Annotated in this window: 45 protein-coding genes (2 of these 45 cut by a window edge); 33 read left to right on the plus strand and 12 right to left on the minus strand. The window is 68.7% G+C overall.

The window, feature by feature from the left end; genetic code table 11:
- Together ACIHA7_RS36350 and ACIHA7_RS36355 are read right to left on the minus strand one after the other, a co-directional pair.
- On the minus strand, positions 1-211 hold the start of the coding sequence (locus ACIHA7_RS36350) for a bile acid:sodium symporter family protein (protein WP_397296063.1). The gene continues 683 nt to the left of window position 1, outside the view; only the first 211 of its 894 coding nucleotides appear in the window; its start codon is at positions 209-211; its stop codon lies off the left edge, out of view.
- 126 nt (positions 212-337) lie between these two features.
- Entirely contained in the window at positions 338-1,387 is a 1,050-nt protein-coding gene (locus ACIHA7_RS36355; protein WP_397296064.1) for a Gfo/Idh/MocA family oxidoreductase, read from the minus strand.
- Between the two features lie 679 nt (positions 1,388-2,066).
- On the opposite strand from ACIHA7_RS36355, the gene ACIHA7_RS36360 reads away from it, so the two are divergent.
- On the plus strand, positions 2,067-3,623 hold the full coding sequence (locus tag ACIHA7_RS36360) for a mannitol dehydrogenase family protein (protein ID WP_397296065.1): 1,557 nt from the start codon (positions 2,067-2,069) through the stop codon (positions 3,621-3,623).
- Entirely contained in the window at positions 3,620-4,312 is a 693-nt protein-coding gene (locus ACIHA7_RS36365) for an HAD family hydrolase (protein WP_397296067.1), read from the plus strand. Before ACIHA7_RS36360 ends, ACIHA7_RS36365 begins: the two co-directional genes overlap by 4 nt.
- Before the next feature lie 79 nt (positions 4,313-4,391).
- On the opposite strand, the gene ACIHA7_RS36370 is transcribed toward ACIHA7_RS36365, so the two are convergent.
- Positions 4,392-5,075: a response regulator gene (locus ACIHA7_RS36370; protein WP_397296069.1), complete on the minus strand. Its 684-nt coding sequence runs from the start codon at positions 5,073-5,075 to the stop codon at positions 4,392-4,394.
- Positions 5,057-6,745 (minus strand): ATP-binding protein, encoded by a 1,689-nt coding sequence (locus tag ACIHA7_RS36375; protein ID WP_397296071.1) that lies wholly within the window; start codon positions 6,743-6,745, stop codon positions 5,057-5,059. The genes ACIHA7_RS36370 and ACIHA7_RS36375 overlap by 19 nt, the downstream gene beginning before the upstream one ends.
- Positions 6,746-6,891: 146 nt before the next feature.
- Here ACIHA7_RS36375 and ACIHA7_RS36380 point away from each other — a divergent pair, with 146 nt between their 5' ends.
- The 7 genes from ACIHA7_RS36380 (at position 6,892) to ACIHA7_RS36410 (ending at position 13,358) form a co-directional block, all read left to right on the plus strand.
- Positions 6,892-7,698 (plus strand): ABC transporter ATP-binding protein, encoded by an 807-nt coding sequence (locus ACIHA7_RS36380; protein ID WP_397296073.1) that lies wholly within the window; start codon positions 6,892-6,894, stop codon positions 7,696-7,698.
- Positions 7,688-8,575, plus strand: a complete 888-nt coding sequence (locus ACIHA7_RS36385) for an ABC transporter permease (protein ID WP_397296075.1) — start codon at positions 7,688-7,690, stop codon at positions 8,573-8,575. The genes ACIHA7_RS36380 and ACIHA7_RS36385 overlap by 11 nt, the downstream gene beginning before the upstream one ends.
- Positions 8,576-8,578: 3 nt before the next feature.
- Positions 8,579-9,628 (plus strand): ABC transporter substrate-binding protein, encoded by a 1,050-nt coding sequence (locus ACIHA7_RS36390; RefSeq protein WP_397296077.1) that lies wholly within the window; start codon positions 8,579-8,581, stop codon positions 9,626-9,628.
- 162 nt (positions 9,629-9,790) lie between these two features.
- Complete coding sequence (locus ACIHA7_RS36395; RefSeq protein ID WP_397296079.1) at positions 9,791-10,936, plus strand: aromatic ring-hydroxylating dioxygenase subunit alpha; 1,146 nt, start codon at positions 9,791-9,793, stop codon at positions 10,934-10,936.
- Between the two features lie 10 nt (positions 10,937-10,946).
- Positions 10,947-11,582 (plus strand): TetR/AcrR family transcriptional regulator, encoded by a 636-nt coding sequence (locus ACIHA7_RS36400; RefSeq protein ID WP_397296080.1) that lies wholly within the window; start codon positions 10,947-10,949, stop codon positions 11,580-11,582.
- A 53-nt stretch (positions 11,583-11,635) separates the two neighbouring features.
- A complete protein-coding gene (locus tag ACIHA7_RS36405; RefSeq protein ID WP_397296082.1) occupies positions 11,636-12,580 on the plus strand; it encodes a GlxA family transcriptional regulator in 945 nt (314 codons plus the stop codon).
- A gap of 43 nt (positions 12,581-12,623) precedes the next feature.
- Positions 12,624-13,358, plus strand: a complete 735-nt coding sequence (locus tag ACIHA7_RS36410) for an HD domain-containing protein (RefSeq protein ID WP_397296084.1) — start codon at positions 12,624-12,626, stop codon at positions 13,356-13,358.
- A 3-nt stretch (positions 13,359-13,361) separates the two neighbouring features.
- Here the strand turns inward: ACIHA7_RS36410 and ACIHA7_RS36415 are convergent, their stop codons facing one another.
- Complete coding sequence (locus ACIHA7_RS36415; RefSeq protein WP_397296086.1) at positions 13,362-14,120, minus strand: siderophore-interacting protein; 759 nt, start codon at positions 14,118-14,120, stop codon at positions 13,362-13,364.
- 141 nt (positions 14,121-14,261) lie between these two features.
- On the opposite strand from ACIHA7_RS36415, the gene ACIHA7_RS36420 reads away from it, so the two are divergent.
- Positions 14,262-15,089, plus strand: coding sequence for an NADPH-dependent oxidoreductase (locus tag ACIHA7_RS36420; protein WP_397296087.1), 828 nt, complete (start codon positions 14,262-14,264; stop codon positions 15,087-15,089).
- 303 nt (positions 15,090-15,392) lie between these two features.
- The gene (locus ACIHA7_RS36425) at positions 15,393-16,838 is read left to right on the plus strand and encodes an amino acid permease (protein WP_397296088.1); all 1,446 of its coding nucleotides are present in this window, start codon (positions 15,393-15,395) and stop codon (positions 16,836-16,838) included.
- Between the two features lie 69 nt (positions 16,839-16,907).
- Here the strand turns inward: ACIHA7_RS36425 and ACIHA7_RS36430 are convergent, their stop codons facing one another.
- Positions 16,908-17,573: a TetR/AcrR family transcriptional regulator gene (locus ACIHA7_RS36430; RefSeq protein WP_397296090.1), complete on the minus strand. Its 666-nt coding sequence runs from the start codon at positions 17,571-17,573 to the stop codon at positions 16,908-16,910.
- A gap of 47 nt (positions 17,574-17,620) precedes the next feature.
- On the opposite strand from ACIHA7_RS36430, the gene ACIHA7_RS36435 reads away from it, so the two are divergent.
- The 6 genes from ACIHA7_RS36435 to ACIHA7_RS36460 all read left to right on the plus strand — a co-directional run bounded on the left by ACIHA7_RS36435 (position 17,621) and on the right by ACIHA7_RS36460 (position 23,059).
- The gene (locus ACIHA7_RS36435) at positions 17,621-18,640 is read left to right on the plus strand and encodes an oxygenase MpaB family protein (RefSeq protein WP_397296092.1); all 1,020 of its coding nucleotides are present in this window, start codon (positions 17,621-17,623) and stop codon (positions 18,638-18,640) included.
- 3 nt (positions 18,641-18,643) lie between these two features.
- Positions 18,644-19,987, plus strand: coding sequence for an oxygenase MpaB family protein (locus ACIHA7_RS36440; RefSeq protein ID WP_397296093.1), 1,344 nt, complete (start codon positions 18,644-18,646; stop codon positions 19,985-19,987).
- A complete protein-coding gene (locus ACIHA7_RS36445) occupies positions 19,984-20,241 on the plus strand; it encodes a 2Fe-2S iron-sulfur cluster-binding protein (RefSeq protein WP_397296095.1) in 258 nt (85 codons plus the stop codon). Before ACIHA7_RS36440 ends, ACIHA7_RS36445 begins: the two co-directional genes overlap by 4 nt.
- 455 nt (positions 20,242-20,696) lie before the next feature.
- Positions 20,697-20,906, plus strand: a complete 210-nt coding sequence (locus ACIHA7_RS36450) for a hypothetical protein (protein WP_397296096.1) — start codon at positions 20,697-20,699, stop codon at positions 20,904-20,906.
- Positions 20,903-21,655 carry a hypothetical protein gene (locus ACIHA7_RS36455; protein WP_397296098.1) on the plus strand — a complete coding sequence of 251 codons (753 nt, stop codon included), beginning with the start codon at positions 20,903-20,905 and terminating at the stop codon, positions 21,653-21,655. Before ACIHA7_RS36450 ends, ACIHA7_RS36455 begins: the two co-directional genes overlap by 4 nt.
- A gap of 417 nt (positions 21,656-22,072) precedes the next feature.
- Positions 22,073-23,059 (plus strand): endonuclease/exonuclease/phosphatase family protein, encoded by a 987-nt coding sequence (locus ACIHA7_RS36460; protein WP_397296100.1) that lies wholly within the window; start codon positions 22,073-22,075, stop codon positions 23,057-23,059.
- Between the two features lie 4 nt (positions 23,060-23,063).
- Here the strand turns inward: ACIHA7_RS36460 and ACIHA7_RS36465 are convergent, their stop codons facing one another.
- Positions 23,064-24,476 carry an MDR family MFS transporter gene (locus tag ACIHA7_RS36465; RefSeq protein ID WP_397296101.1) on the minus strand — a complete coding sequence of 471 codons (1,413 nt, stop codon included), beginning with the start codon at positions 24,474-24,476 and terminating at the stop codon, positions 23,064-23,066.
- A gap of 712 nt (positions 24,477-25,188) precedes the next feature.
- Here ACIHA7_RS36465 and ACIHA7_RS36470 point away from each other — a divergent pair.
- From ACIHA7_RS36470 to ACIHA7_RS36525, 12 genes are read left to right on the plus strand one after another with little or no spacing between them, the layout of a single operon-like run.
- Positions 25,189-25,950, plus strand: a complete 762-nt coding sequence (locus ACIHA7_RS36470; protein ID WP_397296103.1) for a type II CAAX prenyl endopeptidase Rce1 family protein — start codon at positions 25,189-25,191, stop codon at positions 25,948-25,950.
- Between the two features lie 16 nt (positions 25,951-25,966).
- Complete coding sequence (locus ACIHA7_RS36475; protein ID WP_397296105.1) at positions 25,967-29,275, plus strand: type I polyketide synthase; 3,309 nt, start codon at positions 25,967-25,969, stop codon at positions 29,273-29,275.
- Entirely contained in the window at positions 29,259-34,265 is a 5,007-nt protein-coding gene (locus ACIHA7_RS36480; protein WP_397296106.1) for a condensation domain-containing protein, read from the plus strand. The genes ACIHA7_RS36475 and ACIHA7_RS36480 overlap by 17 nt, the downstream gene beginning before the upstream one ends.
- Positions 34,262-37,231, plus strand: a complete 2,970-nt coding sequence (locus tag ACIHA7_RS36485; RefSeq protein ID WP_397296108.1) for a type I polyketide synthase — start codon at positions 34,262-34,264, stop codon at positions 37,229-37,231. The genes ACIHA7_RS36480 and ACIHA7_RS36485 overlap by 4 nt, the downstream gene beginning before the upstream one ends.
- Complete coding sequence (locus ACIHA7_RS36490) at positions 37,224-42,863, plus strand: amino acid adenylation domain-containing protein (protein WP_397296110.1); 5,640 nt, start codon at positions 37,224-37,226, stop codon at positions 42,861-42,863. The genes ACIHA7_RS36485 and ACIHA7_RS36490 overlap by 8 nt, the downstream gene beginning before the upstream one ends.
- The gene (locus ACIHA7_RS36495) at positions 42,860-44,626 is read left to right on the plus strand and encodes a fatty acyl-AMP ligase (RefSeq protein ID WP_397296111.1); all 1,767 of its coding nucleotides are present in this window, start codon (positions 42,860-42,862) and stop codon (positions 44,624-44,626) included. The genes ACIHA7_RS36490 and ACIHA7_RS36495 overlap by 4 nt, the downstream gene beginning before the upstream one ends.
- Positions 44,623-45,582, plus strand: coding sequence for a hypothetical protein (locus ACIHA7_RS36500; RefSeq protein WP_397296113.1), 960 nt, complete (start codon positions 44,623-44,625; stop codon positions 45,580-45,582). Before ACIHA7_RS36495 ends, ACIHA7_RS36500 begins: the two co-directional genes overlap by 4 nt.
- Positions 45,583-45,584: 2 nt before the next feature.
- A complete protein-coding gene (locus tag ACIHA7_RS36505) occupies positions 45,585-47,348 on the plus strand; it encodes an HAD-IIIC family phosphatase (RefSeq protein ID WP_397296114.1) in 1,764 nt (587 codons plus the stop codon).
- Positions 47,338-47,586 carry an acyl carrier protein gene (locus ACIHA7_RS36510; RefSeq protein ID WP_397296116.1) on the plus strand — a complete coding sequence of 83 codons (249 nt, stop codon included), beginning with the start codon at positions 47,338-47,340 and terminating at the stop codon, positions 47,584-47,586. Before ACIHA7_RS36505 ends, ACIHA7_RS36510 begins: the two co-directional genes overlap by 11 nt.
- Positions 47,583-49,130: an SDR family NAD(P)-dependent oxidoreductase gene (locus ACIHA7_RS36515; RefSeq protein ID WP_397296117.1), complete on the plus strand. Its 1,548-nt coding sequence runs from the start codon at positions 47,583-47,585 to the stop codon at positions 49,128-49,130. Before ACIHA7_RS36510 ends, ACIHA7_RS36515 begins: the two co-directional genes overlap by 4 nt.
- On the plus strand, positions 49,093-50,052 hold the full coding sequence (locus ACIHA7_RS36520) for an ABC transporter ATP-binding protein (protein WP_397296119.1): 960 nt from the start codon (positions 49,093-49,095) through the stop codon (positions 50,050-50,052). The genes ACIHA7_RS36515 and ACIHA7_RS36520 overlap by 38 nt, the downstream gene beginning before the upstream one ends.
- Positions 50,039-50,827 (plus strand): ABC transporter permease, encoded by a 789-nt coding sequence (locus ACIHA7_RS36525; RefSeq protein ID WP_397296121.1) that lies wholly within the window; start codon positions 50,039-50,041, stop codon positions 50,825-50,827. Before ACIHA7_RS36520 ends, ACIHA7_RS36525 begins: the two co-directional genes overlap by 14 nt.
- Before the next feature lie 4 nt (positions 50,828-50,831).
- On the opposite strand, the gene ACIHA7_RS36530 is transcribed toward ACIHA7_RS36525, so the two are convergent.
- Entirely contained in the window at positions 50,832-51,314 is a 483-nt protein-coding gene (locus ACIHA7_RS36530; RefSeq protein ID WP_397296123.1) for a hypothetical protein, read from the minus strand.
- A 263-nt stretch (positions 51,315-51,577) separates the two neighbouring features.
- Between ACIHA7_RS36530 and ACIHA7_RS36535 the strand changes: the two genes are divergently transcribed.
- The gene (locus tag ACIHA7_RS36535) at positions 51,578-51,973 is read left to right on the plus strand and encodes a nuclear transport factor 2 family protein (protein ID WP_397296125.1); all 396 of its coding nucleotides are present in this window, start codon (positions 51,578-51,580) and stop codon (positions 51,971-51,973) included.
- Positions 51,974-52,146: 173 nt separating this feature from the next.
- Here the strand turns inward: ACIHA7_RS36535 and ACIHA7_RS36540 are convergent, their stop codons facing one another.
- Complete coding sequence (locus ACIHA7_RS36540) at positions 52,147-52,344, minus strand: hypothetical protein (protein ID WP_397296126.1); 198 nt, start codon at positions 52,342-52,344, stop codon at positions 52,147-52,149.
- 126 nt (positions 52,345-52,470) lie between these two features.
- Here ACIHA7_RS36540 and ACIHA7_RS36545 point away from each other — a divergent pair, with 126 nt between their 5' ends.
- Positions 52,471-52,731: a DUF6886 family protein gene (locus ACIHA7_RS36545; protein ID WP_397296127.1), complete on the plus strand. Its 261-nt coding sequence runs from the start codon at positions 52,471-52,473 to the stop codon at positions 52,729-52,731.
- An 8-nt stretch (positions 52,732-52,739) separates the two neighbouring features.
- On the opposite strand, the gene ACIHA7_RS36550 is transcribed toward ACIHA7_RS36545, so the two are convergent.
- From ACIHA7_RS36550 to ACIHA7_RS36560, 3 genes are all read right to left on the minus strand, one after another.
- Positions 52,740-53,183: a YybH family protein gene (locus tag ACIHA7_RS36550; protein WP_397296129.1), complete on the minus strand. Its 444-nt coding sequence runs from the start codon at positions 53,181-53,183 to the stop codon at positions 52,740-52,742.
- A gap of 96 nt (positions 53,184-53,279) precedes the next feature.
- Positions 53,280-53,879 carry a hypothetical protein gene (locus tag ACIHA7_RS36555; RefSeq protein ID WP_397296130.1) on the minus strand — a complete coding sequence of 200 codons (600 nt, stop codon included), beginning with the start codon at positions 53,877-53,879 and terminating at the stop codon, positions 53,280-53,282.
- 30 nt (positions 53,880-53,909) lie between these two features.
- Positions 53,910-55,625 carry an FAD-dependent oxidoreductase gene (locus ACIHA7_RS36560; protein WP_397296132.1) on the minus strand — a complete coding sequence of 572 codons (1,716 nt, stop codon included), beginning with the start codon at positions 55,623-55,625 and terminating at the stop codon, positions 53,910-53,912.
- A gap of 236 nt (positions 55,626-55,861) precedes the next feature.
- On the opposite strand from ACIHA7_RS36560, the gene ACIHA7_RS36565 reads away from it, so the two are divergent.
- Both ACIHA7_RS36565 and ACIHA7_RS36570 read left to right on the plus strand, forming a co-directional pair.
- Positions 55,862-56,731 (plus strand): LLM class flavin-dependent oxidoreductase, encoded by an 870-nt coding sequence (locus tag ACIHA7_RS36565; RefSeq protein WP_397296134.1) that lies wholly within the window; start codon positions 55,862-55,864, stop codon positions 56,729-56,731.
- Between the two features lie 63 nt (positions 56,732-56,794).
- A protein-coding gene (locus ACIHA7_RS36570; protein ID WP_397296135.1) for an ADP-ribosylglycohydrolase family protein crosses the window boundary here: on the plus strand, positions 56,795-57,671 show its 5' portion. Its footprint extends 80 nt past the window's final position; only the first 877 of its 957 coding nucleotides appear in the window; its start codon is at positions 56,795-56,797; its stop codon lies beyond the right edge, outside the window.

Raw genomic sequence — 57,671 nt, forward strand, 5'->3', positions numbered from 1 at the left:
CCACGGCGAGCGCCCCTTCGAGGCGGAACAGATAGATCAGCCCGAGGCAGACCGCGGGCAGCAGCACCATCTGACAGAGCAGCGCGATCACCGCCGCTTTCGGATAGCGCAGTACCCTGGCGAAATCGTCGACGGCCAAGGTCAAGCCGAGCCCGAACATCACCAAGGCCAGGGCCAGCGGCAGGAACACCGCGAAAATCGTTGAACCCATGGGGATCTCCTCCTCAGCCGAGCGGCCGGCTCACACGCAGCCGGCACCGAGTGACGACGTTATCGATCCGTGCGGCGCGTCGCCAGTCCAAATACTGAGGGGTCGAGCCTTAGGGTTGCCGCCGATTCACGCTGTGACAACCTCGCCGTCGGCGGCGGAACGGCGCGCGGATTCCAGCACGCGCAGGGTGGCCACGGCATCGCGCGGGTCGACGGGAACGGGCCCGCCGTCGAGCAGAGCGGCGGCCAGTGCGGCGTAGAAGGCCGGGTAGTCGCCCGCGATGGTGGGCACCGGTTCTACGGCGGGCTCGGCACCGAAGACGCCCCAGTGCTCGGATTCGACTGTGCCCCAAGGCTTGCCATCGTCCGGGCGTCGACCGGCGCGCAGCGCACTCTCCTGCGGATCCAAGCCGTAGCTGACGTAGCCCGCCTGCGAGCCGAGCACCCGGAACCGCGGACCCAGCTGCGGCGCAACGGCACTCATCCAGAGGTGAGATCGCACGCCCGAGCCGTGCGTCAATGCGAGAAAGGCGTCGTCGTCGGTCTGCACGCCCGCACGTCGCTGATCCAGCTCGCAGTACACCGATCGCACCGGACCGAACAGGGTCAACGCCTGATCGATCAGATGACTGCCGAGATCGAAGAGCAACCCCGCGCCGTCGGCGGCGTCGCCCACCTCCCGCCAGCCGCCCTTCGGCACCGGACGCCAGCGTTCGAAGCGGGACTCGAAGCGGCGCACCTGCCCGAGCCGTCCCGCCTCGGCGAGGGCGCGCACGGTCAGGAAGTCACCGTCCCAGCGACGATTCTGAAAGACGGTCAGGGCAAGCCCGGCTTGCTCGGCCCGCTCGACCAGATCCTCGGCCTCGGCGACCGACACCGCGAACGGCTTGTCCACCACGACCGGCAGGCCCGCCTCCAGCGCCTGCCCGGCCAGCGGAGCATGCGTGCGGTTGGGCGTGGCAATGACCACGAGATCTATCCCGGTGAGATCCGCGAACAGCTCGTCGGCGGTGGCGACCACCCGCACGCCGGGGTGTTCCCGTTCGGCCTGCGCCTTCCGCTCGGCCGACGAGGTGACCACCACCGCCACCCGCATCCGGGGGTCGGCGGCGATCAGCGGCGCGTGGAAGACCGACCCGGCCAACCCGTACCCGAGAACAGCGACCTGGAGCGTCATGCCTCGACGCTAGCGGATCGTCCCAGGAATTCCGGCCATGCCCCGGGCGGGCGTCGCTGACTGTCGTGCGGGGCCGTGACTGTCGTGCGCGGCCGCGCGAATCCGTCATGGCAGGGATGGCCGATGCCGTGATGACGGCCGACTGGGATGGACGTCGGGTGGCCGCTGCCTCACTACGGCCCGTCGGCAACTGCGAAGCAACCTTAGTCTTGCTTACGACCTCGCCTGCCGAACCGCCCGACGAGGCGGCAGAGACGCAGATCCTTCCATTCGGAAATAGGTCCGCCGCAGCACATCTCGGGGTCGCACCGATCCGTGGCGGCGGTGTTTACGCCGTATTCTCCGCGCGGATTTCGGCAATTACTCAGCAAATCTGTGAGCAATCTTAAAACGTTTCCTAACGGTCGAAACGGAAATAACTCTGCGTGACAGAGGTCACGAATAGGCATTCCGGCGATGCGCCTTCCCGCTAGTTGCCGCCAATTCATGGGCCCTGAGGTGGAGCTTTACGGAATATTTGCAATACATCCAGTGACCTGCTGCAACGTGCCTTCAGTTGCTCGATCTGAGGTTTGCTGTCGAAATACTGGGCAACCTCACCTACGTTTGAAATGTCGCTTAGTCAATGCTGATAAGGCGTTCTATATCGCCCCTTCTGTAGACCCAACGGAGGCCGCACATGCGTGTGCCGCTGATTACGGCGAAGAAAACTCGGACAGAATTGACGTCCCGGATACCGGGCAAGGTGGTGCCGCGCCTGTCCACCGACATGCTCACCCGTCTTCCCGTCTCGGTCGCCAGGCCGGACTTTGCCCCGCGCAGCCTGACCACCGGGATCCTGCACCTCGGCTGCGGCTCGTTCCACCGCGCGCACCAGGCCCTGGCCACCCAGCACGCGATGAACCAGACCGGCGATCCGCGCTGGGGCATCACCGCCGTCGCGATCAACCGCCCGACGGTGGTCGACGCGCTGCGGGCGCAGGACCACCTGTACACCACGCTGCTGCACGAAGACGGCGCGGCGCGGGTGGAGGTGGTCGGCTCGATCACCGAGGCGGTGCACGCCCCGACCGACCTGATCGGCGTGCCGCAGCGCATCGCCGACCCGCGGGTCAAGATCGTCACGCTCACCGTCACCGCGAGCGGCTACTGCGTCTCGCCGGTCACCGGCCGGTTGGAGGTGGACTGCCCGGGCGTCCGCCACGATGTCCGGTTCCCGACCAAGCCGATCACGCCGATCGGCATGCTCGCGCAGGGTCTCGAGCTGGTCCGTCGGCGGGGCAGTACCCCACCGGTGATCATCAGCTGCGACAACCTGTGCGCGAACGGCAGCACCCTGCGCCGCGCCGTCATCGATTTCGCGCTGCTGCGCGACGATCATCTCGCCGAGTGGATCGCCAGGCACGTGCAGTTCCCGAACAGCGTGGTCGACCGCATCGTGCAGCCGACCGCGCCCACCGACGCCGCGGTGGCCCGCAACTGGCTCGGCGGCATCGAGGACCTCGCGCCGGTATCGGCCGAGCCGTTCATGACCTGGACGATCGAGGATTTCGACGGCGAGCGCCCGCAGTGGGAACTAGGCGGCGCCCAATTCGTCGCCAACGTCAAGGATTACGAGCTGGCCAAGCTACGGCTGCTCAACGGCACGCACATGCTGCTCGCCTACCTCGGCGGCGTCGCGGGCCACCGCACCATCGCCGAGGCGACCGCCGATCCGGCGCTCGCGGCGCTGGCGCGGCAGTTCATGCTGGACGAACAGGGGCCGACGCTGGCCCTGTCGACGCCCGAATTGCGTAGGACCGTAGACGATTTGATGCGTCGCTTCCGCAATCCGGCCATTGCCCAGGACATGACGAGGATCGGCCGCAACGGTTCGGACAAAATGATGCCGAGGGTCGTCGACGCCCTGCGCGACAACATCGCCGCAGGCAGACCCACCCCCGGTGCGACCCTGCTGATCGCGGCGTGGATACGGTGGTTCACCGCCAGCCACGCCCCCGGCGCGGTGATGGAGCTGATCGACCCGAGGGAAGACTCGCTCGCGGTGCTGGTCGACGCCGATCCGCACCGCTGTGCGCAGGCGTTCTTGCAGCGCACCGATATTTTCGGCACGCTACCGGAACTGGAGAACGTGCAACGGCAGGTCGGTGACGCCCTGGCCGAGATAACGCGCGACGGTGTCGAGGCCACGGTCCGGCGCCGGTTGGCGCCGCAGTCGGAAGGGAGCAACGGGTGAACGCCGAAAGCCCGGTTCGCGCAGTAGTTTTCGATATGGACGGGTTGCTCATCGACTCGGAGAGCCTGGCGATGGAGTCGCTGGTCAGCGCGGGCGCCGAGCTCGGTTACGAGATGGCACCCGAGTTCTGTCGCAGCATGATCGGCGTGCCCGCCGACCGCTGCCGCACGCTCGCCGCGGCCGCCTACGGGCGGGGATTCCCGCTGGAGGAGTACTTCGACCTGCACGAGGTCCATCTGCGCAGGCTCGTCGACGGCGGCAGGCTGACCACCAAGCCCGGCGCGGTGGCGCTGCTCGACGCGTTGGACGCCCAAGGCGTGCCCAAGGCGATCGCGACGTCGTCGTCGCGGGAGCGCGCCGACCACCACCTGCAGCTGGCCGGCATCGCGGACCGGTTCGAGGTGGTGGTGACCCGGCAGGACGTGACCAAGGGCAAGCCCGACCCCGAGCCCTACCTCAAGGCGATGGCGGCCCTCGGTGGCGAGGTGGAAACGACACTCGCACTGGAGGATTCGACCAACGGCCTCCGCGCCGCCTGCGCCGCGGGCCTGCGCTGCATCGTCGTCCCCGACCTGGTGCAGCCGACCGAGGAGTCCCGCAGGCTCGCGCACCGGCTGTACCCGGATCTGCATCAGGTCATCGAATACCTCGCGGTCGCCAACGCGGCCTCGACGGCGTCGACCGCATAGAGACCGCCTGCTGAGCACGGTGATCGACGCCGCCCGCCTCGGCCACGAACCCTGGGCGCGCCGTTTCCCCGCGTGATCCTCACTCGGTTCTGGCCCGGCCGGCAACCGCCGAGTACTCCTGTTCCGGGCGGCCGGTGCTGCCGTAGCGCAGGCTCATGCGGAGGGTGCCGGTGCCGACGAGGGTGGCGAGGTAGCGCTGGGCGGTGGCGCGGGAGATGCCGATGGCGGTGGCCACCTCGGCGGCGGAGAGCGGGTGGCCCGCTTCGAGGATCGAATGCAGGACAAGGTCTTTGGTGGGCGAGGCGACGGCGGCGGGGGAGCCTGCGGTGGTGGTCGGGCGGAGGGCTTGGATGGCCGCGTCGACGCGGGCGTTGTCCACCTGCGGGGTGCCGAGGATGCGGCGGTAGCGGGCGTAGGCGGCCAGCCGGGCGGCGAGTTCGGTGTGCGGGAAGGGTTTGACGAGGAAGGCGAGCGCACCGGCGCAGAGCGCGGCGCGGACCGCCGTGCTGTCCGTGGATGCGGTCAGCACCATTGCGTCACAGCGTAATTCGCGCACGAAGTCGATGCCGGAGCCGTCGGGCAGGTAGACGTCGACGAGAGCCAGGTCGACCGGGCCCGCCGCGAGCACAGCACGTGCCGCGGCCAAGGTGTTGGCCGTCCCCGCGACGGCGAAACCCGCGATGGAATCGACGATTCCGGCGTGCAGGTTGGCGACACGAAAGTCGTCGTCGACGACGAGAACAGTCAAATCTGAGGGGGCCATGACACCTTGCTGTCTACGAGCACTTCGGGAATGCGGGCATTGAATTCGGCGCCGGTCAGCGGGGGAGCGTCGCCGCGCGGACTGGCCAGCCGGACGTCGCCGCCGTGCGTGCGGGCGATCTGGCGGATCAACGCGAGACCGACACCGCGTCCGCCGGGCACATCGCGGCTGTCCCGGGTGGAGGTGCCCTCGGTGAACAGCACATCGATCAGCTCCGGCGCGACACCGTCGCCGCTGTCGGCCACCACGATGTGCAGCGTCGAGTCTTCCTGCACCAGTTCGACTTCCACCTGCTTGACCGGATTGTCCGAGGCCCGCACCGCCTCGATCGCGTTGTCGAGCAGATTGCCGAGCACGGTCGTCACATCGACAGGATCGACCAGGCTGCCGTCCACCCAGGTGTTCGGCCCGAGCACCAGTTCGACGCCGCTCTCCCGCGCGTGCGCGGCCTTCGCCGCGAGAAACGCCTGAAGGTACGCGTCGTGGATGGCATCGATACCGGGCGCGGCGGCCCCGAGCGGCCCCGCACCGATCATCTCGTCGATCGACCGCGACGCCTCCTCGGTCCGCCCACCGTGCAAAAGCCCGCTGATCAGGTGCATCTTGTTGGAGAACTCGTGGCGTTGCGCACGCAGCACCGTGCTCATCGACTGCACCGCGTCGAGCTGACGGGTCAAGGCCTCCACGTCGGTCCGGTCGCGCACGGTCAGCACCGCACCTAGATCACGCCGGTCCCGGTGTACCGGTCGCGCCGCGACGACGACGATGTGCGAACCGACCGTCGCCGACGCGGGCTGCTCGTCGAGGCCGCGGAAAACCTCCAGTACCCGTGGCGTGAGCCCGATCTCGTCCACCGGTCGTCCGATCTCCGCGTCGATTCCGAGCAGCCTGCGCGCCTCGTCGTTGACAAACGTTGTGCGCCAAGAAGAATCGACCGCGAGCACGCCACGCCCGATGCCGTGCAGTACCGCCGCCTGGCCGCGCACGAGCTCGGCGAGTTCCGCTGGCTCCAGTCCGAGTGTCAGTCCGCGCCAACGACGCGCTAACAGCATCGATCCCACGATCCCCACCAGCAGCGCGGCGCCGACGAGCAAACCAGCGGTCCGCAAATCGTCGAGCAACTGATCGCGCACCGCCTCGGTGGAGATGCCGACGCTCACCGCGCCCACGATGCGCGCCGAATCAGGTCCGAGCACAGGCACTTTCGCCCGCACCGAGTCGCCGAGCGTGCCGCGCTCCTCGGCGATCACCTCGCGCCCGGCCAACGCGCCGGAGGGATCGGTGCTCACATGCTCGGTGAGCCGCGTCTTGTCCGGATGCGCCAGCCGGATCCCGGAGTCGTCGGTGATCACCACGAACAAGGCGCCGGTCCGCTCCGTCGTGTCGACGGCGATCCGTTCCAGTGGCCCGGCGGCGAGCCGCGCACGCAGCATCGGGTCGGCGCTGATCGCACCGGGCGCATACCTGGTCACCTCGTCGCGCACCGCGGGGTCGGCGGCGACGGTGCGCGCGATCGCCAGTGCCCGCTGCCCGTATCCGTCGCGCAGCCGCTGATCGCTGAGGTAGCCGAAAACCGCGAAGGCGACGCCGAGGGTGAGGGTGACCACCACGATCTGCAACAGCAGAACCTGCGTCCTCAATCGCACGGCCCGCGCGCCCTCAGTGGCCATTGGCGCAGCATAGACCACCGCGCCGGGCGTGAGCAGAATGCGCAGAACTAGCGAATCGGCACTTTGCACGGCTTGTGCGCACAAGCTCCGCGGTGTGACCCGGCCCACGTACGTTCGCTCTACCTCGATTCGCAGGAGCTACAACCATGAACAACCCACTCATCGAGCTGCGGAGCGCGACGAAGCGTTTCCCCGGCACCGGTGGCGGCATCCACACCGCCGTGCAGAACCTCGACCTTGCGGTCCGCCCCGGCGAATTCGTCGCCGTGGTCGGTCCCACCGGCTGCGGCAAGTCGACCACCCTGTCTCTCGTCTCCGGCCTCGAACCCGCCTCGGCGGGCCGGACGCTGGTGCGTGGCAAGGACGTCACCGGCATCCCGGACGGCATCGGCTACATGTTCCAGCTGGACGCGGTGCTGCCGTGGAAGACAGTGCTGGACAACGTCGCCCTCGGCCCGCGCCTGCGGGGCGCGTCGAAAGCCGATGCGCGGCAGCAGGCTTCGGTGTGGGTGCACAAGGTCGGGCTGGCCGGCTTCGAGACCTACTACCCGCATCAGCTGTCGGGCGGCATGCGCAAGCGCGTCGCGCTGGCGCAAACCCTGGTCAACGACCCGGAAATCCTGCTGATGGACGAGCCGTTCAGCGCGCTCGACGTGCAGACCCGCCAGCTCATGCAGGACGAACTGCTGCGCGTCTGGGCGGGCACCGGCGCGGCCGTCATCTTCGTCACCCACGATCTGGAGGAGGCGATCGTGCTCGCCGACCGGGTGATCGTCATGACGGCGAGCCCGGCGACGGTGTGCGGCGACTTCCCGGTCGCGCTGCAGCGCCCGCGCAATGTCGAAGAGGTGCGACTCACCACCGAGTTCCGCGATATCTACAAAGAAATCTGGGAAACGCTGCGCGACGAGGTCGAGGCGGCTCGAGCCAAGGGAGCCTCCCGTGTCGCATAACGTCCTCGAGAAGGGTGCCGCCGCGGCACCGGTGCCGGAGAACGAGACCGAGGAGCAGATCCTCGCGCGGGTGCGCACCAATGCCCGGCGCGTGCGCCTGCGCACCTGGGGCCTGCGCATCGCGCTGATCGTGCTGTGGCTCGGCTCCTGGGAGCTCACCGCCACCCTGTGGATCGATCCGTTCTTCTACTCGAAGCCGTCGCTGATCTGGGCACGATTGGTCGAGTGGTTCACCGAGGGAACGCAATTCGGGTCGATCTGGCTGCAGATTTTCACCACGGTGCAGGAGGCCGTGCTCGGCTTCCTGATCGGCGCGGTCGCGGGCGTGGTGCTCGGCACCCTGCTCGGCCGCAGCCGGTACTGGGCCGACGTGCTCGCGCCGTTCATCAAGGCGCTCAACGCGGTTCCGCGTATCGTGCTCGCGGCGCTGTTCATCATCTGGTTCGGTCTCGGGCTCAGCTCGAAGGTCGCGACGGTGGTCGTGCTGGTGTTCTTCGCGGTGTTCTTCAACGCGTTCACCGGTGCGCGGGAGGTGGACGGCAACGTCATCAACAACGCGCGCATCCTCGGCGCGGGTAAGCGGCAGGTGCTCACCGCCATCGTCTTGCCGAGCGCGACCACCTGGATCCTGTCCAGCCTGCATACCGCCTTCGGCTTCGCCTTGATCGGCGCGGTGGTGGGTGAGTATGCCGGTGCCAGTAAAGGTTTGGGCCTGCTGATCAGCAACGCCCAGGGCACGTTCGATTCGGCGGGCATCTACGCGGGCATGATCATCATCACGGTGATCGCGCTGCTCGCGGAGTGGGGGATCGGTATGGCCGAGGGCAAGCTGCTGAAATGGCGTCCGTCGCAGGCACAGTCGAGTCACGGGATCTGAGCGATGAGATATATCAAGAACTCCGCGATCGTCGTCCTCGCCGTCGCGGCGCTGCTGACGGTCACCGGATGCCGCGAGTCGCGCACCATCCCGATGTCCGACGGGCGACCGCAGATCACCATCATGGTCGGCGGTTTGGAGAAGGTGATCTACCTGCCCGCCATGCTCACCAAACAGTTGGGCTTCTTCGAGAAGAACGACATCGACGTCTCGCTGCTCGGCGAGCAGTCCGGCGCCAACGCCGAAACCGCCTTGCTGACCGGCGATGTGCAGGCGGTGGTCGGCTTCTACGATCACACCGTCGACCTGCAGGCCAAGGAGCAGTGTCTCACCTCGGTGGTGCAGTTCGCCGACGTGCCCGGTGAGGTGGAGTTGGTCGCCAAGGCCGATACCGCCACCATCAAATCGGTGCGCGATCTGCGCGGCCGCAATCTCGGTGTCACCTCGTTCGGGTCGTCGACCGACTTCCTGACCCAGGCGCTCACCGGGATCGAGGGCATGACCACCGCCGATTACACCAGGGTGCGGGCCGGCGCGGGGCAGACGTTCATCGCGGGCATGAACCACAACGGCATCGACGCGGGCATGACCACCGATCCGACGGTGGCGCAGATGGTGAACTCGGGGGAGGCGGAGATCCTGGTCGACATGCGCACCGAGGCGGGCACCAGGGCGGCGCTCGGCGGCTTGTACCCGGCCACCTCGCTGTACATGCGTTGCGAGACAGTCGAATCGCACCCGGACATCGTCCGCAAGCTGGCGGCGGCCTTCGTGCAGACGCTGCAGTGGATCAAGCAGCACACCCCGGAGGAGATCGCCGCCAAGATGCCGCCGCAGTACGCGAACGCCGGAAAGGACCTCTACGTCCAGTCGATCCGTGACTCGATCGGCATGTTCAACGGCGACGGTCTGATGAAAGCCGAAGGCGCGCAGAACGTGCTGAACATCCTCGGCAAGTACTCGCGCAATGTGGCGCCGGTGCGTGACCGGATCGAATTGGACAAGACGTATACGACGAAGTTCGTGGAGGAGGCGCTGCGCACCAACCAATAGTGCTGTAGCCGTTCGGGTCCCGCGCTCCGGTTTCGCTGAAGCGCGGGACCTGCTGTTTGTGGTCGGACTGTGCGCGTCGCCGACGATCCCTTGACGGACGGTTATCGTTTGATAACCTGATGGCAGAGGTTATCGAACGATAACCACGCAGGGAGGTCCAGTATGTCTACGCTCATCACATCCGGCACCGGGGAGATCCTCTCGGCGCTGCAGCAGTACCGCGAGGACGATCCGCCCGCGCTCACGCTGCCGCCGAGTGCCTACACCTCGCCAGAACTGTGGGAATTGGAACGCGAGCGGATCTTCAACCGCTGCTGGTATCTCGTCGCACACGTCGGTCAACTCGCCACCGCCGGTGACTACGTCGCCGTCTCCATCGCCGGCGAACCCGTGGTCGTCACCCGCGCGAAAGACGATGCGCTCCATGCGATGTCACCGATCTGCCGCCATCGACTGATGCCGCTCGTCGAACCGGGCGCGGGGCGGACCGACGCCTTCACCTGCCAGTACCACCTGTGGAAGTACGGGCTCGACGGCCGGCTGCGCGGCGCGCCGTACATGAGTGGCAACAAGCGGTTCGAGCCGAAGGACTGCCGGTTGCCGCAGTTCGCGGTCGCGGAATGGAACGGCATGGTCTTCGTCAATCTCGACGCGAACGCCGACCCGATCGGTGCCCACCTGGACCTGGCCACACACCAGTTCGCCAACTATCGGCTGAGCGAGATGGTGCAGGTCGACTCGTGGTCCTACGAGTGGCAGACCAACTGGAAGAGCGTGATGGAGAACGGCCACGAGAACTACCACGTCATCGGCCTGCACCGGGAGACGCTGGAGCCGTTCATGCCCGGCGGCAGCGACATGTTCGTCGAGCAGTACTCGCCGTGGGTGCTGCACGCCAGGATCCCGTTCGTCGCGTCGGTACAGCCGGAGGTATTGACGCTCAACGAGATTCAGCGCGCCAACGGCATGGTGCTGCTGACCTTCCCGTCGAGCGCGTTCATCGGCGTGAGCGACCAGATCGTCTGGTTCAGCTTCCTGCCGACGGCCATCGACCGGGTGCACGTGGTGGGCGGCGTGCTCACCATGCCCGAGCTGGTCGGCGTGTCCGAGGCGGTCACCAGAACCCGGCAGGCGGCCACCGCGATGATCAACGACGAGGATCGGTTCGGGCTGGAAGCCGTCCAGCGCGGCGTCGCGTCGCGTTTCGCCGAACGTGGGCACCTCAGCCCCAAGGAGCAGCCGGGTGTGCTCGCGTTTTATCGGAACCTCGCGCACGCAATGCTCGGTGACGAACCGAACGGCCGTTAGCCTGGATCGCATGCCCGCGGAAACCACACGATCGAGCCCGGCGGCCGAACGCATCCTGCGCACCGCCGCCGAGCTCATCGCGGTGCGCGGCTTCTCCGCCACCTCCACCCGCGACATCGCGGCCGCGGTCGGGGTGCAGCAGCCCGCCATCTACAAGCACTTCTCCGCCAAGGACGACATCCTCGCCGCGCTGGTCCGGCTCGGGTTGGAACGGCCACTCGCGCTGGCCGACGAACTGGCCGCCGTGTCCGCGCCCGCCGTGGTCAAGCTGCACCGCTGGCTGCGGGAAACGCTGCAGCACCTGCAGGACTCGCCGTACGTCCTCGCCTCCATCCTCACCTCCCCGGAACTCCAGCGGGACCGGTTCGTCGACGAGCTGGAGCTCGTCTCGCGGCTCGACCGGGTGGTTATCGCCATGGTCGAGGCGGCGCAGCGGGAAGGTGATGTGCGGGCGATGAATCCGGTGTCCGGAGCCCGGTTGGTGCAGGCCCTTTTCGACGCCCTCGCGCTGCCGGAGATCGCGGTCAGCCCCGCGGAGATCGTCGAGTTCGCGCTGACCGGGCTGCTCGCCGACGCCGGTCGGTTACCCGATATCGAGCGCGCCGCGGCCGAACTGGTGGTGACCGAGCCGGTGCCGATGTCCTGATCTGTGGGGTACGTGTCCTTGTGGACATTTCCCGGTTGTTCGAGACTGGGGGCATGAAGTCCAGTGGTGACGTGGTGGTCGCGGTATCCGAGGGTGTGTTGCTGCTCGACGTCGCCGGGCCGGTTCAGGTGTTGCACTGGGCCGGGCAACGGGTGCGATTCGCGTCGCCGGATGGACGAGACGTGTGCACCGACGTCGGTGTGCCGCTGAGTGTTTCGTGTGCCGTCGCGGATTTGACCGGCTCCGTCGATACGCTGCTCGTTCCCGGATACGCACCGGAGGAGCCGGTTCCGGCCGAACTCGTTCGGTCGGTGCGGGTGGCCGGTGCCCGCGCTCGGCGGATCGCCTCGGTATGCACCGGGGCGCTGGTCCTCGCCGAGGCCGGGCTGCTGGACGGTCGGCGGGCGACGACGCACTGGTTGGCCTGCGACCAACTGGCGCAACAGTTTCCGGCCGTCGAGGTCGACGCGGATGCCATCGTCGTCCGCGACGGTTCGGTGATCACCTCGGCGGGCGTCACGGCGGGTATCGATCTGGCGCTCGCGCTGGTGGAGGAGGACCACGGCGTCGAGGTGGCACGCGCGCTCGCCAAACATCTGGTGGTATTCCTCCGACGTCCCGGCGGACAAGCGCAGTTCAGCGTTCGGGCCGGCGTCGGCATGCCGCGCAGCAGTGGTCTGCGCAAGGTCGTCGACGCCGTCGCCGCGGATCTGTCGGCGGATCACAGCCTGGCCGCCATGGCCTGCCGTGCCGCGCTGAGCGAACGCCACCTGAGCAGGCTGTTCCGCCAGGAAACCGGTGTGACGCCGGCACAGTACGTCAAGCAGGTGCGCGTGGAAGCCGCGCAAGCACTACTGGAGACGAGCGACGAGCTGATGGCCGCGATCGCTCGGCGCAGCGGTTTCGGATCCGAGGAAACCATGCGCCGCACCTTCGTCGAGGTGCTCGGCACGACACCGAGCGACTACCGGAGTCGTTTCCGCACCACGACGCCCTGACTTCACCCCTTTTGAAATCCGATCCGTACCAAGGAGTTCAGCCATGTCCCTATCCCGTCGCGCCGCCATCGGCGTGGGAATCGCCGGAACCGCCGCCGCCCTGACCCAGGCATCCGCGGCGGCCCAACCGAACCCACTCCCACTACCGTCGACCACGTTGGCGGACAGGGCAACCGCGTTGATGGACCGCACCCTGACCCCCGCCTTACGCAATCACAGCGTGCGCGGATTCTTCTTCGCCCGCGCGGTCGCCGACCGGCACGGCCTACGCCCCGGCAGCGACTACGACGAAGAAACCATGTACCTCATCTGCGTCCTGCACGACCTCGGCCTCACCGAAACCCCGAGCAGCGACCAGCGATTCGAAATAGACGGCGCCGATCAAGCCGCATTGTTCCTCGAAACCAACGGCGTCACCGACACCCGGGTCGACACCATCTGGGACGCCATCGCGACCCACACCACCGGCTTTACCGATTCCCCCGTCTACCGCCGTCGCCGCCCGCCCGAGTCCTGGCTGGCCGTCGAAGGCATCGGCATCGACGTAGTCGGCGCCCCCGCCGACCTGCCCCCCGGCTACGCCGACCTGGTCCATGCCGCCTACCCGCGGCTGGGCGGCACCCGAGTCCTCACCGAAACCATCGGAGCCCAAGCGCTGGCCAATCCACGCAAGGCGCCCCCGGCAAGCCTCGCCGGAGAGATCCTGCGCCTGCGTCACCCGGAGATCGCCCAACTGAGCTGGGACGACATCGTGGCCGCCAGCGGGTGGCGCGACTGAGGGCTACCCGGCGTCGACGGTGTCCTTCGCCTTGAGCTCGGCCTTCCATTCGCGGAAGCCCTCCTCGGTGCGTCCGCGGCGCCAGTAGCCGGAGATCGAGGCGGCCCACTCGGCGGTGACGCCGCGTTCCCGGCGGACGTAGCGGCGCATGTCGTGCATGACGGCTTGGGCTTCGCCGTGGATGAAGACCTGGACCTGTCCGTCGCGCCAGGGCGCTTTGCGGACGCTTTCGGCGAGGACTTCACCCGGGGACTGGGTGCCGCGATGCAGCCAGGTCAGTTCGATACCCTCGGGCTTCCGCACGGGGAGTTCGTCGTCGGGGCCGGTGACCTCGACGAACGCGTAACCGACGGCGGCCGGGTCCATCGCCTCCAACGCGGCGGCAATGGCGGGCAGCGCCGCCTCGTCACCGGCCAGCAGGTGCCAGTCGGCGTCGGCGCGGGGGAAGTAGGCGCCGCCGGGGCCGTACATATCGATGGTCTCGCCGGGCTGGACCGCCGCGGCCCACGGTCCCGCGATGCCCTCGGCGCCGTGGTACACGAAATCGGCCGCGATCCGGCCCGCGTCCCGATCGATCGAGCGGACGGTGTAGGTGCGCAGCACCTCGATCCCGTCGCGCTCGAAGATGAACTTGACGTAGGCGTCGGTGAACTCGTTGGCTTGGAACGCGGCGAAGCCGGGGCCGCCAAGGTGCACCCGGATCAGGTGCGGGCTGAGCCACTCGGTGTGCTGCACGGTGAGGGTGGTGCGGGGTCTGGCCATAGGTAGTCCTCCCACTATCAACAATTAGGGTTACCTTACTTACCCTACTCCGAGTTGATCTCGAACGACATCGCGGCGGTGTTCGGCTCATCGTGCGAGCAACCGCTGACGAACCCGCCGCGGCGGTCCAGGATGACGGACATGACCCAGACCGTGCCGACGCCGACCCACCTGGTGCAGCAGCGTTACCGAGACCCCGAGCCTACCGAACCCGCCCGGTGGAACGAGGTATTGCAGGTGCTGCACGAGCATCGTTCGGTGCGGCGCTATCTGGCCGACCCGGTGTCCGACGACACACTGCGCCTGCTGATTTCGGCCGCCCAGTCCGCGCCGACCTCGTCCAACCTGCAGGTGTGGAGTGTCATCGCGGTGCGCGACCCGCAGCGCAAAGCGCGGCTGGCGGCGCTGTCGGGCAATCAAGCGCACATCCTGCAAGCGCCCGTATTGCTGGTCTGGACAGCCGATTTCGCGCGTGTGCGTCAGCTCGCCGACGACCGGAATGCCGCGCTGGACGGCGCCGACTACCTCGAATCCAGCTACGTCGGATTCATCGATGCCGCCCTCGCCGCGCAGAACGCGGTCGTCGCCGCGGAGTCCCTCGGCCTCGGCACGGTGTATCTGGGCGCGCTGCGCAACAACCCGGAAGACGTTGCGGCGGAACTGAAGCTGCCACCGCAGGTGTTCGCGGTCTTCGGGCTCGTCGTCGGCCATCCCGACCCGGGCGAGGACGTCAGGGTCAAACCGCGGTTGCCCCAGGCCGCGGTGCTGCATCACGAGACCTACGACCTCGCGGGCCAGCGCGAACACGTCGCCGACTACGAAGGCAGAATCGCCGAATTCTATGCCGAGCAACAACTCTCGCACTCGTGGATCGACCGTGTCTTGGCGCGCCTCGGCTCCGTGGCCGGACTCGGTGGCCGTGATCGGCTGCGCGAGTCGCTGGAGAATCACGGGTTCCCGCTGAAGTGACCGTCGGGCTCGCGTGAGCTCCGCGGCGGCCTTGCGCGCCAGAACTCGGATCGGACCGCGCGGTGGTCCCCAGCAATGCCGATCCCCTAGGTCCGCCCTCGGTCCGCTCGACGTCTAACGAGGCGCCTGACCTGCGGTGTTACCCTCATCGACCGCCGCAAACTACGACCGCGCCCGCCTGGACCGGTAGCGTGACGTGCTGATCGATCCCAGAACATGCGATGATCCCATGTCATGTGTCCGGGGTCACCGACCGACGACCCCGGACGTCGCGTCGTTGCCGCACGAGAGAAGGACCGCACTATGACAGCCGCCGACAGTCATCTATCGGACGCTGGAACGCACGATTCGACCGGCGCCGGGGACTCGGAGGGCTATTCGCGCGGCCTGAGCCCGCGCACCATTCAGATGATCGCCATCGGCGGCGCCATCGGGACCGGCCTGTTCTACGGCGCCGGTGGCGCGATCGAGCAGGCCGGCCCCGCCCTGATCCTCGCGTACCTGGCCGCGGGCCTGGCGATCTTCGTGATCATGCGCGCGCTGGGGGAGTTGCTCACCTATCGGCCGGTCTCCGGCAGTTTCGCCGAGTACGCGCACGAATTCCTCGGGCGTTACGCGGGTTTCGTGACCGGCTGGTCGTATTGGGCGGTGTGGGTGGCCACCTGCATGGCCGAGATCACGGTGGCAGGCAAGTACGTGCAGTACTGGTTCGACATCAAGCCGTGGATCACGGCGCTGGTGGTGCTCGCGCTGATGTTCGCGGCGAACCTGATCTCGGTGCGGCTGTTCGGCGAGGGCGAGTTCTGGTTCTCCGCCATCAAGGTCACCGCGATCATCGGCATGATCCTGCTCGGTATCGGCGTGCTGACCATCGGTTTCGGCCACGCCGCCAACCCGACCGTCACCAACCTGTGGGCCGACGGCGGCGTGTTTCCGAACGGCTTCGGCCAGTCGCTGCTGGTGCTGCAGATCGTGCTGTTCGCCTACGTCGGCGTCGAACTGGTCGGCGTCACCGCAGGTGAGGCGCGCGAGCCGCGCAAGACGCTGCGCAAGGCGATCAATACGCTGCCGTTCCGGATCGGCCTGTTCTACGTCGGCGCGCTGCTGGTGATCATGTCGGTGTCGAGCTGGCGCACGTTCCGGGAAGGCAAGAGCCCGTTCGTAGAGGTGTTCCAGCAGATCGGCATCCCCGGCGCGGCGGGCATCATCAACTTCGTGCTGCTCACCGCCGCGTTGTCGTCGTGCAACTCGGGCATCTACTCGACCGGGCGCATGCTGCGCACCCTGTCGCTGCACGGCGAAGCCCCGTCCGCGCTCAGCAAGCTGAGCTCGCGCCACGTGCCTTACGTCGGCATCTCGGCGTCTGCGGCGATGATGGTTATCGGCGTGATCGTCAACATCATCTCCCCGGACAAGGCGTTCGCGTACATCACCTCGGTGAGCACAATCGGCATCATCTTCGTATGGGGCATGATCCTGGTCTGCCATCTGATCTACCGCGCCAGGGTGGCGCGCGGTGAGCTCCCCGCGGCGGACTATCGCCTGCCCGCCGCGCCGTACACGACGGTGCTGGCGCTGGCGTTCCTCGCGCTGGTGGTCGTCCTGCTCTTCTTCACCGAGAGCGGCCGCACCGCCGTCGTCGTCGGCGTCGTCTGGGCGGTGCTGGTATCCGCAGGCTATCTCGCCCTGACCCGCCTCGGAAAGAGCGGCGACGCCACGGATTCCGCTCGGGAGTCCGCCGCCCGCTAGTCCGTGACAGCCGCACACCTCCCGTATTCGGGAAGTCGGGAGGTGTGCGGCTCGGCCCAACTGTCTGGGTTACTCGCGTTCTGCTCGTGATCGCCGCTGCGTCGCGGTTTTCGCAGCTGACGGGCTCGGCGCGGGAAGGAAGAAGTTCAGCACCAGCCGGGTGATGTCGGCGAGGAAGCGTTCGCGGGAGACCGGGGGCTGATCCAGGACGTACCGGATAGCCAGGTGCTCGACCGTGCGCACCAGCATCCAGGACGCCGCCGCGAAGTCCACATCCTCGGGTAGCGCGTCCCGGTGCATGGTCAACGCGACCAGGGCCAGATCGCCGATCTGCTGCTCGAAGGCGAATACGGTGTTGTCCCCGCTGAGCCGCGGGGTCTGCTCGATCACCGCGCGCAGCAGCGCCGGATGGCTGCCCAGCGCGTCGAGCAGCGCGGAAATCGTTGCCGGAACAGCGGTTTCGGGTGGCTCGTGCAGCTGCGCGAGCACGCTGCGGTGCACTCGGGACGCCACCTCGCTGTTGTAGCGGTCGATCACCGCGGTGACGATGGCGTCCTTGCCCGGAAAGTATTGGTACAGCGAGCCGGGGCTGATGCCCGCGGCGTCGGCGATCCGGTTGGTGGACGCGCCGTCGTAGCCGTGTTCGATGAGCACGGTCTGCCCCGCGTCGATGATGCGCGCCACCATGGCGCGAGAGCGCTGCTGCTGCGGCGTTTTCCGCGTCTTCGGGGGCATCAGAAGACGAATTGAACGCGAGTATTTATTCGTGTCAGCATCGTTTCATGGTTGCACACAATGACGTCGTGCACGAGAGCCCCAGTGCGCCCGTGCCGCTCGGTCCGGACTCGTTGACCTGGCGAATCTTCGGTTCCCTCTACTTCGCGCCGAGCGGGCTGTTCCTCGGCATGGTGCAGAACATGCACCCCGGCCTCGGCGCGGGCGTGGAGTACCACTCCGAGATCCAGGACGAGTTCTATCAGCGGGTGCTGCGGTCGGCGTACCCGATCGTCGGCGTGGTCTTCGACGGGCCGCGGGCCAAGCAGACCGCACGCGAGATCGTGAACTACCACCGCACGATCAAGGGCACCGACGCGCAAGGGCGCCGTTACCACGCTCTGGATCCCGGCACCTTCTATTGGGCGCACGCGGTGTTCTTCGTGCAGACGCTGCGCGCAGGCGAGCTGTTCATGGGCGGCCTCTCGCCCGCACAGCGCGAACAGCTGTGGCGCGAGCAGTACCAGTGGTACGAGATGTACGGGATGAGCATGCGGGTGGTCCCGAAGAGCTGGCCGGAGTTCCAGGACTACTGGAACCACATGTGCGACAACGTCTTGGAGCCGACCCGGGCCGCCTGGGAGGTGTATCGCCTGGCCGAGAACGCTCCCGTCCCGCCGTTCCCGGTGCTGGACATGCTGCCGAAACCACTGTGGGAGAAAATGGTTCGGCCATTCGGCGCCAGGTTCTATCAGTTCGTCACCATCGGCCTGTGCGACCCCTCGATCCGGCGCACCATGGGCTTCACCTGGACCCGCCGCGACCAGTTCTGGTTCGACCGCTGGTGCGCGCTGTTCACAGCGATGAACCGGGTGACGCCGGACGAGATCCGCTACTTCTTCCCACGTATCAGGGCCGGGCGCCGCCGCGAGCGCGGCCTGCGACCCGCGACGCTGCCGCCGCCGGAGGCCCCCGAACTGCTCTGGCCCGCAACAGAGCACCGCGACGACCCCAAACACTATTGCCCGGTACACGCCGATCACGGGTCGACGCCGACCACGAAATTCCGGCAATTGACAGGATTTTGACCGATGCTGGATGTGCACACCGCCGCCCACCCCAACGACTACTACTACCGGCCCGGCATGCCGCTGCGACCACCGCCGCCGCGCGCCGTCGCCTCCGAATTATGGTACGAGCCAAGGAAAGCCATACTGTCACCGTGGATCGATGTGCGCCCGGTACCCGCCGAAACGCCGCGCACCCGGCTGATGGCCGACCACCTCTGGCAGGGCGACGAGCCGATGGACCGGCTCGTCGCCGCGTTCCACCGGATCGGCACGGCGCAGGGCAGACGCCTGCTCGATCACGCGCTCGACCACGGCATCGACACCCTCGACGATCCGCCCCCGGAACTGGTCGCGCTGTTCGCCACGCTCGACAATCCACCGGCCTGGTACGACCCCGACCTCTGGGAGTACGGCCGCCAACTGTGGATCAACGTCTCCACCTCCGGCAAACTCGCCATGGGCGTACAGGACTTCATGGGCACTTTCGTCGGCGCGGAGGTCGCCTCCGCGACCGGGGCCACCGGCCGGTTCGTCAACGACCCCTATCGGCGAAACCTGGAGACCGCCACCTGGTTCCGCAATGTGACGGTCCGCGGCGGCATGGACCGCTGGTCGCCGGTCTTCAAAGACACTGTGCGCGTGCGACTCATGCACGCCCAGGTGCGCGCCGGGCTGCGTCGCGCATGGGGTGCCGAGCATTTCGCCGAGCACGGCAACCCCATCTCCAACAGCACGATGATGGGCGCGGCGGTCACCTTCGGACTTTCGCCGATGTGTTTCGACCACGCGCACGGCCGCAAATGCACTGAGCGGCAACTGGATGCGGTGATGCACTACTGGGCCTATCTTGCCTACGTGTTCGGTGTCGCGGACGAACTGATCCCGCGCACGGCCCGCGAAGGCATGGAGATGTCGGACTACATGGTCGCCACGGCCGGTGTCGCACCGGAGTGGACGGCGACCATGGCGGGCGCGGCCACCCACCGCCTCGCCGGTGGTACCGGCGTCGTCGATCGGCTGAAAGTGCAAGCCACGGCACCGCTGCTCGGCCTGCTGAGCTACTTCAGTAGCGAGTCGCTCGTCCGAGAATTGCTTCGCAGCACGCCATTACGCGACGTACCGGTCCAGCCATGGGCCACACTGACGGGTGTCGTTGCGGCACTCGACGTCCGTCTCCGAGCACTCGACGACGCACTCCCCGGCGCACACGGACGCATGCTGCGCCGCGCGGCCGCCGACGACCCGGTCTGGCGCCGCAACACCAAGATCGCCGAACTCCTCGCCGCCCGCGTCGGTATCTACGGCACCCCCTACGACCAACACGACAACTCGGCCGTCGGACCGGCCCGCTGCCCGATCCGATGACCCAACCCCCACCGCTCGTCGTCGAGCTGCACCGATCCGGCCGCACGGTGCTCGTCCCACCCGCGCTGACCGTGCTCGAGGCATTGGAGAACGAGGGCGTCGCCATCGACTCGATGTGCCGAGCAGGCATCTGCGGAACCTGCGAAACGGTTGCTCTGTCCGGAGCCGGCACCCGAACCGGCCGCTACCCCCGCCTGATCCGCCTCTGCACCACCGCCCCAGGCACCATCACCCACCTGGTCCTCGACCTCTGACCGGAGCACCCGGGGCCCCAGCGGGCGGCCAGACTCGCCGAGCCCGCCCGTTCGGTGCAGCCAAGACGGGTGCGTGCTGGGCGCACCGAGGCGTAGAGCACTGGCTTCCGCTCTGCAGTTGCGAACGGCGAATCGCCAGGTGAACTGAAGGATCATGGCCGCGAAAGTGGCTGTGCCGAGCGCGGTCGCGAGCGCGCCGAGCGCGAGCCCGGCAGGCTCGGGCCGCCAGGTGAGCGCGAAGCCGATGGTGCCGAGCAGAGGCGCGTATCGCGCCGCGGCGGCTGCGGTGCGGCAGGCTACGCCGGCGTCTCTGTTGCGCAGGCGCGGCTCGGTGGTGATCATGGCTTTGCACGCGGCATGCAGCCCTCGGCACAGTAGCGTTGCGTGCGACGAGCCGGGCCAGGAAGTGTGGTCGGGGGCGATTCGGTGCTGGGTCGAGCGGCGGAGGCAGGAACATGACAACCAAGACGTTGGCGGAGTTGGTGCCGGGCGAACTACCCGCTGGGATCGCCGGGCTGGCGCCGGAGGTGCAGGCCGAACTCGCCACCGTGGTTGTCGAAGCCAGGCGTAAGCAGGCGACCGACTTGGAGACCGCCGCTTATTCACTACTGGATTTCGTGCCTCGGTTCCTGCGCGGCGCGGTCAAGAAGGCGGCGGGGCTGTGACCGATGCGGCGGGCGCTCAGCTGATCAAGCTCGCCCGCACCCTCGGCGTGCCCGTCGATCGGCTCGACTACCTCGCCGACGTCCCCGCGACGGACCTCAGAGAGTTCCGTTTCCAGGTCGCCGACCTACTGTTCGAAAGCCAGTCCGGCGGGCTGCGCAAGGTCGCCGCCGCGGCCAAGGTGATCCCCGCTCCGATCATCGCCAAGCTGGTCGGCCGCCACCGCAACGCGCTGCTCGCGGCACGGATGGCGAGTGTGCTGGAGCCCTCGCACGCGGTCGACGTCGCCAAGCGCCTGCCCGTCGACTTCCTCGCCGAGGTCGCACCGCTGCTCGACGCGCGCCGCTGCGCCTACCTCATCGCCGACCTACCCACCGACACCATCGTCGCCGTCGGCACACTCCTTGCCCGCCACCAGGATTGGATCACCCTCGGCGACCTGATGGCCGTCATCTCCGACGACGCAGCGCGCGCCGCCCAAGCCGTCCTCGACGGCACCGCCCTGCTGCACGCGGCCTACCTCGCCGACGACGCCGAACACCTGACCCGCCTGATCGCCTTGGTTTCCGAGGTGAAGCTGGCCGAAATGCTGCGCGCCGCCGCCGAACACGACCTCTGGGACGAGTACCGCAGCACCCTCGACGGCCTACCCGACCCGGCCCTCGCCACGGTCCGCGCCGCAGCCGACCAACTCCCACCCGACCTCCGCGACCGCGCCCGCGCCGAAATCGCCGACCGCCGCCCCACCTGACCACCGGAGCCCGCACCCTTACCCAGCACCAGCACCCCTTCGCGGGATCGGCACCGACTGTGAGCACCCAGAGCCGGTGCAAGTCCCGGGAGCGGGTGCGAGTCCTGGGAGCGGGTGCGAGTCCCGGGAGCGGGTGCGAGTTCCGGGAGCGGGTGCAGGTCCCGAGAGTCGATGCGGCCCCGAGAGTCGATGCGGCCCCGAGAAACGCTGCAGGCTCGAGAAACGGTGCGGCTGTCGCGCGAAGCGATGCGAGACCGGCTGGCGGCCCCACTCGCAGTGTGCCGCCCCTAGGTACCGTTGATCATGAACCCACCGAGGGCGGGGATTTTCAGGTAGTCGACTACGCACCTGCCGCCCGCCCGGCAGGACGAGAATAGAACTGTTGGAATCGTCGGGGCCCTGATGAGGATGTGTGCCATGGTCACCCTTCGTATCGCGACGTTCAATCTGGAAAACTTCGACGAGACGCCGAACCCGACACCGTTCGAGCCGACCCTCGCCGACCGCATCGCGGTGATGCGGCCCCAGATCGATCGCCTCCGCGCGGACGTCCTGTGCCTGCAGGAGGTGAACGGCCAGGAGCGCCCCGGCCAACCGCGATCGCTGCTCGCCCTTGCCGAACTGCTCCAGGGCACCGCACTGGCCGGCCGCGCTGTCGCCTCGACGGAGAAGGCCAACGGCGAGGTGTTCGACGAACGCAATCTCGCGGTGGTCAGCGCCCTGCCGGTCACCGCCCGCGCCCAACTGCTCAACGATCTCGTCGCCGCCCCGGTCTACCAGGTGCTGACCGCGAATCCCCCTGCGCTGCAACCACAGTCGATCGGCATCGAACGCCCGATCCTGCACGTGGAACTCGACCTGCTCGGCGCACCGCTGCACGTGATCGTGGTCCATCTGAAGTCGAAACTGCCCACCGACATCGCAGGTCAGAAGCTGGACCGTTTCACCTGGCGCGACGCGGGCGCGGCGGCCGAGGGGTCGTTCCTGTCCGACATGAAACGGATGAGTCAGGCGGTGGAGGTCCGGCGCTTGGTCGACCAGATCCTCGACCGGGACCAGGACGCCCGCATCGTGGTGGCGGGCGACTTCAACTCCACCACCGACGAGGTGCCGCTGGTCGCGATCCTCGGCAATGTCGAGGACACCGGCAACGGCGCGCTGGCAGGCCGCGTGCTGGTACCGCTGGAGAGCACCGTCCCCGAATCCGCCCGCTATTCGCTGTTCCATCACGGCACCGGCTACATGCTGGACCACCTGCTGGTCACCCGCAATCTGCTGGCGCACTACCGCGGCACGGAGATTCACAACGAGCTGCTGCACGACGAGTCCGCCGACTTCGCGACGGACAAGAAGTTCCCCGAGTCCGATCACGCACCGGTGGTCGCGACCTTCGAGTTCGCCTGAAGCGCTAACCGACGACGGTCTTCCGGCTCGGCATGCACGCCGCGGCCAGCACCATCACACCCGCCATCACCGCCACCGTGATGAAGACCAGATGCACCGCCGACGACAGGATCGCGGGCACCGGATGATCGGTGTCGCCGACCCGCGCGTTCACGATCGCGCCGAAGACCGCGACACCCACCGCGCTGCCGATCGAGCGCGCGAACATATTGGCCGAGGTCACCACGCCCCGCTCGGTCCAGTCCGCACTCGTCTGCGCCGCGATGAGGGTGGGCGTGGCAACCAGACCCATCCCGACACCGATCACGAAGCACGACCCGGCGACCTGCCACAGCGTCGAATCCTCGGTGATCAGCAGGGTTGTCGCGGCACCGACGGTCGCCAGTCCGCTGCCGATCAGCGCCGTCGACCGGAACCCGATGCGCAGGTACACCTTTCCCGCCTGGGACGCGGCGATCGGCCAGCCGAGGGTGAGCGCGCCGACGGTGAGTCCGGCGACGAGTGCGCCGGTGCCGAGCACGCCCTGCGTGAAAGTCGGTACGTAGGTGGTCAAGCCGACCAGGATGGCCCCGACCAGCACCGAGACCAGGCTGCTCGCGATCACCACCCGCCGGGTGAATACCCACAGCGGCAGAATAGGATTGGCCGCCCGCCGCTCGACCAGACCGAACACCCCGAGCAACACCGCGCCGCCCGCGAAGATGCCGATGCTCGTGGGGGAGTCCCAGGCCCAGGCCTGGCCACCCTCGAGCAACCCGAGGATCAAAGCACCCGCGCCGATGGTCAACAGCGCGGCACCGAGATAGTCCACCTGCTGCTTGCGCCGCGGCGCGCTCTCGGTGAACTTGCGCAGCAGCATCCACGCGGCCACCGCCGAGAGCGGCAGGTTGATCAGGAAGATCCAGCGCCAGCTGAGGTAGTCGGCGAAGACACCGCCGAGCAGCGGCCCAGCCACCGACGACATGGCCCACACGCTCGCGAGGTATCCCTGCACCTTGGCCCGCTCGGTCAGCGTGTAGAGGTCACTCGCGATGGTCATCGTCATCGGCTGGATCGCGCCCGCGCCGATGCCCTGCACCGCCCGGAAGATGATCAGCCCGAGCATGCTGGTCGCCAGCCCGCACAGCAGCGAGCCGAGCGCGAACACCGCGATCCCGAACATCAGGACGGGCTTACGCCCGACCGTGTCGGCGAGCTTGCCGTAGATCGGCACGGTGACCGCCTGCGCCAGCAGGTAGATGGAGAAGAGCCAGGGGAACTGGGCGAAGCCGCCGAGTGTGCTGGTGATGGTCAGCACCGCGGTGGCGATGATGGTGGAGTCCAAGGCCACCAGCCCGGTCGACAGCATCAGCGCGCCGAGGATGGCACCCCGCTCCGATCGGAAGCCGACGGACGATGCCACTGTCTCGGTCGCCACGCGCGCGGCCCCTTTCGTTCACTCGACTAACCATCATCACGAACGTATCGCTGTGCCAGCTATTCCCGCGTGGAATTTTCCCACTCCTCGGGACCGGCGAACGGCGGCCACCCTGCGGAAGGCGGTCGCGGCCACCCTGCGGCCACGTCTGTCGGTGTTGTACTGCCGTACATACCGTGTTGGACTACCGCACATCTCCGGCAAACAATTGGCAATCAAATTGGCGTGACGCGCTGTTCCGTCGAACGGAGCCGAATGTTGCCGGTAGTTGAATGCACCGCGGTGAATGGTTAACGACATTTGTCCGACCAGGTGAAATCGGGCGAAAAAACGGCGCGAATAGGACGTTCCACCCCTGCCGCATGCGGAGGTCCTTACTCCGTATAAATCCGGTGTCTCAGCTCACAGGCGCTTCCAGGTGGAAGCTGTAGACAGTCATCTCAGTACGGTTGTACTGTCTGCCGATGTGTTCAGGACGACGCTGTAGGCAGGTGGTGTTAACGCTCAGGCAGTAGAGCTTTTCACCGATGTTTTCTCGGCATCCGAATGAATCGTTGTCCTAAGCGTGAGGGCGTGGACGACCCCAGTCCATTAAATCTAGATACCGACCCGACCGGATAGTGAACGGGGCCTCCCGATGGAAATCTTCTGCATAATTCTGCTTGTCTATCTCATCTTCGCGGAGCCATTCTTCGAGATATTCTCGGTCCGCGTGTTCACGCGCGAATTCGGTGTGCGATCCGACGCGCGCGTGCGCCTGTACCAGGGCGGCGTCTTCCGGACCTGGGCCACGCTCGCGGTCATCCTCGTGGCGTTCGCGGTGAGCGGCACCCCGGTGCACGAGCTCGGGCTCACCCACTTCGACTTCACCGTCTTCCGTGGCTTCTCGCTCGCGGAGAAGATCATCAGCCTGGCCATCGTCACCATCTATGTGTCGTATCTGTTTGGCCCCGTGCTGATTCCGCTGCTCGGCGGCCGGCGCGGCAAGGACTGGATCGCTAGCAAGATCGAGTACGTCGTCTTCATCACGCCGGAGACCTCCATCGAGCGGTTCTGGTGGCTGGCGAACTCCTTCAGCACGCCCGCCGAGGAGGTCGTCTACCGCGGCTTCACCATCTACGCTGTCGCGCTGCTCTGGCCGGACCTGCCGTTCTGGATCCTGATCATCGTCGCCGGTGGCGTCATCGATGGTCTGCGGCACGGGTTCCGTCCTGCCGTCTCCGCCCAGGTGATATTCGGCGGCGTCGCGCTGGCGCTCACCTACAAATTGACCGGTGCGATCTGGCCGACCATCGCGGTGAAGCTCTTCCACGACCTGCGCGTGCTGGCATTCCCGCTGGCTCAGGCTCGCCGGAATCTGGCCGCACGTGGATTGTCCGAAATTCCTGGGAAAACCCTGAGTGACCACAATGTCCCCGCCGTCGCGGACAATACTGAAAATTCAGTGGAGCCACGTACTTCTGTTTCTACGTAGTAGGGATAGTGCTTAAATGTCTGCAGAAATGGCCCGTCGGACGGCCGACGAGATCAGTTTGTTTCTCACCGAAACGCTCGGCGATCTACTCGATATCGCCACCGATGATGTCGCGCTGAGTGAGCCTTTCTCGAGTTTCGGGCTCACCTCGGCGGTAGCGCTGGTATTCGTGGGTCGGATTTCCACCTGGATGGGTAAACCACTCCCGCCGGACCTGCCCTGGGAGTATCCGACCGTGCACGCCCTGGCCGAGGGGCTCGCGGCGGTCCAGGACAGCGCCGAACCGGCGGCGCCGGATGCCACGGATCGGGAGCCCGAAGTCGGGGGGCGCCCGGTGCGGGACAACGCGGCGCAGGAGCCGGTGGCCATCATCGGCATCGGCTGCTCGTTCCCCGGCGTGCGCGGACCCGAGCAACTGTGGGAAACCCTGTGGCACGGCCGGGAATTGGTCGGCGAAGCGCCTGCGGCCCGGCACGACTGGCCGCCCACCGGTGGCGCGCGTGGTGAGCGCCGTCGCGCGTGGTTCGGCGCCTTCCTCGAGGATCCGTACGCGTTCGACGCCAACTACTTCGGCATCGGTGACGCCGAGGCCGCCGCGATGGACCCGCAGCATCGGCTGCTCGCGGAGACCGTTGCCGACGCTTTCGAGGACGCGGGCGTGCCGGTGGAACGGCTGGCAGGCACCTCGACCGGCACCTTCGTCGGCATCACCGCGGGCGACTACGCCAGGGGCATGGGCGAGGCCGCCGAGTCCGGGATGCCGATCGCCGCCGTCACCGGCAATGCCAGCAGCATCGCGGCAAACCGCCTGTCCTACCTCTACGACCTGCGCGGCCCGAGCGTCAGCGTGGACACCGCCTGCTCGTCGTCGCTGGTGGCTCTGCACATGGCGCTGCGCAGCCTGCACGACGGTGACTGCGATGTCGCAGTGGTCGGCGGCGTCAACATGACCCTCGACCCGCGGGTCACCGAGTCGCTGGCCGACGCGGGCATGATGGCCGCCGACGGTCGATGCAAGACCTTCGACGAGCGCGCCGACGGATATGTCCGCGGCGAGGGCAGTGCCGCGGTCGTGCTGAAGCCGCTCGCGCAGGCCGAGCAGGATGGCGATCGCGTGTACGCGGTGCTGCTCGGCTCGGCGATCAATCAGGACGGCCGCACCAACGGGTTGACCGCGCCCAGCTACCAGTCCCAGGTCGACGTGCTGCGGCGCGCCTACCGACGGGCCGGCGTGCACCCCGGCGACGTGCAGTACGTCGAGGCGCACGGCACCGGCACCATCCTCGGCGACGCCATCGAGGCGCGCGCACTGGGCGCTGTCTTCGGCGAAAACCGCGGTAGCGGAGACAAATTCCTCGTCGGTTCGGCCAAGACGGTGGTCGGCCATCTGGAGGCCGCCGCGGGCATTACCGGACTGGTGAAGACCGCCTTGGCGCTGCATCACGGGCAGGTGCCCGCGAATCTGAACTTCGAATCACCGAGCAAGCACATCGCTTTCGACGATCTTCCGTTCGACGTGCCCGCGGCGAACCAGGATTGGCCGGACCATCGTGGGCGCGCGCTGGCGGGCGTGAGCTCCTTCGGCTTCGGCGGCACCAATGCGCACGCCGTCCTGACCGGACCACCCGCGCAGGCGGCACGCCCCTCGGCTCCGGCAACCGAAAAGCCCTACCTGGTCGGCATCTCCGGCCGCAGCGAGCAATCCACGCTCGACCTGGTCGACAGTTGGATCGACATGCTGCGCGACGGAACTGCCGCCCCGATCGCCGAACTGGCGCAGACCTCGACCGCGCGCCGGGCCCAGCATCCGTTCCGGGTGGCCGTCGTCGCGCGGGACCACACGGACCTGGCCGAGCAGCTCACCGCCGTCTCCGGCGGTTCGCTGCCGCTCGGCGCCGCCGCGGGCCGGGTGCCGCGCAGTGGGCCCGGCAAGGTGGGCTTCGTCTTCACCGGCCAGGGCAACCAGTGGGTCGGCATGGGACGCAAGCTGATTCGGCATCAGCCGGTGTTCCGGGACGCCCTGCTCGCGGTCGATCGCGAGTTGCGCGTCGAGCTCGGCTGGTCCACCTTCGCCGTGCTCGACCGGGGCCGGGACGAGGAGGCGCTCGCCGACACCGGCACGGCGCAGCCGGTGCTGTTCGCGCTCCAGGTCGCCCTTGCGGCGCTGTGGCAGTCGTGGGGGATCACCCCCGCCGCCGTGGTGGGGCACAGCGTCGGCGAGGTCGCCGCCGCACACGTCAGCGGCGCGATCGATCTGCGTACCGCGGCACAGATCATCGCGGCCAGGGCCACCGCGACCGCGCGCCTGCGCGACAACGGCTGCATGGCCGTGGTGAACCTGCCCGCCACGGAACTCGAACTGCCGCAACGGGTTTACCTCGCGGGCACCAATGGACCGAAGTGGACGCTGATCTCGGGCAACACGAGCGCCGTCGACGGTTTCCTCGCCCGGCTGGACAGCGAACAGGTGATGACCCGCCGCCTGCCCGGCCGCTACGCCTTCCACTCGCCGCTGATGCGCGACTGCCTGCCGGAGTTCGCGGCGGACATGCCGTGCATCCAACCCGGCGAGGGCAGCATCCCGTTCTTCTCGACGGTCACCGGCGGCCGGATCGACGGCGCGCACCTGAACGGCCTCTACTGGACCGACCAGGTGGTGCGCCCGGTGCGGTTCGCGGAGGCGGTCGGCGCGATGATCGACGCCAACATCGGCTCGTTCCTCGAGATCGGCCCGCACCCCGCGCTCAACGGCATGCTGAAAAGCCTGCTCCGCCACCATGATCGGGCCGGGGTCGCGGTGCCGTCGCTGGTCCGCGACGTGGACGACCTCTCGGTGATGCTGGCCGCCCTCGGCGAACTGCATGTCCGCGGCCACGAGGTGCGCTGGGCGGGCGTGGACGCGGTGCGGCGACCGCAGGCGCGGTTGCCGCTGTATCCGTTCGAGCGCAAGTCGTACCGGATCGTCGCCGGCATGCCGAGTGTCGAGGCTGCCCCGGTGTCGCGTGCGACGACGGATCTGTTCACCGCCGACGTCGACTACGTCGCCCCACGGACCGAGTACGAGCAGGTGGTCGCCGAGATGTGGGCCGAGCTGCTCGGACTCGAGCAGGTCGGCGTGTTCGAGAACTTCTTCCGCATCGGCGGGCATTCGCTGGCCGCCACCCAGTTCGTCCGCAGACTCCGCGAACTCTTCGAGATCGAGTTCGCGCTCCGGCGCATGTTGCAGGAGCCGACCGTGGCCCAGGTGGCCGCGGCGCTGGAGGAGCTGATGGTCGAACAGGCCGATGCCGCCCTTTTGGAGAGCGATCATGAACTCACCGGCTAGCAGCCTGGCGCTGGCGCGCCTGCGGGAACGCCGCGCCGCGGGCATCTCCACCACCACCGTTCCGCTGCGCGAGGGCGCGGGGCCGTTCCCGGTGACCCCCGCCCAGCGCGGCATCTGGCTGCACGAGCAGCTGGCCGGTCACGCAGCGATCTACCATGTGCCGCTTGGTATTCGGATCACCGGACCGCTCGATGTCGCGGCGCTGCGCGCCGCCGCCGACGCGGTGACCCACCAGCAGCACGCCTTCCGCACGGTCTTCAAGGAGACGCCGGAGGGCCTGCGGGCCGAGGTCGTCGAGGTGGCGGGTGCCGACTGGCAGACGCCCGATCTGCGCCTGGTGCCCGCGAAAGCGCGGGCGGCGGCGGTCGATCAGCTGCTCGAATCCCTCGCAGGCGCACCGTTCGACCTGGCGGAACGGCCGCCGGTGCGGTGGGCGCTGATCCGGCTGGCCGAGCAGGAATGGATCCTCGCGGTCGTCGCGCACCACCTCGTGCTGGACGGATTGTCGATCGCGCTGCTGATCGATCAGCTGTGGGCGGCCTACGGCGCCGCCCGGCAGCACGCGCCGAGCATCCTGCCCGTCCCGCCGCGGCAGTACGCCGACTACGCGGTGTGGAGCGCCGAACATGGCGCGCCCGCAACGCAAGCGGCGGCGGTCGAACGCCGGGCCGCGCTGTTGCGCGGCGCCCCGCCGCTGGATCTGTCCCTCGGTCGCCGCCCGCGGCGCGTCGGCAACACCGGTGCGCGGGTGGAGACTTCGTTCCCCCGTGCGGTGACCGACGCGGTGCGCGCCTGTGCGGCAGCCAACAGCGTGCCACCGTTCGTGTTCCTGTTGGCCTGCTATGAGCTGACTTTGGCGCAGCGCACCGACCGGCGTGACTTCTGCGTCGGCATCCCGATGGCCGCCCGCCCGTACGCCGAGCTCGCGAAAACCATCGGGCACTTCGTCAATACCGTCCCGGTCCGCGCCGATCTCGCGGCCGGACAGACCTTCCGCGAGCTGCTGCACCGCACCCGCGACACCGCGATGGCGGCCTACGACGACGAGACCGTCCCGTTCGAGCAGATCGTCGAGGCCATCGGCGGACCGTGGGATCCGGCCTTCAGCCCGGTCTTTCAGACGCTGTTCGTGCAGCAGGTGCTCGAGCGCCCCGACCTGAGCGAGTGGGGCCTGACCGTCGACTGGCACACCATCGACACCGGCGCCACCCTCTACGACCTGGTCATGCACGTCGCCGAGACGGGCTCGGAGCTGGTCTGCCATCTGACCTACAACGCCAGGTTGCTCAGCGCGACGGCCGCGGCCGACCTGGCGCAGGACTTCCTGACCCTCGCCGCGGCGGCGGCCGCCGCACCGGAGACGCCGGTCGACGACCTGCTCGCCGCCCTGCCGGTGCGCGAGTACCCGATGGACGACGATGCCGCCGAGCCGGATTCGGCCGACGCCGCGGAGATCGCCTTCGAAGCCCCCATCGGCGAGCGGGAAACCCGCCTCGCTGCCCTCTGGGCACAGGCGCTCGAGCGCGCCGACATCGGCCGCCACGACGACTTCTTCCTGCTCGGCGGCACCTCGCTCGCGGCAACCCGGGTGATCTCGCAGATCCTCGATGAGTTCGGCGTGAGTATCTCGCTGCGCGAACTTTTCGAGAGCCCGACGATCGTGACGGCCGCCCGGCTGATCGAAGCGGCGTCCGCGCAACAGGATTCGCTGCCACCGCTGCACGCCGCGCCACGCACGGACGGTGAGCTGCTCGCGGTGTCCTACGCCCAGGAGCGCCTGTGGTTCCTGGAGACCCTGGATCCCGGCAACGCGACCTACATCATGCCCGGCGGCCTGCGGCTGCGCGGCGAGCTCGACGTCGCCGCCGTGGAGCAGGCGCTGGCACTGGTGGAACAGCGGCACGAGGTGCTGCGCAGCGTGTATCGGATCACCGAGGACGGTCAGCTGCGTCAGGTGGTCCGTCCGTATTCACCTCGGCCACTGGAGTTCACGGATGTCAGCACGTTGCCACCCGAGCAGCGCGGCGACGCCGAGGCCGAGCTCGCGGCCGGTGTCTACCGTGCGCCGTTCGACCTGGCCGAGGGCCCGGTCTGGCGCTACCACCTGATCAAGTCGGCGCCGGACGAATACCTGCTGGCCATCGCGCTGCATCACATCGTGTGCGACGGCTGGTCCGTTGCCGTGCTGAGCCAAGAGGTTTCGGCACACTACCGCGCCGCGGTCGCCGGCGTGGCCGCGCCGCTGCCACCGCTGGTGGTGCAGTACGCGGACTACGCGGCCTGGCAGCGCGGCAATGCCGACCGGCTCGACGGGCAACTGGAGTTCTGGCGGACCGAACTGGCCGACCCGACGGTCACCGAGATCCCCGGCGACCGGCCACGTCCGGCCCGGCGCACCTCCCGCGGCGCGGTCGAGCGGCTCGCCCTCGACCCGCGGGTGATGGCCGAGGTCAGGGCGCTCGCGGCCCGCAGCGGCGTCACCACCTTCGCGGTGCTGCTCGCCGCCTTCTACGCGATGCTGCATCGCTATACCCGCCAACAGGATCTGATCGTGGCCTCGCCGATCGCGGGACGCACCCGGTCGGCCGTGGAGCCACTGGTCGGCTGCTTCCTCAACACCGTGGCCCTGCGGACCGAGGTCGACCCGCAGGAGTCCTTCACCGCACTGGTGGCCCGCGTCGGCAAGACAGTCCTGTCCGCACATGCCAACCAGGACTTGCCTTTCGAGAAGGTCATCGAGGCGATGGTGCCGACCAGGGACATGAGCCGCACCCCGCTGGCCCAGGTCATGTTCAACTACTTGAACACCCCGCCACCGTCGCTCGACATGACCGACCTCGACGTCGAACTCGTCGACGCGCCACGCACGACGGCGAAGATGGACTTCGATCTCACCGTCGACGAGACCGACGGCCCGACCAAGCTGACCCTGGAATACAGCGCCGATCTCTACGACGCGGCGACCGCCGTTCGGGCACTGCGGCATTACGCGACCGCCCTCGCCGCCATCGCGGCCGAACCCGATCAGCGCATCGGTGCGATCGGCCTGGACGACCCGAACGAGGTTGTCGCCGAGGCGGTCTGGGCACTGCCGGGTATCGCGATGGTGCCCGAGGCGCAGCCGGGCGAGCTGCTGATCGACCGGCTGGACACCGTGATCGATCTGCGCGGCAGCGCCCCGGCCTTGCGGGCGGGGGAGCGCAGCACGAGCTTCGCCGAACTCGACGCGATCACCGCGGCCATCGCCAAGCGGCTCATCGGCGCCGGGCTCGACGGCAGCCGCGTCGCGCTGCTCTACGACCACACGCCGGAGAGTTTCGTCGCGGTCTGGGCGGCCCTGCGCGCGGGCGTCGCCTACGTCCCGCTCGACCCGCGCGCACCGCAGGCCCGGCTGGTGGAGATCATGGAGGAGGCGGATGTCTCCGCGCTGCTGTGCGATCCGTCGCTGGCCGAGCTCGCCCGTTCGATCGCCGGCGGGGCGCACGTCTTCCCGGTCTCCGGACGTACCGAGCCCGACCCGGGCGTGCGCGCCACCAACGACCTGTCGACCTGGGCGAAGTCCCACATCAGCGCCGACGATCTCGCCTACATCCTGCACACGTCCGGCTCGACCGGCCGCCCGAAAGGTGTGGCGCAGAGCCGCGGCAACGCGCTGGCCCACGCGGTCACCTACGCGCGGCGGCTGCGCATCGGACCCGACGACGTCGTGGCCGCGCCTGCCCGCTACACCTTCGACGCGGGCGTGCTGAACTCGTTCGGCGCCGCGGTGGCCGGCGCCGAGCTGTACGTGATCGACCCGCATCTGTTCGGGCCGGCGGGCCTGCGCGCGGAGATCGAACGCGCCGGGGTCACCGTGCTGCACTGCACCCCAACACTTTTCCGCTACCTGCTCAGCGACACCGACGGGCCGTGGGTGCCCGCCGAGCTGCGATTGGTCGCGCTCGGTGGCGAGGAGGTGGTCCGCGGCGACGTCGTCGACTTCGGCAAGCACTTCGCACCGGCCTGCCGGCTGGTGAGCCTGTACGGGCCGTCCGAATGCTCGGTCGCCTTGCAGCACATCATTTCTCCCGAGGACGCGGACCGCGCCGGGGTGCCGATCGGGCACCCGGTCGAGGGTGTCGAGGTGGAGCTGGTCGACGAAAGTGGCCGCCCCACCGAGGTGTACGGCGAGATCGCACTGCGCAGCTCGCACGTGGCCATCGGCTACTGGCACCGGCCGGAACTCACCGAGCGGGTCTTCGGTATAGGCCCGGACGGGATTCCGTATTACCGGACCGGTGACCTGGCGCGGCGGCTGCCCGACGGCACGCTGGTGTTCGTCGGCCGCAAGGATCGGCAGGTCAAGATTCGCGGCCACCGGGTCGAGCCGGGCGAGGCCGAGACGTTCCTGCGGTCGCACCCGACGGTCGGCGAGGCCGCGGTGGTGCTCGACGCCGAGGCCGACGTGCCGCGGCTGGTCGCCTACCTGACGCAGGACGGCCCGTTGGAGCCCGACTACCTCGAACTGTCGGCCTACCTGCGGACCCGGTTGCCGGACTACATGATTCCGTCGGCCTACATGGTCCTCGACAACCTGCCGCGCGGCCTCACCGGCAAGCTCGACCGCGCGAAACTGCCGAAGATCGCGCCCGCCGCGGCACCGGTGTTCACCCCGCCGGGTACCGAGCTGGAGCGCATCGTCGCCGAGGTGTGGGCGCAGGTGCTCGACCGCGAGGTCGGCCTCGGGCAGAACTTTTTCGACCTCGGCGGTCATTCGCTGGCGCTGGCCAGGGTGCGTGGCCTGCTCGAGCGCCGCCTCGGCGTGGAGCTGGCGATGACCGACCTGTTCGCCGCGCCGACCGTCGACGGGTTGGCGAAGTCGCTGGCCGGTCGGGCGGCCCCGCAGGACGACACGGACCGGGGACAGGACCGGCGCGCGGCCGCGGCCCGCCGCCGGGCACACCGCCAGACCACCGAGACCAGGCCCGACAGCGTTGGGAGCCAGCGATGACCCACGACGACAGCGAGTTCCGGGTTGCGGTGATCGGCATGGCGTGCCGATTCCCGGACGCGGACACCGTCACCGAGTACTGGCACAACCTGTGCGAGGGCCGCGAATCGGTGCGCCCGCTCGCGCAGGCGGCCATGCCCGCCGACCCGCCCCCGGGTTATGTGCACGCGGGCGCGCTACTCGCCGACGCCGACAAGTTCGACGCGGAGTTCTTCGAGATGACCCCGCGCGAAGCCCAACTCACCGATCCGCAGCATCGCCTGTTCATGCTGTGCGCGTGGGAGGCCCTCGAGGACGCCGGGCACATCGCGGCCGAAAATCCCACGCCGGTCGGTGTTTTCGCGGGTGCGGGCATCAGCACCTATCTGCTGCGCAACCTGGTCGGGCACGCGAGCGTGTTCCAGAGCCCAAGCTCGCAGCTGCACGCGTTGCATGGCAACGCCTCCGACTATATGGCCACCAAGGTGTCCTACAAGCTGAACCTGACCGGTCCGAGCGTTGCCGTGCAGACCGCCTGTTCCACCTCGCTGGTCGCCGTGCACCAGGCCGCGCAGGCGCTGCTCGACTTCCAGTGCGACGTGGCGCTGGCGGGCGGGGCGAGTGTGCAGGTGCCGCAGGAGGCCGGGTACATCTACGAGGAGGGTTCGATCCTCTCGCCGGACGGTCACTGCCGGGCGTTCGACGCCGACGCGGCCGGCACCGTCTTCGGTTCGGGTGTCGGCGTTGTCGTGTTGAAGCGGCTCGCCGACGCGATCGCCGACGGCGACCACATCCACGCCGTCATTCTCGGCTCCGCGGTGAACAACGACGGAGCCAACAAGATCGGTTACACCGCTCCCGGCATCGCGGGCCAGCGCGCCGTCATCCGGGAAGCGTTGTCGGCGGCGGGCATCGGCGCCGACACCATCGGCTACGTCGAGGCGCACGGCACCGGAACCACACTCGGCGACCCGATCGAGGTGTCGGCGTTGAGCGCGGCGTATCGCGAGCACACCGACGCGACGCAGTATTGCGCACTCGGCTCGGTGAAAGCCAATGTCGGCCACCTCAATTCGGCGGGCGGCGTCGCGGGTTTCATCAAGGCGGTGCTGGCCGTGCGTGAGGGCCGTATCCCGGCCAGCCTGCACTACACCCGGCCGAATCCCGAGATCGATTTCGCGGCAAGCCCGTTCTTCGTCAATACCGAACTGCGTACCTGGTCCGACGGCGTGCGCCGGGCAGGCGTCAGCGCGTTCGGTATCGGCGGCACCAACGCCCATGTGATCGTGGAGCAGCCGCCGACGCGGAAACCCGCCACCGGGCAACCCGGACCGCGCGCACTGCTCATCTCGGGTCGCACCCCGCAGGATGCCGACCGCATCGCAGCCCGGCTCGCCGAACACCTGAGCTACAACGACGCCGAACTTGCTTCCGTCGCACATACTTTGGCGCACGGCCGCCGCACTTTTCCCCATCGCCGCATGGTCGTGGCGAGCACGACCGCAGCGGCAGCGGCCGCGCTCGGTAAGCCCGCGGCGGGCGAGGCCAAACCGTCCCCGGCGCTCGCCTGGCTTTTCCCCGGCCAGGGTGTCGCGCTCGGCACCGCCGTCCTCGAACTCGCCGCGAGCGTCCGGCACTTCGGCGACCGCTTCCGCGAATGCGCGGACCTGCTGCGCGAGCGCACCGGCTTCGACCTCGCGGCTGCGGTACGCGACGGCGACGGCACCGAACAGACCCAGGTCGCCTTGTTCGCGGTCGAGTACGCGCTGGCCGGCATGTGGCGCGAGCTCGGCGCCGAACCACGGGAACTGCTCGGCCACAGTCTCGGCGAGCTGGTCTGCGCCACGCTCGCAGGCGTCTTCGAACTGTCCGACGCGCTGGCCCTGGTGGTCGAGCGGGGCCGGATCATGGCGTCGGCACCGCCCGGCGGCATGCTCGCCGTCTCCAAAGGCGCCGACGTGATCGCGGCTCGCCTGCCGGAGGACGTGTGGCTCGCCGCCGACAACTCCGCCACTCGCTGCGTCGTCGCCGGCGCCGCGGCACCGCTGTTCCGTTTGGCCGGTGAACTGTCGGAGCAGGGCGTGCCGAGCTCGCTGCTGCCTGTCGGGCACGCGTTCCACACGCCGCTCATGGACGAGGCCGCGGCTCGCTTCGCGGAGCTCGTGCGCGGCGTGCCACGCCAGGCCCCTCGGGTCCCGTTCTGGTCCAACGTCACCGGTGCGCCGATCACCGCCGAGCAGGCGGTGGACCCGGCCTACTGGGGCAGGCAGATGACCAGTACGGTGCGCTTCCGGGAGGCCGCCGTCGGCGTGGTTCGGCGCAACCCAGGGACGGTCGCGCTGGAGGTCGGCCCGGGTAAGTCGCTGGTCTCGTTCCTGCGCACGGCCGATCGAGCGGCGGCGACGGTCGGCAGCCTCGGCACGGGATCGGGCGAGACCGCGATCGTGGACGCGGCGGCACGACTCTGGTTGTCCGGTGTCACGGTCGATTTCGACGCCATCTACGGCGGCGAGACACCGACCACCGTCAGCTTGCCGACGTATCCCTTTGCCCTGAAACGCTATTGGGTCGACCCGCCGGAAGCCGTACCGACTCGGCGCTTCGAGACCGAGCGCCCCGCCCCGGCGGCGGCGGTGGTGGCCGATGACGCCGCGGCAGACGACGAGGACGACTTCGTGGTCTCGGTACGCAACCGAGTCGTCTCGGTGTGGTGCGCGGCGCTCGGCGTCGACCAGATCGGCGACGACGCGAATTTCTTCGAGGCGGGTGGCGATTCGCTGCTCGCGGTGCACGTGGCGACCCAGCTGCGGGCCATCTTCCCGTTGGAACTCGCCCTCGGCGAGCTGTTCGCCGCGCCGACGGCGGCGGGGATGGCCGACACCATCGCCGCGCATCTGATGCAGCGGTTGGACGAGCTGTCCGACAGCGAGGTCGAGCAACTGCTCGCGCAGCCGGGGGCGGCCGAAGAACGGAGCAACAATGCCTGAACTCGTCGATTCGGGAGCGTCGCGCCGTGCGTTGCTGCGCCGCTGGGCCGCCGGTGGCACGCCGCGGGCCGGTATCCCGCGCCGCCCCGATCCGACTGCCGCCGCGCCGCTTTCGGCCGCCCAGCAGCGGATCTGGTTCCTGGAGCAGCTGTTCCCGGATCGGGCGACCTACACCATGCCGCTGGCGCTGCGCCTGCGCGGCCACCTCGACACAGCTGCCTTGCAGGGCGCGCTGTCGCTGGTGGTGGCCAGGCACGAGTCGCTGCGCACCAGCATCGAAGTGCGCGACGGTGTTCCGGTGCAGGTGGTGGGGCCGGTGGCGCCGCTGCCGATGACCATGGTCTCCCCGTCGCAGCTGGATCCGCGCCGACCGCTCGCCGACGCGATCGCGCAGGTGGAGCAGTTCAGCCGGACCGTGTTCGACCTGTCCGGTCGGCTGGTCGAGGTGCTGCTGGTGCGGTTGAGCGAGGACGATTCGATCTTCGCGGTCGCGATGCACCACATCATCTCCGACGGCTGGTCGCTCGGTGTCTTCGCCACCGAGCTGATGTCGGCCTACGCCGATCTGACCGCGGGCAGGCACCAGCCCGAACTGCCCGTTCTGCCACTGCAATACCCGGACTACGCGACGTGGCTCCATGACCTCGCCCAGCAGGACAAGTTCGGGGCCGACCTCGACTACTGGCGCGGCGTGCTCGGCGACGAACCGCCGCTGGTGACGTTCCACCCCGACCGACCGCGTGCGCTCGAGCCGGAAAACCGCGGTGCCAGAGTGCCGTTCACCATTCCGGCACCGGTGCTGTCGGGGCTGCGGCGGCTGGCCGACGAGGTCAGGGTCAACGATCGCCCCGCCACCTTGTTCATCGCGCTGATGGCGGGATTCAAAGCGCTGCTTCGCTATTACACCGGCGCGGAGGACATCACCGTCGGCACGCCGATCGCGGGCCGCAACCGACCCGAGATCGAGCCGCTCATCGGGTTCTTCGTCAACGCGCTCGCCTTAAGGACGGACCTGTCCGGTGCGCCGACGTTCCGCGAGCTGCTCGCCAGGGAACAGCGCGTCGTCTTCGACGCGTTCGACCACCAGGAGGCGCCGTTCGACCTCGTCGTCGAGCATGTGCGGCCCGACCGGGAGCTCAGCCACTCGCCGCTTTTCCGCACGGCCGTCGTGCTCCAGAACACCGCGCTACCGGAACTCGCGATCCCCGGCCTCAGCGCCGAGTACGTCGAAGTCCATTCGGGCACCACCAAATTCGACGTGCTGGTCACCCTGCGCCAGGTCGGCGCGGAACTGGTCGGTGCCTTCGAATACGACGTCGACCTGTACGACGAGCCCACCGTCGCCGCCATCGCCCGGCATTTCGTCGCCCTGCTCACCGCCGTTGTCGCCGAGCCCGACACCGCGCTGCCCGAGCTGGACTTCCTCGAGCCGGACGAGCGCGAGCGCGCGCTGGCCGCGGCATTGCCCCGCGAGCTTGCCACCCGGCCCGCCAGGACGCTGCCCGAACTCTTCGCGGCCCAGGCCATCCGGACCCCCGACGCGGTGGCGCTCACCTTCGGCGACAGCGCGCTGAGCTACGCCGAGCTGGCGGCCGCCGCCGATCGGCTGGCCCAGCGCCTGCACGCCCGCGGCGTCGGCCGCGGCTCGTTCGTCGGCATTCACCTCGAGCGGTCCGCCGAGGTGGTCGTCGCGATCCTCGCGGTGCTGCGGGCCGGCGCCGCCTACGTGCCGCTCGACCCGATGTACCCGGCCGACCGGATCGAGTTCATGATCGCCGATTCCGGTGCGCGACTGGTGATCAGCCACAGCTCGCTGGTCTCGGCGGCGCGATCGGAGCCCGAGCTGCTGCTCATCGACGAGTCGCCGGACGAGATCGTGCCTGGCCTGCCATTGGCGACGGCCGAACCGGACGACCCGTGCTACGTGATCTATACGTCGGGCTCGACCGGCGTCCCCAAGGGCGTTGTCATCGAGCACGCGAACGTGGTTCGCCTGTTCGCCACCACCAGGCGCTGGTACGACTTCGGCCCGCAGGACGTGTGGACGATGTTCCACTCGTACTCCTTCGACTTCGCCGTCTGGGAGATGTGGGGCGCGCTGCTCTACGGCGGCCGGTTGGTCGTGGTCCCCGGCTCGGTCAGCCGGTCCACCGCGGAGTTCGCGGAACTGCTCGCGCGCGAACAGGTCACGGTGCTCAATCAGACCCCGTCGGCGTTCACCCAGCTGCTGCGTGCGCTGGAGAACACGCCGGGCACGGAGCTCTCGGTGCGCTGGGTGATCTTCGGTGGCGAAGCGCTCGATCTGTCCACGCTCACACCATGGTTCGACCGCTACGGCGAGTCCGCGCGGCTGGTGAATATGTACGGCATCACCGAGACGACCGTGCACGTCACCTATCGTGAGCTCACCCGCGCGGATGTGGTGTCGGCGGCGGGCAGCCTGATCGGTGTTCCGCTGCCCGATCTCGGCGTGCTGATCGTCGATCCGGCGGGCAGGCCGGTGCCCGATGGCGTCGCGGGGGAGATGCTCGTCTGCGGTCCCGGTGTCGGGCGCGGCTACCTGAACCGCGACGAACTCACCGCCGAGCGCTTCGTGGAAAGCTCCGTGCTCGGCGGGCGTCGGGTCTACCGGACCGGTGATCTCGCCCGCCGCAGGGCCGACGGCGACCTCGAGTACCTCGGCCGGATCGATCAGCAGGTCAAGGTGCGTGGCTTCCGCATCGAACTCGGCGAGATCGAAGCCGCGATCACGGCGCACCCCGGTGTCGACCAGTCGGTGGTGCTCGCGCGCAAGGACACCGGCGGAAACGTCTCCCTGGTCGCCTATTTCACCCCCGGCGACGCGGCCGCCGACGCGGCCGAGGCGGAACAGGATCAGGTCGCGAACTGGCAGATCGTCTTCAACAGCACCTACCGCCAAGGCCACGACGGTGCCGCCGATTTCGATATCTCCGGCTGGAACGACTCCTACACCAACGCCGCCATCCCCGAGGAGCACATGCGGGAATGGGTCGAGGCCACCGTCGCCGCGGTGCGGACCCTCGCACCGCAGCGCGTCCTCGAAATAGGCTGCGGCACCGGCCTGCTGCTGTCCCGGCTCGCGCCGCAGTGCGCGGTCTACGACGCCACCGACGTCTCCGCCTCGGCCATCGAGAACGTGCGGACCAAGATCGTGGCGGGCAACCGGGATCTGGAGCACGTCCGGCTGGACCTGTGCGCCGCCGACGAGCTGCCCTACGACGTCGCGGGCCCGTACGACGTCATCCTGATCAACTCGGTGGTGCAGTACTTCCCCAGCGCCGACTATCTGACCAGGGTGCTGGACTCGGTGGCAGGCCTGCTCGCACCCGAGGGCGTGCTGTTCGTGGGCGACGTGCGTGATCTGACCCTCAGCGAGTCGTTCCACGCGACCGTCGAGGCGACCAACGCGCCGTCCGCCGGTGCCGCCGAGCTCGCGCCCGCCGTGCGCGCGGCGCTCGAGCGAGATGCCGAATTGGTGATCGCGCCACGGTATTTCGAGGAGTTCGTGGCCGCGCATCCGACGCTGACCGGCTCCCGGATCCGGCTCAAGCGCGGCAACTACCTCAACGAGATGTCCCGATTCCGCTACGACGCGGTGCTGTACGCGGGCGAGCGCGGGCTACCGGTGCGCCCGAAACTGCTCGACGCCGCGACAACCCCGCAGCAGCTGGCGGACCTGCTCGAGCGCGACCGCCCCGCGGCGGTGCTGATCGCCGACGTCCTCGACGCACGGGTGGCCGGCCCGTTGGCGGTGGTCGCCGAGCTGCAGCGCGGCCGGGCCGGTGCGGCCCAGATCCGTGCCGCCCTCGCCGATTCCGGCGGCGTGAGCCCGGAGGACTATCTGGCCCTCGCCGATCGGCTGCCGTACCGCTTCGAGGCGTTACGTCGCCCCGGTGGCCGCTACGACGTCGTGGTGACCGGCTGGGATGTCGCCTTGCCGTCCATTCCGGCGGCCCGCGACGCCGAATGGCCGGACGATTTGATCATCTCGGATCCGTTGCGCGTCAAGGCGCGTGACGATCTGGTGGTCGATGTGCGTGCGCACCTGGCGCGTCGCCTACCACAGCACATGGTGCCCGCCGCGGTGCTCGTGCTCGACGAATTCCCGTTGACCACCAACGGAAAACTGGATCGTCGCGCACTGCCCGCTCCGGTGCTGCGCCGCAACACCCTGGAGTACGAGCCGCCGCGCACCCCGCTCGAACAGCGGGTCGCGGGCGTCTTCGCGCACGTCCTCGGCATCCCGCGGGTGGGCCGCGAAGACAACTTCTTCGACCTCGGCGGCCACTCATTGCTGGCCGCGCAGCTGATCCTGCGGCTGAAACAGACCTTCGGCGAGGACATTCCGCTCGGCTCGCTGTTCGCCAGGCCGACCGTGGCCGGTGTGGTGGCCCTGCTCGCCGGGGAGACTGCGGCGGAGGAAGCGATCGACCTCGAGGCCGAGGTGGCCACGGCGATCGAGACGTGGCCCGCCGCACCGTGGACCACCGCACCGCCGAGCACGGGCGAGGTGCTGCTCACCGGCGCGACCGGCTTCGTCGGCGCCTTCCTGCTCCATGAATTGCTGGCACGCACCGACTCCCGCGTGCACTGCCTGGTGCGGGCGGACAGCAAAGAAGCGGGGCTGGCGCGGCTGGCCGCCACCTTCGACAGCTACGAACTGCCCCGCGCGGACTTCGACCGGGTGATACCGGTCCTCGGCGACCTGGCCGAGCCGCGACTCGGATTGTCGGAGAAGCAGTTCCTGCTGCTGGGCCGCACCATCGACGCGATCTACCACAACGGCGCGCAGGTGAACTTCGCGCTGCCGTACCGGGTGCTGGCGGCGGCCAACATCCAGGGCACCCAGGAACTCATCACCCTGGCCCGAACCTGTGGCGCTCCACTGCATTTCGTGTCCTCGCTGTATGTGCTCGGCCCTGGCGACGCGGTCGATGGCCGGGTCACGGCACCGCTGCCCGCCCAGGACCCCACCCAGCTGTCGCTGGGCTATCTGCAGAGCAAATGGGTGGCGGAGCGGCTGGTCACCGAGGCGGGCGAACGCGGCCTGCCGGTGAGCGTGTTCCGGCTCGGCCGCATCGGCGGTGACAGCCGCACCGGTGCCTGCCAGACCAGTGACTTCTTCTGGCTGCTGGTCAAGGCCAGCCAGGAGGTCGGTCTCGCGCCGGAGGTGGACTTCGCCGTCGACCTGGCCCCCGCCGACTTCACCGGCGCGGCCATGGTCGAACTGGCCCGCGACGCCGCACCGGGCATTCACATCTACCACCTGCGCAACCCGCGGCCGTGCGGCTTCACCGACGCGATCGGCTGGCTGCGCGAAAGCGGTTGGCCGGTGCGCCTGGTCGCCCTCGACCAGTGGCGCGACGCGATCGCCGCGCACGCCGCGAGCGCTGGCCCTGGTTCGGCGTCCTTCAGCGTGCTGAGCCTGTTGAGCGCAGGCGGCGGGCTCACCCCGCTGCTCGAGTTCGACGTCGACCAGGCCGTCACCGCACTGGATCGGGTCGGCGTGCAATGCCCGCCGGTCTCCCGTGACCTGTTCATCCGCTACCTGGATTACTTCCGCAAGGTCGGCTTCCTCGCCGCGCCGTCACCACAGGAGGTCGGAGTATGACCACAACACTGCTCACCGGGGGCGCGCTCGAGTACGACACCTTGGTGCGCGCGCTGACGAACCAGGCCGCGCGGCGACCGGACCGGGTCGCCTACAGCTTCCTGCACTACCCGGACTCGTCGTCCCAGCATGGCGAGACCGAGTCGCTGACCTACGCCGAGATCGACCGTGCGGCACGGGCATACGCCGCGACCCTGCTCCAGGTCGCGCGCCCCGGCGACCGCGCGGTGCTGCTCCTACCGCCGGGCCTCGAGTACGTGAAGGCGTTCTTCGGCTGCCTCTACGCCGGGATCATCGCGGTGCCGCTGTACCCGCCGAGCGCGCACAACTCCAACGGACGCATCGACGCGGTCTGTGTCGACGCCGACCCGGCCTGCCTGGTGACCACCGACGGTGCGCTGACGAATGTGACCGCCTGGCTGGACAATTCGCCCACCGACACCACCCGCCTCATCGTGACCACCGGCGAGGTGGACGAGAAGCTGGCGATCGACTGGGAGCCCGTGCTGGTGGACCGCGAGCAGATCGCGCTGCTGCAATACACATCCGGCTCCACCCGCACGCCCGCCGGGGTGATGGTGCCGCATCGTGGACTGCTGGACAACGCCAGGCAGGTCTACGAAATGATGTACCACGTCGGCATCGCCGCCGACGAGGAGGTCGGTTTCGTCAGCTGGCTGCCGCTGTTCCACGACATGGGCCTGATGGTCGGCGTGATCATGCCGATCATCAACGGCCACGGCGTGGTGCAGATGTCGCCGACGTCGTTCCTGCGCAGACCGCAGCGCTGGCTGCAGGCGATCAGCGACCACCCAGCGCAGGTCTTCGCGGCCTCGCCGAACGTCGGCTACGAGCTGTGCGCCGAACGCATCGGACCCAAGGAGCTTGAAGGCATCGACCTGAGCCGCTGGCGGTATGCCCTCTCCGGCGCGGAGCCGGTGCGGGTGAGCACCATCGAGAAGTTCCATGCCGCCTTCGCCGACCACGGACTGGCCCGCTCGAGCCTGATCGCCGGGTACGGGCTGGCGGAGTCGACCCTGATCGTGTCGGTGAACTGGCGAACCCAGTCCGGCGTACAGACACTCACGGTGGACCGCGACGCGCTCGCGTCGGGTCAGGTGGTGGTCGCGCGGGACGGCGCCGACATCGTCAGCGGCGGTGCGGCGGCACCGGGCACCACCATCCAGATCGTGGACCCGGAGACCAGGGAGCCGCTGCCCGAGGACCGGCTCGGCGAGATCTGGGTCGCGGGCCCGGCCGTCTGCACCGGGTACTACAACCGGCCGGCGGAGACCGAACACACCTTCCGTGGCGAACTCGCGCCGCGCGACGGCAAGTACTACCTGCGCACCGGCGACATCGGCTTCCTGCACGACGGCGAGGTCTATCCGACCACCCGGCTCAAGGACCTGATCATCATCGACGGCCGCAACTACTACCCGCCGGACCTGGAGGACGCCGCCGAGCAGGCCCACCCCCTGGTGCTGCCCGGTCGCTGCTCGGCGTTCTCCGTCGAGGTCGGCGTGCAGGAGAAGATCGTGGTGCTCATCGAGGCCAGGATCCCCGCCGACGACCAAGCCACCGCACAGGAACTGCGAAACGCGGTGCGCGAGGCCATCTTCACCATTCACGACGTCGGCGTGCACGAGGTGGTGCTGCTCGGCCCCGGCGCGATTCCGCGCACGTCGAGCGGCAAGATCCAGCGTTCGGCCTCGCGCACCGCCTACCTCGACGGCACGCTTCGCCTGCCGGGTGCCAAATGACCACCGCCCTCGCCCCACACGGCGACAAGCTGACCTGCTTCACCGCGGCGTTGGCCAGCGCACTCGTGGCCCGCGGCGAAACCCGGTGGTGGCGGCCGCTGCTCGCGGGCGGCCCGACGCTCGCGGTGAGCCCCGCCGAGGACGACCTGCTGCTGTTCGAGCACGACGCGACCCCGCCGCTGCCCGCGCTCGGCCTGCGGGTGAACGGCACGGACGACTGGGCCACGGCCTATCACGCGCTCGAAGAGCAAGTGGCCGAGCGCGGCTCGGTGGTCCTGCTCGCCGACATCTTCCACCTGCCGTGGCAGCACGGTTACCAGCGCTGGCATGCCCCGCACTGGCTGGCCATCGTCGAGACCCTCGACGGCTGGGTGGTGGAAGATCCGCTGACGATGACGACCGAGCTCGGCAAGCAAGCCGGACAACGGGTTCCGGTGCTCTCGGCGGCGGAACTGCGCGACTGGGCCGTGGGTCTCGGCGCGGACGACACCGTCGCACTGCTGCGGGAGCGGGCGATGGCAGGCTCCAACGCGATTCATGCGGGCCGGACCTACCGGTGGCTCGAATCCCACCCGGTCGCGCCACTGTCGCCACGCGAGGACCGCCTCGTCGGCGGCGACGCACTGGTGGCACTGGCCAGCCGTTACCAGTTCGCCGCGGCACCCGACGATTTCACCCAGCTCGACGATCTGTGGCAGGCGTTGCGTCAGCGTGAGCTCCTGCTGTGGGCCGCCGATCTCGATCCCGAACTGCTCGACGCCGACGGTCGCGACCACTGGGAACGCGCGGTGACCCACTGGCGCACACTGCCGCCGCTGCTGATGCACGCCCGGATGCGCGCCGCCGCGGGCCGCACCGTGCACACCGCGCACATCGCCGAAACCCTGCTGGCACTGGCCGAGTTCGAGGGCAAGCACCTGGCCTTCGCGCACCGTCCCCGCACGGCGGGGGAGTAGCCATGGCAACCGGTGTGGCAGTAGCGCTTTCACCTGCCGACGGCTACGTGACGTGGACGCAGCGGGCGAAAGCGCTTGCGCGCGAGCCCGGTGCGCCCGGCATCGCGGTGCGGATGGCGTTGCTGGCCACCTACACCACCGACTTCCTCGCCGAACTGCTGCCCGTGGCGGGCGCCAGGGCCGGGTTGACGCCGGAACTGCTGTCCTTCCCGTTCGGTCAGGTCGAACAGGTGCTGCTCGCGCCCCAAACACCGTTCCGTGCGGGCGATTACGTGGTGCTGGCCGGTACGCACCACGACGTCACCGGCACGGTGGACGAGACCGTCGATCGCTGGGTCGGCCTCTGGGACGCGGCCGCGCGCTCCGGTGTCCGGGTCGTCCAACTCGGGTTCGCGCCACCCGCGGTGGACGCATTCGGCCCGGCCGCCTGGCGCGCGCCGCAGTCGCTGTCCTATCGGGTGCGGGAGATCAACGCCCGGCTGGCCGAAAACGCCACGGGCCGAGTGCTTTTCGTCGACGTAGAGCAGCTCGCCGCCCAGGTCGGCCTGCGGCAGTGGGAAGACCCGCGCAGCTGGTACCGGGTCCGCCAGCCGTACGCACCGGACAGCCTGCCGTGGCTCGCCGCGGCCATCGCCGACACCATCGCCGCCGACCGTGGCCGTTCGGCGCGCTGCGTGGTCGTCGACCTGGACGGCACCCTGTGGGGCGGCATCCTCGGCGAGGACGGCGTCGACGGTATCCGGGTCGGCACCGGCGCGGACGGTGAGGCGTTCGCCGACTTCCAGCGCTACCTGCGCGCACTGACCGAGCGCGGCGTGCTGCTCGCGGTGGCCAGCAAGAACGATCGTGACCTCGCGCTGCGCGCCATCGCCGAAGCGCCGGGCATGGTGCTCCGGGTCGAGGACTTCGCCCACATCGTCGCCGACTGGCGGCCCAAATCCGAACAGCTGCAGGAAATCTCGGACAAGATCCGGCTCGGTCCGGCGAGTTTCGTATTCGTCGACGACAACCCGGCCGAGTGTGCCCAGGTGGTTGCGGCGCACCCGGAGGTGCGCGCGCTGTGCCTGCCCGCCTCCACCGCGAAGTTCGCCCCTGAACTGGCGGCAGTGCCGTGGCTGCACCCGGGTTCGCTGTCCAGCGAGGACTTCACCAGGCAGCGCTCCTACCAGGCCCTCGCCGCCGCCGAACGGACCGCGACGGACAACCTGGACGAGTTCCTGGCCGGTCTGGAGATGGTGGCCACGATCGAGCCGATCAACAGCACCACCCTCGACCGGGCCGCGCAGCTGATCGCCAAGACCAACCAGTTCAACCTGACCACCCGCAGGCACACCCAGACCCAGGTCCGCAAGATCGCCGAGGACCCACAGTGGTTCGCGGCCACGTTGCGGCTGCGGGACCGCTTCGCCGACCACGGCATCGTCGGTGTGCTGCTCGCCGAGGCGGTAGGCGATGCCGGCGGGGCCGGGGGCAGTACCGTCGAGATCGACACACTGCTGCTCAGCTGCCGGGTGATCGGGCGGAACGTGGAGCGCAATCTGCTGGCCGCCGCCGCCGAATGGGCGCTGGCACAGGGCAGTTCGCGACTGGTGGGCCGGTATCTCCCGACCGCCCGCAACGCGCTGGTGCGCGATCTGTACCCCGGGCACGGCTTCGCGCTGATCGCGGAGTCCGAGCAGGGGTCGCTGTTCGGTTACGACCTTTCGGGCGGCGTGCCCGCACGCAGCCCGCACGTGCGAGAGGCGCAGATTCACCATGGCTACTGATCTGATGGAACAGCTGCTCGAGCTGTTCGCCGAGGTGGTCGGCGAGCCGGCCGCACACGGCCCCGACACGGTCCGCGCGGACATGGACACCTGGGACTCGCTCGCCCAGGTGCGGCTGGTCTACGCGGTGGAACGCGCCTTCGACGTGGAACTTCCGGAGCGCACGCTCACCTCGGAGCCGTCGCTGGCCGAGATCGCCGCCACCGTGGCGGCCGCACGGCAGGAGCGGGTGTCATGAACAATCGGGTGTTCCGGGTCACCGACACCGACGTGGCGACCTACGCCGCCGCGGTCGGCGATCGGAACCCGCTGCACGTGGACAACGACTTCGGCCACCGCTCGCCCTACGGCAGGCCGGTCGCGCACGGCGCGCTGGTGGTCACCCTTGCCTTGGCCGCGCTGGCCGAGACCACCGACCCGATGGCGGTGCGCGATATCCGGGCGACGTTCCGGCAGCCCACGATTCCCGGCCGCCGCTACGAGGTCGACTGGACGGTGTCGGAGAGCGAGGCCCGCGGCCGGGTCAGTTTCGGCGGGATCGAGGTGGTCGGCATCCGGTGCAGGCTCGGCTCGGTGCTGCCGTGGTGCGGCCCCGCCGCCGAGGACGAGCCGCGCCGCGATACCCCAAGGGTGCTCGAGTTGGCCGATGTGGCAGGCGATTCCGCGCAGTCGCCCGGCCAGGAGCGCGGGTCGTACTCGGTGGATTATCCGCTCATCGCGGGGTTGGTGTCGCGGGTCATCGGCGGCCGGGTTCCCGAACATGTCGCGGCGGTGCTCGGCTGGGCCAGCTACTGGACCGGCATGTGCACACCGGGCCGGGACGCCCTGCTCGTCGCCTGCACCGTGGTGTTGCACGGATCCGGCTCCGGCGCGGTCGCATTCGAGACCGCCGAACCCGAGGTGGACCGGCGATCCGGGCTCGTCACCTTGCGCGCGGGCATGCGCTGCGGCGCCAGCGCGGATGTCACGGTGCAGAGTTTGATCAGGGAGTCGGTGCCCGGCCCCGACCCGGCCGAACTCGCCGCGGTGCTGCCGCCCTCGGACGCGCTGACCGGGCGCACCATCCTGGTCGTCGGCGGGAGCCGCGGGCTCGGCGCCGCCGTCTCACTGGGTTTGGCGAGTCAGGGCGCGCGCGTGCTGGTGAGCTGCACCAGGGCGCCGGAGGTGCTCGCGTCGGCCTCACACGCCTACCGGGATCGCTTGTGGCCGGTGCTCGCCGACGCAAGCGACGGATACGCACTGGGCGCCGCATTGCCGGACGGCCCCCTCGATGGCGTGGTTCTGCTTGCCGCACCGGCCATTCCGACGCTGCCGCTGGCACCGGACGCGGTCGAAACCGCCGCGCAGTTCATGGCGGCCAGCACCCGGCTGGTCTTCGCCCCGCTGTCGGTGTGCGTGCCCAGGCTCCGCAAAGGAGCGACCGTGGTGATGATCTCCTCGGAGGCGGTGCTCGCGCCGCCGCGCTGGTGGCCGCACTACGCGGCGGCCAAGGCGGCCGTCGAGGGTCTCGCGGAATACGTTGCGCGCCACCACCCCTGGAACGTCGTGGTGGTGCGGCCACCGCGACTGTGGACCGACCTGACGAACACGCCGGGCGGGCGTGCGGTGAGCAATCCCATCGCACCGGTCGCCGCCGACATCGTCAACGCGTTCTCCGCGCAAGACGTTGTCGCCGGGGAGGTTTCGGTGCTCGGCGCCGCCGGTTGGGGCGCACCATGGCCAATTCTGAGTGAGGAGGTGCGGGATGCTGGAGATCGCCGACCTGAACAAGTCGTACGGTAAGAAACAGGTCCTCACCGGTATCGATCTGACCGTGCGGCCCGGCGAGATCGTCGGACTGCTCGGCCCCAACGGTGCGGGCAAGACCACGACGGCCTCGATCGTCTCCGGTCTGACCGCCGCCGACTCCGGCACGGTGCGCATCGACGGCATCGACATCCGCGGCAAGCCGCGCCAAGCGCGCCGCAAGCTCGGTCTCGCGCCACAGGAACTCGGCGTGTACCCGACATTGACCGCGCAGGAGAACCTGATCTTCTTCGGCAGGCTGATGGGTGTCGGTCGCAAGGACCTGAGCGCGCGCATCGCCGAGGTCGGCGAGCGCCTCGGCGTCACGCCTTTCCTGCAGACGCGGGCGCATCAACTCTCCGGTGGCCAGCAGCGGCGACTGCACACCGCGATGGCGTTGTTGCACGAGCCGGATGTGCTGTGGCTCGACGAACCGACCGTCGGCGCCGACGTTTCGGCGCGCCAGGACCTGCTGGCCGAGGTGCGCAACCTGGCCGACCAGGGCGCCGCCGTGGTGTACGCGACGCACTATCTGCCCGAACTAGAGGTGCTCGACGCGCGAGTGGTCGTGCTGCACCAGGGCCGAATCCTGGCGCAGGGCAGTGCCTCGGATCTGGTGGAGGAGTACGCGCAGGCGGCGGTGAGCCTCGAGTTCTCAGCGGCCATCCCCGCGAGCCTCGGCGGGTTCCTCGCCGCGCCCGGCGCCGCGGTGCTGGAGTCGAAGCGATTGAACATCCCGACCAACACGCCGGGGCAGCTGCTCGCGCAGTTGTTCGCCACCTTGGATACCGACACCGACCAGCTGCTGGCCGCGGAGATCCATCACCCGAATCTGGAGAACGCCTACTTGGCGATCATGCGCGCGGCGCAGGACGCGGTCGACCAGCCCGTGGAAGGAATCCGAGATGCTGTTGCATGACTCTGCCGTCGATCGGGTACGCGCGTTGTCCTGGGCGGATCTGCGCCGCATCCGCTCCGACCCGGCCCAGCTCATCGTGATGATGGTGCTGCCGATCGGCATGATGGCGTTCCTGACGCCCGCCAACCGGGCGCAGCTGCGGTTGACCGGGTACTTCAATGCCACCGGCATCGAACAGTCCGGACCCGGCACGATCGTGCTGTTCGCGTTCTTCATCACGACGTTGCTCGGGGCCTCGTTCTTCCGGGAACACGAGTGGGGAACCTGGGATCGGTTGCGGGCCGCGCCGGTGCGCGCCGTGGAGGTGATCCTCGGGAAGTCGTTCCCGTCCGTGCTGTTCTCGGTGTTCCAGCTGACCTTTTTGTGGTTGGTCGCGTTCACACTGTGGGACCTGCACAGCAAGGGTTCGACCTGGCTGCTCGTTCCGCTCACCGCTTCGCTCGCCGTCGCGACCTGGGGATTCGGCATCGCGCTCGTCTCGCTGTGCCGGACCATCGATCAGCTCGCGATCATGGCGCAGGTCGGTTCGCTGGCCATCGGTGGTCTCGCTGGCACGATCACCCCGCGCGACACCCTGCCCGCGTGGGCCCGCGCGTTGTCGCCGTACACGCCGCAGTACTGGGCGCTCAAGGGATATCAGGACGTCATCCTGCACGGCGCGGGCTTCGGCGACATCATCGAGCCGTGCCTGATCCTGCTCGCCGTCGGCGTGGCGGGCGGACTGGTCGCCCTGTTCAAGTTCCGGCTCAACCACAGCAAGGTCGGCCGGAGCTGACGCGCTACTCGATCGGCTGGGTGATCGCGTTGTGTTCGTCGTTGATCAGGTGAAACGCGGACGCCAAATCGTCGAGCGCGGTCTGCCAGAGCGGCTCGGTGCCGTCGCCGTGCGGGTTGCCGCTGCTCAGGGAGAGCAGCACCTGCGCGGCTTCGGCGGCCCTTGCCGCGGCGTCGAGCAGCACCGGCGCCTGGTCGGAGGTGTCACGCGGCGCCAGCGCGTCGATCCGGTTGTGCAGCCAGTGCGCGTCGAAATGGGCCTGTTCGGTGGCGTTTTCGCCGTCCAGTGCGGGCTGGGTGCTCGCCGCGGTCCAACGCCTGGCCAGCTCGTTCTGGTCCGGCGCGGTGGTGACCGCGCTGCGCAGTTCACTGCTGAAGACCCGTTGCAGTAGCGCGGCGAGCTTGGCGCGTTCGACCGCGGTGTCGTTGTGCGCGGGGGAATCGATCTCACCTGGGTCGATATGCAGCACCGCGAGAATTGCCCTCAACTGCGCGATCGTGGCCACTCAACCCCTGCCTTGTCCTGACTCGCCGAGCTGCTCTCGGCTACCACCCGACCCCCGGTATACCGAACGATTAACTAAATGATAGCCGCACGGTGTCAGCGCGGCACCGCAAACGCCGCGCGAATGCTGCGGTCGCGTCGGCGGTCATAGCCTGCTGCGCAACCGATCTCGCCGCGCGCCTAGTTGTGCCTTGAATCACCGCCGCCCCGCTGGTCGATATAGAACGAGCCCTCTAATATCGAGTCATGAGCAATTGGGAAGTAGTGGAAAAGTTCTATCTGGCAACACAATCCGACGACGCCGCCGCGATCCTCGACGCGCTGCACCCGCGGTTCACGGCCCGCATCGCACCCGGGATGCCCAGCGTCACCGACACGGCACCGGAAGGTCCGATGGCCGCGCTGAACGGAGTGTGGGGGCCGGTGTTCGGCGACTTCGAGATCGCGCCGTTCGCCGAAACCTGGTACGAGGCGCAGGACGGGGCGGTGATCGTCACCGGGCATTACCGCGGCACGGCGCGCGCGACCAGTAAGGCGGTGGACGCCGAGTTCGCGCACGTCTGGCACGTTTCGGACGGGAAGCTCAGTGCGTTGCACCAGTACACCGACACCTGGTGCTGGCGCGTGGCCCTGGAGCAGTGAGGTGTGCCGCGACGGCTGTTCGGACGCGAACGTCGCCGCGTGCCGGGCTGGACCGAACCTCGGGTGTGCCATGGTGACCTCATTCCGAAACAACGATGCCTACACATCTAAGTTCGGTCTGGTCCCCCGTCTGGATTGACGGCACGCCGAAGCAAAATCGGCGACACCGTCGATCAGCTTTCGGGGCCGGCCGTCGCCACCATGTCGAGGACGAGATCCTGTAATAGTCGGCGCGTCGCATGCGCCTGCGCGATCAACGCCTCCGACGACCCCCCTTCCGCCAAATCGACCAGCTGATTCATCAGATGGCACACGGCGACCAGCCGTCGTACGGCTTGCCGCCGCTCACCGCAAGTGAGGTCGGTACGCATACTGTCCCCATCGCGCCACACCGCCCCACCGTTTCGGCCACCACGCCGTGCGCAACCGCCGCCGCCGAGTTGCTGTACCAGTTCGATTGCCGGCCGCGCCGATCCGGAGTGTGGTAGCGAAGTCTCATGTATCCCGAGCCGGGCGAAGTCCTGCCCGCGGCGCCCTTCCGCCCCTTCGGCTCACTGGTATCGCACGCCCAGGTGGCGACGGTGCCGGTCGAGCTGCCGGCGCCGCCGCACCGGGTCGGCGATCTGCTGACGTTGCACGAGCCAGCCGGGATTCAGCTGCGCGTTCTGCCGAATCTGTGGGACTTCTGGGATGCCACCACCGCCAGCTCACTGGGTTTCAGTGGCATCCGGCTGCGTGCGGCGCGCCCCAGGGTCTGAGCTGGTCGCTACGGGGTGAGGTCGAGGACCGCCGCGCCGGTGGCGAAGTCCGTTGGTGCCGAGGTGTGGTCATGCACGATGAGCCATCGCCCGTCGCGCTTCTGGAAGCACGCGGTCCAGCGGAACCAGAAGTCGCTGCGCTGGCCGTCGGCCATCGTGCCCATCATCCGGTTGAGGCTGCGGCTGAAGGCGAGGTCGCCACCGACCGTGATGTGCAGCTCCCGGATCTCGAAATCGATCGGGCCGGCGAAGTTCTGAAACGTCTCCTCCCACGGCTTGCGATACGCATCCGTCCCGACGAATCGCAGCGGCGGCACGATATCGAACGACACCGTGTCCGCGGCATGGATCGCCATCGCCGCATCCACATCGCGCCCCCGAAACGCCGCCACCCACTCATCGATAACGCCCCGGATCTGCGCCTCGTCCGTCGCGTCTGCAATCCCCGCCATCGTTCCCCTCTAACTTTCCCGCCGACCCCAACGATCGGCAGGCACGTTCGGCCGAAACCCACCCTGCCAGAACCCACCGACAGATTCGGTCGGCCACTATCCGGGCTGCCAGAACGTGAGTCCGCGTCGGGGGTGCGCCGCCAACCATTCGGAAAGGTCGCTGCTGGAACGGAGCCCGCCATCGATGACGGCGCGGTAGATGTCGATGGACGGGCAGCGCGGAATCGCTCCGTGCCGCATCAGCGACTTCAGCTCCAGAATCGCGCGCCGGGTTTCCGGGGTCAGCGCCTCGCGCAGCGGACGCACCAGTTGCGCGGCGCACGGCCCCGGATGGTCGCGGGCCAGCGCCCACATGTCGATCTTCCAGTCGGTGCCGTCGGCGGCGCGGTAGTCGAGCCGCCAGTACAGCCCTTCGTCGGCGTCGTTCAGGTGATTACCGAATCGCGCTGCGCGCACCTCGTCGAGCATTGCGCAGTCCCGCAACACGATGAAGCCGTCTTCGATACGTGGTGTGTCGCAATAGATCTCGACGTCGATATCCGGCGCCATCGCCAATTCGCAGGCCACCGCGCCCACCAGGACCGGCGTCCCGAACTCCTGCCAGCGCTCGAAAAGCCGCAATCGGGTGAGGATCTCGTGCGCTTGCCGGATCGTTTGCCGGCTCTGTTCGAGGACATCGGGCGGCTCCGGACTCACGCTGACGACAATACGACAGCGTCCGGCGACTCAGCGGCGATGGACCTCGACTGCGGCGCGCACGCCGCTCTCCAGCGCTCCTTCGATCCATGCGGTGTCGAGGCTGGTGTGGTCGCCGGCGAAATGGGTTCGGCCTTCGACTGTTCGGGTGGCGCTGTGGTGGTCGTGCAGTTGGCCGGGGGTGGGGATGGCGGCCTCGCCGAGTGCGTAGCGGGCGCGCACCCAACTCTGCGTCAGGCCGACACCGGTGAACTCGGCGTCGACGCGCGGGCCGAACAGTTCGCGCAGCCCGGCCATGGCGAAGTGGATGCGTTCGCCCTCGGTGAGCGAGTCCCAGCGCATCGCATCGTCGGCGAAGGTGTAGGCGGCCAGCACCACGCCGCCGTCGGAATTGTCGACGTGCGAGGGGAAGTAGAGGTTCCGGCTCGGCGAATCGGTGATGCAGCGGCCGCCGCGAAATCCGGCCGGTCCCTGCTCCCAGAAGCGAGTCTTGAACTCCAGCAACACTTTTGTCGCCGCGTCGTGGTGCAGTTCGATGATGGCCCGGCGTTTACCGTAGGACAGCGGCGGGTCGAAGGCGCAGAACCGGACGGCGGTGAGCGGAATGGCCACGATCGCGTAGTCGGCCTCGAACGATTCGACCGGACCGGTCGGCTGCCCGTCGGAGCTTTCGTCGCCGGTCTCGCCGGTAGTCCAGACTCGCACGCCGTGCTCGGTCTGTTCCAGCCGGGTCATTCGCTTGCCCATCAGGATGGCGGGCCCCAGCCGCGCGGTCAGGGCATCGGTGAGCGAGGCCATGCCGCCCGCCAGTTCCCAGTAGGTGGCATCCGACGGGAGCAAGGTGTGGTCGACGAGCGGGAAGACGACGCTGTGCCGCAGGCGAGCGGTCAGGTTTTCCAGCGTGCCGACCGCCTCGATGCGCTCCTTCGGCCAGCCGTGCTCCCTGAGATAGCGCCGCAGGGAATGGTTTTCGTAGGTGTGCAGCAACTCGGTCCACCCGTCGATCTGCCGCTCGATCGGCTGGTTGTCCAACAGCGCGACCTGACGCAACACGGCACTGAGGGCCGCACGGCTGGCGGTGGCCGATCCGCAGCCGAAGCCCGCGTGCACCGCGCTGGGGTTCGCGGCGTATTCGCCTCGGGTGGTGGTCATTTCGTTGACCCGGATCAGGCCGCGCCCAGCCGAGGGCGGCGGCTCGAAACGCTGCCTCGGCCCGTTGGACCACTCCTCGCCGGTGCGCGATCGATAGAACACCGGGGGAGTCGGGGGTGTGTGGGTCTCCACGAGCACGTCGGAGTTGTAGAACGGCCTGCGCCGCACCCCGAGCTTGTCCGCGAGCGCCAGCACCATCGGGTGCGCACTGGACAAGCGCATCGCCCCCGCCTCGGCGTGCAGGGCGGGATCGGTGAAGACCCCACGAAAGGTCTTGACCCGTCCACCCGTTCGATTCCCGTTGGCCTCCAACACCGTGACCTGATGCCCGGCCTCGGCCAGCAGATTCGCCGCGCTCAACCCCGCGGGCCCGGCCCCGACGACAATGATCTTCTTGCGCCTGTCCGTCGCGGGCAGACCGCTATCGATGAGGATCTTCAGGTAGGCCAGCGTGCGGTCGTTTCCGTGCTCATCGACCCCGAGGAGCTGCCGGGCGAGGAGCGCACTGCGCTCCCGTCCTGGGCTCTCGGAGACGGTCGGCGCACACGCCGTCACGAGCGCGCCGGAAGCGACGACCCCCAGTGTGCCGCGCATCAGACGGCGCCGCGAAACCCCGCTCTCCGCCAATCCCGACCTCCCGAACCGTGCAGCCGCTCCGCCATGACGGCCGCAGACGGTACCCGAATCGGCAGGACCCACCGGCGAACTCGACTCCCCGGCCGGTGGCAAGGGCGATTCGCGGGGACACAGGTCCCCGGCCTTGGCGAGTAGCGTTGCCGCAGAATTCAATTCCATTGCGCGGAACAGGCGTTGGCCAGCACTATTCCGGTATGCGCTTTTCGATCAACATCCCGAACTTCGGCGACTTCGCCGATGCCAGGACGGTGGCCGCGGCAGCCGCCGCGGCAGAACAGGCAGGCTGGGACGCACTGTTCATCTGGGACCACGTGGTGCTCGACAAGGTGGAACGCCGAGGCCAGCCGTTCGGTGACCCGTGGATGCTGCTCACCGCGGCGGCGTTGGCGACGTCCCGCATCAAGCTCGGCACGTTGGTCACCCCGGTGGCCCGGCGTCGGCCGGAACAACTCGCCCGTCAGGTGGCCACTTTGGACTCGCTCAGCGGCGGCCGGGTCATCTTCGGCGCGGGCCTCGGCGGCCCGGTAGCCGACGAGTTCGGCAGCTTCGGCGAGCCGACCGACCCCGTCGTGCTGGCCGAGCGTCTCGACGAAGGACTGGAACTGTTGCAGCGCTACTGGTCCGGCGAGCAGGTCGACCATCTCGGTAAGCACTATCAGGTCCGGGAGGTCACCTTGCTGCCCGCCTCGATTCAGCGGCCCCGCCCGCCGGTCTGGATCGGTGGTTTCTGGCCACGCCGCCGTCCGTTCCGGCGGGCCGCGCGGTGGGACGGCGTCGTCCCCCTGTTCACCGGCGCGACCCACGGTCACGTACCACCCGTGGATGAGCTGCGTGACGTCGTCACCTACGTGCGCGAACACCGAAAAGTAGACCAGGACAAGCCATTCGAGGTCGTTGTCGGCGGGGTGAGTCCGGGTGATCCCGACAAGGCCAGGGACCTGATCGCGCCACTCGCGGAGGCGGGCGCGACCTGGTGGGACGAACGTCAGCTGATGACCACCGACGCGCTGCACCGCCTCGCACCGATCATGCGGCGCATCAACCAGGGCCCACCCACCCTCTGACGGACGGCTACCAGTCGAGGTCCACCCCGACCTGCTCGTCGACCGCGGCTACCATCGGTCGCGATGCATATCGACTTGATGCTCGATTCACTGGACGGGCTGTCCGTGGGGGACGCGTTGGGTGCGGAATTTCCCGTCATGCGACGGTCGATTCCGAATCTCGGCACGGACAACCTCCCGGCAGGCCCGTGGGGGTGGACCGACGACACCGAAATGGCCTGCTCCGTGGTCGCCGAGCTCGGCCGCCACGGCGGTATCGACCAGGATCGACTGGCCGCTGCCTTCGCGCGACGGTTCGACCCGCGCCGGGAGTACGGCTTCATCGCCGTCAGCACGTTGCGCCGAATTCAGCAAGGCGCGCACTGGCGGGAGGTGTCCGGCGCCGCGTACGACAACCAAGGGTCCTGCGGCAACGGCGGCGCCATGCGGGTCGCCCCGCTCGGCGCGTTCTACGCCGGTGACCCGAGCAGGATTGTCGCCGAAGCGGTTCGGTCGGCGCAGGTGACGCACATGCATCGGGAAGGGGTCCTCGGCACGGTCGCGGTGGCGCTCGCGGCCGGGCGAGCGGCGCAGGCGCGACTCGACGGGACCCGCCCGACGCCAACGGAGTTCATCACCGCCGTCCTCGATCACCTCGACGACGGAGAGACGAGCCGGCTGATCCATCGCGCCCGCGCCTTGCTCGGGGCCTCCGCCGCCGAGGCCGCGGCCGAACTGGGCAACGGCTCCAGGGTCACCGCACAGAACACCGTGCCGTTCACCATGTGGGTCGCCGCGACCCATCTGCACGACTACCGGACCGCGATCACCACATGCATTGCGGCAGACGGAGATATCGACACCACCAGCGCCATCGTCGGTGGCATCGTCGCCGCCTACACGGGTACCGCCGCAGTGCCGCAGTACTGGCTCGCCGCACGAGAACCGTTGCCCGACTGGT

Source organism: Nocardia sp. NPDC052316 (genome assembly GCF_044547795.1).
Lineage (GTDB): Bacteria > Actinomycetota > Actinomycetes > Mycobacteriales > Mycobacteriaceae > Nocardia.

What these genes read in the sequence shown, in the direction of transcription:
- ACIHA7_RS36355 (WP_397296064.1), bottom strand. Translation starts at nt 1,387, where the DNA reads ATGACGCTCCAGGTCGCTGTTCTCGGGTACGGGTTGGCCGGGTCGGTC.
- ACIHA7_RS36360 (WP_397296065.1), top strand. Translation starts at nt 2,067, where the DNA reads ATGCGTGTGCCGCTGATTACGGCGAAGAAAACTCGGACAGAATTGACG.
- ACIHA7_RS36370 (WP_397296069.1), bottom strand. Translation starts at nt 5,075, where the DNA reads ATGGCCCCCTCAGATTTGACTGTTCTCGTCGTCGACGACGACTTTCGT.
- ACIHA7_RS36375 (WP_397296071.1), bottom strand. Translation starts at nt 6,745, where the DNA reads ATGGCCACTGAGGGCGCGCGGGCCGTGCGATTGAGGACGCAGGTTCTG.
- ACIHA7_RS36380 (WP_397296073.1), top strand. Translation starts at nt 6,892, where the DNA reads ATGAACAACCCACTCATCGAGCTGCGGAGCGCGACGAAGCGTTTCCCC.
- ACIHA7_RS36390 (WP_397296077.1), top strand. Translation starts at nt 8,579, where the DNA reads ATGAGATATATCAAGAACTCCGCGATCGTCGTCCTCGCCGTCGCGGCG.
- ACIHA7_RS36395 (WP_397296079.1), top strand. Translation starts at nt 9,791, where the DNA reads ATGTCTACGCTCATCACATCCGGCACCGGGGAGATCCTCTCGGCGCTG.
- ACIHA7_RS36400 (WP_397296080.1), top strand. Translation starts at nt 10,947, where the DNA reads ATGCCCGCGGAAACCACACGATCGAGCCCGGCGGCCGAACGCATCCTG.
- ACIHA7_RS36405 (WP_397296082.1), top strand. Translation starts at nt 11,636, where the DNA reads ATGAAGTCCAGTGGTGACGTGGTGGTCGCGGTATCCGAGGGTGTGTTG.
- ACIHA7_RS36410 (WP_397296084.1), top strand. Translation starts at nt 12,624, where the DNA reads ATGTCCCTATCCCGTCGCGCCGCCATCGGCGTGGGAATCGCCGGAACC.
- ACIHA7_RS36415 (WP_397296086.1), bottom strand. Translation starts at nt 14,120, where the DNA reads ATGGCCAGACCCCGCACCACCCTCACCGTGCAGCACACCGAGTGGCTC.
- ACIHA7_RS36420 (WP_397296087.1), top strand. Translation starts at nt 14,262, where the DNA reads ATGACCCAGACCGTGCCGACGCCGACCCACCTGGTGCAGCAGCGTTAC.
- ACIHA7_RS36425 (WP_397296088.1), top strand. Translation starts at nt 15,393, where the DNA reads ATGACAGCCGCCGACAGTCATCTATCGGACGCTGGAACGCACGATTCG.
- ACIHA7_RS36430 (WP_397296090.1), bottom strand. Translation starts at nt 17,573, where the DNA reads ATGCCCCCGAAGACGCGGAAAACGCCGCAGCAGCAGCGCTCTCGCGCC.
- ACIHA7_RS36435 (WP_397296092.1), top strand. Translation starts at nt 17,621, where the DNA reads ATGGTTGCACACAATGACGTCGTGCACGAGAGCCCCAGTGCGCCCGTG.
- ACIHA7_RS36440 (WP_397296093.1), top strand. Translation starts at nt 18,644, where the DNA reads ATGCTGGATGTGCACACCGCCGCCCACCCCAACGACTACTACTACCGG.
- ACIHA7_RS36445 (WP_397296095.1), top strand. Translation starts at nt 19,984, where the DNA reads ATGACCCAACCCCCACCGCTCGTCGTCGAGCTGCACCGATCCGGCCGC.
- ACIHA7_RS36450 (WP_397296096.1), top strand. Translation starts at nt 20,697, where the DNA reads ATGACAACCAAGACGTTGGCGGAGTTGGTGCCGGGCGAACTACCCGCT.
- ACIHA7_RS36460 (WP_397296100.1), top strand. Translation starts at nt 22,073, where the DNA reads ATGGTCACCCTTCGTATCGCGACGTTCAATCTGGAAAACTTCGACGAG.
- ACIHA7_RS36475 (WP_397296105.1), top strand. Translation starts at nt 25,967, where the DNA reads ATGTCTGCAGAAATGGCCCGTCGGACGGCCGACGAGATCAGTTTGTTT.
- ACIHA7_RS36480 (WP_397296106.1), top strand. Translation starts at nt 29,259, where the DNA reads ATGAACTCACCGGCTAGCAGCCTGGCGCTGGCGCGCCTGCGGGAACGC.
- ACIHA7_RS36485 (WP_397296108.1), top strand. Translation starts at nt 34,262, where the DNA reads ATGACCCACGACGACAGCGAGTTCCGGGTTGCGGTGATCGGCATGGCG.
- ACIHA7_RS36490 (WP_397296110.1), top strand. Translation starts at nt 37,224, where the DNA reads ATGCCTGAACTCGTCGATTCGGGAGCGTCGCGCCGTGCGTTGCTGCGC.
- ACIHA7_RS36495 (WP_397296111.1), top strand. Translation starts at nt 42,860, where the DNA reads ATGACCACAACACTGCTCACCGGGGGCGCGCTCGAGTACGACACCTTG.
- ACIHA7_RS36500 (WP_397296113.1), top strand. Translation starts at nt 44,623, where the DNA reads ATGACCACCGCCCTCGCCCCACACGGCGACAAGCTGACCTGCTTCACC.
- ACIHA7_RS36505 (WP_397296114.1), top strand. Translation starts at nt 45,585, where the DNA reads ATGGCAACCGGTGTGGCAGTAGCGCTTTCACCTGCCGACGGCTACGTG.
- ACIHA7_RS36510 (WP_397296116.1), top strand. Translation starts at nt 47,338, where the DNA reads ATGGCTACTGATCTGATGGAACAGCTGCTCGAGCTGTTCGCCGAGGTG.
- ACIHA7_RS36515 (WP_397296117.1), top strand. Translation starts at nt 47,583, where the DNA reads ATGAACAATCGGGTGTTCCGGGTCACCGACACCGACGTGGCGACCTAC.
- ACIHA7_RS36520 (WP_397296119.1), top strand. Translation starts at nt 49,093, where the DNA reads ATGCTGGAGATCGCCGACCTGAACAAGTCGTACGGTAAGAAACAGGTC.
- ACIHA7_RS36525 (WP_397296121.1), top strand. Translation starts at nt 50,039, where the DNA reads ATGCTGTTGCATGACTCTGCCGTCGATCGGGTACGCGCGTTGTCCTGG.
- ACIHA7_RS36535 (WP_397296125.1), top strand. Translation starts at nt 51,578, where the DNA reads ATGAGCAATTGGGAAGTAGTGGAAAAGTTCTATCTGGCAACACAATCC.
- ACIHA7_RS36540 (WP_397296126.1), bottom strand. Translation starts at nt 52,344, where the DNA reads ATGCGTACCGACCTCACTTGCGGTGAGCGGCGGCAAGCCGTACGACGG.
- ACIHA7_RS36545 (WP_397296127.1), top strand. Translation starts at nt 52,471, where the DNA reads ATGTATCCCGAGCCGGGCGAAGTCCTGCCCGCGGCGCCCTTCCGCCCC.
- ACIHA7_RS36550 (WP_397296129.1), bottom strand. Translation starts at nt 53,183, where the DNA reads ATGGCGGGGATTGCAGACGCGACGGACGAGGCGCAGATCCGGGGCGTT.
- ACIHA7_RS36560 (WP_397296132.1), bottom strand. Translation starts at nt 55,625, where the DNA reads ATGCGCGGCACACTGGGGGTCGTCGCTTCCGGCGCGCTCGTGACGGCG.
- ACIHA7_RS36565 (WP_397296134.1), top strand. Translation starts at nt 55,862, where the DNA reads ATGCGCTTTTCGATCAACATCCCGAACTTCGGCGACTTCGCCGATGCC.